This is a genomic window from Methylobacterium goesingense, assembly GCF_022179225.1.
In the GTDB taxonomy this organism is placed as follows: Bacteria; Pseudomonadota; Alphaproteobacteria; order Rhizobiales; family Beijerinckiaceae; genus Methylobacterium; species Methylobacterium goesingense.
Genome location: NZ_BPQL01000115.1, coordinates 1 through 47,067 on the forward strand (window position 1 = coordinate 1; position 47,067 = coordinate 47,067).

Sequence of the window (47,067 nt, forward strand, 5' to 3'; positions counted from 1 at the left end):
ACACGGTGAGCGGGATTAAGCGGAGTCTGTCAAAACGCTCGATCGCGGTCAGTTCTTGCCTGTGAGCGCGACGGTGCGGCGGGAGTTTTGGGAAGGACACGAAAGCAGGGCCCGAACGCCCCTTGTCAGGGCCCCGAATAGGGTCCCCGGAACAGGTCGCCCAAGGCCTTGCGCCGGAACAGGGTATGCCAGCGCCGGCGACGGTGTTCGGGCCGGTCGTGGTTCATGTGGCAGCGCTGGCAGAAGGCCGCGAGGTTCCGGGCCGCGTTGTTGGCCGTGTCATGGTCGCGGTGTGCGGCGGCCAGGACGACGCGGGTCGTGCGCACCGTCCCGAGGACGTCGTCGGCCCCGACCGCGAGGCAGATGAAGCGGCCCGCGCCGTCGCGCCAAGAGCCTTCCTGCCCGTCCCACCAGCGGCCATCCCCGAGGTGGAAGACGCGCTGGCCATGCGGGCGGGCGCAGACCTCGCACCGGCCCCGCGCCCGCTGGAAGCGGATGACGGCGGAAAGCTGCGGCCAGTCGATCGGGTAGAAGAAGCGGTGCTCACGCCGGATCGGCATCGGGGTCAGGCCCGTCCCGGCGACGGTGCGGCCGGGCGCGCGGTATCCCCGGCGCGGGCACGCCGAGGGTCGCAGGTCTGGTCGAGGGCTGGGGCAGGGGCGACGGGCATGCCCGGATCATCGTTCGGCGGCGCTGCCGCGGCAACCGAAAAGCGGGTGCGCCCGTCTCCGGCCGCGTCGAGGCGGCCGGCGGCGATTCCCGCGCTCACGAAGCGCCGGCCCAGGGCGCGGCGGACAGGACCTGCGTCAGGTAGGCGATCAGGGCGGTGACGCGGGCCGGACGCAGGTCCCCGGGCGGCATCACGATGTGCAGGGCGATCGGCGGCAGGGACCAGTCCGGCAGCACGCGCTCCAGGCGGCCGGCCTTCAGGTCGTCCCAGATCATGAAGTCGGGCTGCACCGCGAGGCCGAGCCCGGCCCGCAGGGCGGGGGCCAGGGCCTCGGCATTGTTCGCGCGCATCGGTCCCTTGGGCACGATCGCGGCCTCGGCGCCGTGGCCGTCCATGAAGCGCCAGCGATCCGGCGTCGGCAGGTAGGCATAGCCGAGGCAGGCGTGGTGGATCAGGTCGTCGGGATGGTGCGGCCGACCGTGCCGCTCGAGGTAGCCGGGCGTGGCCACAAGGGAGCGGCGCACGGCGCAGAGCTTGCGGGCGCGCAGGGACGAATCCGGCAGCGCGGCGATCCGCAGCCCGATGTCGAAGCCGCCGCCGATGAGATCCACGACGGCGTCGCTCAGGTGCAGATCCACCGACACGGCGGGGTGACGGCTCAGGAAGTCCGGCAGGTGCGGCGCCACGTGCAGCACCCCGAAGGACATGGGTGCTGCGAGCCGTACGAGGCCCTGCGGCTCGGACGCGCCCGCGATGGCCTCCGCCTCGGCGGTCTCGCCCTCGGAGAGGATGCGGGCGGCTCCCTCCCGTGCGGCCTGTCCCGCCTCCGTCAGGGCGAGCTTGCGCGAGGTCCGGTGGAACAGGCGCGCGCCGATGCGGGCCTCCAGGCGACCGACCGCCTTCGAGACGGTCGCCTTCGACAGGCCGAGATCGGAGGCGGCGCGGCCGAAGGAGCCTGTCTCCACCACCTTGGCGAAGATGGCCCAGGCCTCGAAATCGGGAAGACGCACGGGGTTGGTCCTGGAAACGATGCGTTTCCATCGTTTCTATTTCATAGTCAGCCGATGAGCCATACGCTGTCTTCATCGCAGGCAGACCAGCCCCGGGCGACGGAGACGACGATGAGCAAGCCCTATACCCGACTCGACCTCGACCAAGCCGTGGTTCTCCTCGTGGATCATCAGGCCGGCCTGCTCTCCCTGGTGCGGGACATCGAACCGGACCAGTTCCGGAACAACGTGCTCGCGGTGGCGGACCTGGCCGCCTACTTCCAGCTGCCCACCATCCTGACCACGAGTTTCGAGGAGGGCCCGAACGGCCCGATCATGCCCGAGCTGAAGGCGAAGTTCCCCGATGCGCCCTTTATCGCGCGGCCCGGCCAGATCAACGCCTGGGACAATCCCGATTTCGTGGCCGCGATCCGGGCGACGGGCCGGCGCCAACTCGTCATCGCCGGGGTGGTGACGGAGGTCTGCGTCGCCTTCCCGGCCCTGTCGGCCATCGCGGAGGGCTTCGAGGTGTTCGCGGTCACCGACGCTTCCGGCACCTTCAACCCGCTGGTGCGGGACGCCGCCTGGAACCGGATGTCGGCGGCGGGCGTGCAACTGATGACGTGGTTCGGCGTCGCCTGCGAACTCCACCGCGACTGGCGCCGCGACGTGGAGGGCTTGGCCGGCCTGTTGTCGAACCACATCCCCGACTACCGCAACCTGATGACGAGCTACGGTGCGCTCAAGGGCGCGATCCCGCAGGGCGTCGCTCCGCAGGGCCCCTCGGCCGCCTGATCGTTTCCCCGGCGCGCGGGGTCTGTGCCCGGCCGGGGAATCACCGCACGTTAGACCGCTGAACCCTGCTTCGAGAGGAATGACCGTCATGAGTTGGCACGGCGCGGACGATCCGATCCCGGGGGATCACTTCACCTGCGACGCGATCAAGACCCTGATCGTGCCGCGCTCGCGGGATCTCGGCTCCTTCGCGGTCCGGCGCGCGCTCCCCTCCACGGAGTGCCGGATGGTCGGGCCGTTCATCTTCTTCGACCAGATGGGCCCCTCGGAGTTCCTCCTCGGCCAGGGCATGGACGTGCGGCCCCACCCCCATATCGGCCTCTCGACCGTGACCTACCTGTTCGAGGGCGAGATCATGCACCGGGACAGCCTGGGCACCGAACTGCCGATCCGCCCGGGCGAACTCAACTGGATGACGGCGGGCCGGGGCATCACCCATTCGGAGCGGACGGGCGCCGGCCTGAGGGCCACGGGCTCCCGGCTGTTCGGCCTCCAGAGCTGGGTGGCGCTCAGCGGGCGCGACGAGGAGACCGCCCCCGCCTTCGAGCATTACGAGGCCGAGGCCCTGCCGATCCTCACCGGCGAGGGTAAGCAGGTCCGGCTGATCGCGGGCGAGGCCTTCGGGGCGAGATCCCCGGTGCGGACCTCGAGCCCGATGGTCTACGCGGACGTGGCCCTGGAGGCCGGCGCCGTGCTGCCCCTCGACCCGACCTACGACGAGCGCGCGATCTACACCGTCTCGGGGGCGATCGAGATCGCCGGGGACGGGTTCGGCCCCGGCCAGCTCCTCGTCTTCAATCCGGGCGACCGGATCTCCGTGCGGGCCACGCAGGCCGCCCGCTTCATGGTGCTGGGCGGCGAGCCGATGGACGGGCCGCGCCACCTCTGGTGGAACTTCGTCTCCTCGCGGCCCGAGCGGATCGAACAGGCCAAGGAGGATTGGCGCCAGGCCCGCTTCGACACGGTGCCGGGCGAGTCCGAGTTCATCCCGCTGCCGGAGCAGCCGGCGCCGGTGCGTTATCCTTGAAGTCGCCGCGCGCGACCGACGGGCGGGGCATCGCTTCCTTAACCAAAGCGATCGTATGCCGGAGGCACCTGTACTCCGGCCTGCGCGAGCCCCGCCCGATGAGCCACCATTCCGAAACGCTCGTGATCGGCGCCGGTCCGGCCGGCCTCACCGCCGCCTACCTGCTGGCCAAGGCCGGGCGCTCCGTGGCGGTCCTGGAGCGGGACCCCGTCCAGGTCGGGGGCATCAGCCGGACCGTCTCGCACAACGGCTACCTGTTCGACATCGGCGGCCACCGCTTCTTCTCGAAATCGAAGGCGGTGGTCGATCTCTGGGACGAACTCCTGCCCGACGACTTCATCGAGCGGCCGCGCCTGTCGCGGATCTTCTACAAGGGCAAGTACTACGCCTACCCGCTCAAAGCCTTCGAGGCCCTGCGCAACCTCGGGCTCATCGAGAGCGCGGCCTGCGTGGCCTCCTACCTGTATGCCCGCGCCCGGCCCATCGCCGAGCCCAAGAGCTTCCACGACTGGGTCCGCAACCGCTTCGGCGAGCGCCTGTTCTCGATCTTCTTCAAGACCTACACCGAGAAGGTCTGGGGGATGTCCTGCGACGACATCTCGGCGGACTGGGCGGCCCAGCGCATCAACGGCCTCGATCTCGGCGCCGCGATCCGCGATGCGCTGGTGCGTTCCCTCGGCCTGCGCAAGGCGCCGCGCGCGGGCGAACCCGTGATCAAGACGCTGATCGAGTCCTTCCGCTATCCCCGCAAGGGGCCGGGGATGATGTGGGAGGCCGCCGCCGCGAAGGTCCGGGCCAAGGGCGGCACCCTGCACCTCGACCGCGGCGTGGACCGCCTGCATTACGACTCCCGGACGATGCTCTGGACCGTGACCGCCAGGGGCGGCGACGGCACGTGCGAGACCTTCACGGCCCGCAACATCGTCTCGTCGGCGCCTTTGCGCGAACTCGCGGGCGCGATCACCCCCGCCCCGCTCAGCACCTTCCAGGCGCGGGCGCTGCAATACCGCGACTTCCTCACCGTGGCGCTGATCGCCCGCTCCACGAAGGATTTCCCCGACAACTGGATCTACATCCACGATCCCAAGGTGCAGGTCGGGCGCGTCCAGAACTTCCGCTCCTGGTCGCCCGAGATGGTGCCGCATGCCGACCACACCTGCCTCGGCCTCGAATACTTCTGCTTCGAGGGGGACGGTCTCTGGACCGCCTCCGACGAAGACCTCATCGCCCTGGCCAAGCGCGAGATCGGACAGATCGGGCTGATCCGGCCCGAGGACGTGGTCGATGCCTGCGTCGTGCGCCAGCCCAAGGCCTATCCGGTCTACGACGCGGACTACAAGGCGCATGTCGCCACGATCCGGCGCGACCTGGAGCGGGCCTATCCGAGCCTGCACCTCGTCGGCCGCAACGGCATGCACAAGTACAACAACCAGGACCACGCGATGATGACCGCGATGCTGACCGTGGAGAACATCCTCTCGGGTGAGCGCCGCTACGACCCCTGGTGCGTGAACGAGGACGCGGAATACACCGAGGCCGGCGTCTCGGGCGCCGCCGGGGCGCTCACCAGCGAGCGCCAGGTTCCCCGCCGGGCCGCCTGAGGGCACGGGACGGGGCGGGCGCGATGGCCCGGCCGGGGAAGCGGGACCGGTCGTCCGCGCCGGAGGCCGCCCCGCTCTCCACGGACCGGCGCGGTGGCGTCTGGCCAATCCTCGGGGCGGCGGGCCTGTACGGGCTCCTGCATCCCTATCGCGGCATCGACGGCGATGCCCGCCTCTACATCGGGCGGGCGCTCGCCGACCTCGACCCGGCCGGCATCGGGCGCGACCTGATGTTCGTCCATGACGGCCAGTCGCGCTTCAGTCTCTTTCCCCTCCTGCTGCGGGGGCTGGTGGAGGCTTTCGGCCCCGCTCAGGCGGCGCTCGCCGTCGGCCTCGCCGGGCTCGTGGCCTGGTTCTGCGCCGCCGCGGCCCTCGCGGCGGGCCTGGCCGGGCGTGGGCGCTGGGTCGTTCTCGCGGCCATGGCGGCGCTTCCGGCCTCGTACGGCTTTCCCGGAGTCTTCCGCGTGGGCGAGGCCCTGGCGACGCCCCGTACCCTCGCGGAGGCCGCCGTGCTCGCGAGCCTGGGGGCCTGTGCCACCGGGCGAGACCGGCTCGCGGGCCTGCTCGCCCTCCTGGGCTGCCTCGTCCACCCGATCATGGGTCTGGCAGGGATCGCGGTCCTCGCCCTCGTCCTCGCCGCGCGGGATCGGCGCTGGCTGATCGCCCTCGTCGCGCTGCCCCTGGCGGCGCTGGCCGCCGCCGCCCTGGGGCTGCCGCTGTTCGACCGGCTGTTGCAGGGGCTCGACCCCGAATTCTCCGCCATCCTACGCCTGCGCTGCGCCGACCTCTTCCCGTCCTTCTGGCCCGGCGCGGCCTGGGGGCCGATCATGGTTCAGGGGGCCTCGATCCTGATCGCCGCCACCCTCGCGCCGTCGCGGGGCCGGCCGATCCTGTACGCGGCCCTGGGGGCGGGGCTCACCGGCGTCGCCGCGTCCGCCCTCTTCGGCGACCGCTGGCCCGCGCTCCTCGTGGTCCAGCTCCAGCCCTGGCGCTTCCTCTGGCTGACCGCCGTGGTGGGGGCCGCCGCCTTCGGCCTCTGCGCCGCCGGCCTGTGGGGGCGGAGCGCGGACCGGCTCACCCTCGGCCTCCTCGCCCTCGGCTGGCTGTTCGCGGACGATCTCGTCATCGCGGCCGGCGCGGGCGCGACGGCGCTCGCGCTGCATACCGCCCTTCGCCGGACCCGGATCGATCCGACCCCCCGGGTGATTCTCGTGACCGGCGCGCTGATCGGCGTCCTGGCGGCGAGCCGGCTGGCCTTCGAACTTTCCGCGCTCTCCTGGCTCCTGAGCCATCGGGACGAGGGGGCCGAGCTCCGCCTCGGCGTGGTCCGCAACTTCTCTCTCGTGCTGACCCTGGCGCTCGTTGGCGGACTCGTCTGGACGCGGGCCGCCGGGCATCGGGGGGCCCGGATCGTCCTCGGCGCGGGGCTCGGCCTCGCCCTCGTCGTCCTCTGGGACGAGCGGACCATGACGGCCCGCGCGATCGAGGCGCGTACGGCGCTGCCCGGCTTGGCGGCGACGGTCGCGCATCGGCCCGGCGCGGTGCTCTGGCTCGACGGCGAGGCCCAGGCCTGGCTCCTGCTCGCCCGCGCGAACTGGAGCAGTAACCTCCAGGGCGCCGGCATCGTGTTCTCGCCCGTCCTGGCCCGGACCTGGGCGGAGCGGATGGATCGCCTGATCGCGGCCGGACTCGCCGCGCCGAATGACCGCGCGCCGTTCCACCCGGCCGGCCCCCGCCGCCCCGACACCCCGCCCGCCGCCGCAGTCGCGATCCTCTGCGCCGCGCCGGATGCGCCGGCCTGGATCGTCGTCCCCTTGCGGGAGCGCCAGGATCTGCCCGGAAACGCCGGGATCTTTCCGCTCGCCGCACCCGTCGTCACCGCGCGCACCACGCCGGCGGGCGTGTCCTGGCACCGGACGGTGGCCTATGGTCTGCTCCCCTGCCGGGGCTGACGGCGCCGGGCTTTCAGGAGCGCAGCAGGACGGTCAGTCCGCACAGGACGGCGATCGGGAGCGCGACGCAGCCGAACGACCAGGCCGCGACGCCGAAGGCGCCCGCCAGGGCGCCGAGCGCGAAGGCGAGCACCGCCGGCAGCATCCGCCGCATACGCAGGCGGGCGGGCCCGTCCAGCGCGACCGCGCCGCGCGCCCAATCCACGAGGTCGATCACGGCCTGGGTGACGTTGATCGTCATCACGGTGGTGGCGGCCAGATGCGGCAGGCCGAGGCGCCCGATCGCGTTCTGGACCCCCATCGCGGCGACGCCCAGCATGCCCACCGACACCGCCGCGACACCGTCGGGCGAGCCCAGCGGCGTGAGGGCGAAGCCCGTAAGGCCGAAGCCCGCCAGCAGCAGGACCTCGAGGACGAGGAGCCAGGGCAGGGGCGCGCGTCCGCGCCGTTCCAGGCCGAGGGCGAGCAGGCGCGCGCCCGCCACCGCGAGGACGAAGGCCGGCAGCGCGAGGAGTTTGGCGACGACCCCGGACGAGGTCGAGACGAGTTCGGCGCCGATCATCACGAAGTTTCCCGTGACGTGAGCCGTGAACAGGCCCGCCAGGGCGATGAACGCCGCCGCGTCGACGAAACCCGCCACGAAGGCGAGGCCGGTTCCGGCGTAGAAATCCTTGTCGAAGGCGCGCCGCGTATCCGCCTGGGCCGCCCCGGTCTCCGGTGTCCGTGCCATCTCGTATTCGCCCGGTCATGCTGTTCGGAATGACCGGTTGTCTGGCCGAAAGCCCGGCGAAGCGGAAGTGGCGGGGCGGACACCTCGTGCGAAACCTTGCCGCTGTCGCGGATCGACATGAACCGGGAGCGGTGCCGCTCGTTGTGTGAAGATGACCCGTACCCCATCCGATCCGAACCCCATCGCGCAGGCCCGTCATCGTGAACTCGCCATCGAGCACCTGCTCTTCGGCACCATCCAGCATCTCGCCCGGCAGAACCCGGACCTGCTGACGGCGCTCGAGGGAAGCCTCGATCACCTCTGGGACAAGGCCGACGACGAGACCCGGGACGACGAGGCCGTGCGCGATGTGGCCCGCCGCTTCCTCAAGAGCCTGCAGGCCGAGCGCTAGGACGAGCGCGGGCCGGCACCGATGTCACCGGAGGCGTTCCCGCAGCAGGGCGCGTTCCAACCGCAGGAGGTTCTCATGTCCGCATCCCTCGTCCGCCATGCTCTCGTGGCGGCTCTCGTGTTCGGTACGTCCGGTGCCGCCCTCGCGCGCGGTGGCGGAAGTGGCGGCGATGGCCTGTCGCCCTACGCGGCGCTGAGCGGCAACGACCGTTCGGCGGGCGTGAACAACGGGAATTATCGGTCCCCCGCCCTCGATCCCTATCTCGGGGCCTACGAGGGGCGTTACGACCGCCCGGTGCGGGAGCGCTACCGCCCGAGCCGGCAGCCCTATTACGGTTATCCGTACTGACGGGTGCTTCCGGCCCTGCGGTCGATCCGAGCCGAATGGAGGGATCTGGGCGTGCCCTGAGGCCTCGAAGTCCAATCCTCCGGGATGCGACTGGCGGCCGATGGTGCGTGACCGGATCGCGGTGATGAACCGTGTCCGATCCGCGATGCCCGCGTGAGAGGCCTTCGCCGCGTAGATCGGTTCCGCGCAACGGAATATGCGCACGCGCCGATCCATCGCCGCGTTGCCGCGTTCACCGTCGGAACGGCCGCGATTCCCGCCGCCGGGAGCCTTCCATGGACACGAACCGCCTACCCGCCTCCGCCTTCGGAGCGCCTGCCGTCCTGCTTTCCGGACCCGTCGACCACGAGATGTACCGGAATTTCCGGAGCCAGCTCGATGCCGCCGTCGACCGTGACCTCGTGGTGGTCGAACTGACGACGCTGGGCGGCGACCCCGAGGTGGCCCGGATGATGGGCGAGGACATCCGCTTCAACACGGATCTCTCCCCGAACCGTCGCTTCGTCTTTCTCGGCAAGGCCGCGATCTACTCGGCCGGCACCACCTTCATGAGCTTCTTCGCGCGGCCCAACCGCTATCTCACCCGCGGCACGCGCCTGATGATCCACGAGCGCAAGCTCTCCAAGGAGATCAAGCTCAACGGTCCGCTAACCACCTGCATCGCCTCGGTGAAGGCGGCCCTGCACGAGATCGAGTGCTCGATCGAGATCCAGAACGAGGGCTTCGCCAACCTCGTCCGCGATTCGCAGGTGAGCCTGGACGAAGTTCTCCGGCGGGCACCGGAGAACTGGTACATCGAGGCCGATCGCGCACAGGAACTCGGCCTGATCGAAGCCGTGCTCTGAGGCGGCCTTCCCCTCAGCGGGGGGACAGGTCCGGATGCGGATCGTCCTCGCCGTGCGCGTCCCCGTGCGGCTCGCCCGGCGTCACCGCCGTGCGGGCGGCCCGCCGGCTCAGGGCGCGCTCGTTCGCCTCCTGACCGCACTTCTCCACGTGGACCACGCGGTTGACGACCTGGAGGTTCGGCGCCCCCCAATAGTCGAGGAGGGTCGGCCACGGGGCGTCCCGGTGCTCGCGCCAGACGCGGTAGAGCGGTACGCGGTGGTCGACCTCGGCGGTCTTGAACAGACGTTTGCCCGAGGCGGCGCAGCGGTGGCGCTGGCGGGCCTTGAGGGCCTTCACCTGGTCGCTCGGCGCCACCCAGAACTTCCAGGCGGTGACGCAGGCGGCGTGCCAGCGGGCATTCTTGTTCGGTGCGCCCACGTCCCAGAGATCGCGGTGCCAGCCGAAGCGATAGACCGGCTGCCCGCAGATGCAGCAATGCCCCTTGCCCCGAGCGTGCGCGGGCTCTCGGAAGGGCGAGGGCGGCAATCGGAAGGTCGCCGCGAGGCCGGAATCCTTGCCCGTGCCCAGCCGCCACGTCCAACCCTCGGGATGCCCCGAGCGTGTGGCGAGGGCGCGGGCGAGGCGGTCGGCGCGCAGGAGATGCGCGCGCCAGTAGCTCTCGACCGCCAGGCGCGGCGTCGGCGGGATCAACGGGCGCGCCAGCGCGTGCTGGAGCACCGGCGCCGGAAAGCATGCCGGCAGCGCCCGCTCGAGGCGCGTGCGGGCCGCGACGTTGCGCGTCGCCCGCCATTCGGAGGCGGTGCTCACGCCTCGCTGAGAACGTGGTCGTCGGCCGGACGGACGGCCGTCACGGCCGCCTGCGGCGGCCGGCCCGCCACGGCGTCGGCGAGCCGGTTCAGGCGCCGGCCGAGATCGACGACCTCGTTCAGCGCGATGGACTTCTCGCCGTTCTTCACGGCGCGGGTGATGTCGCTCAACTGCAGCTTGGAGATGCGGAGCAACTCGGCGGCCAATTGGTCTCGGGTCATCATGCGGTTCGCGGGGTTCCTGTCGTCGCGGATTGTCGAGGCGTAAGGCTCATGGGTTACCGAGGCGTTGCGGTTGGCCATCGCCCGCCCGGTCCGGGCGGGGCCGGGATCGCGCCCTGGCCGAGTCTCGGGCCCTGATGGCGTCCCTTCAGCGTTCGAGGACGCCGAACCACGACGCGACGGGATCGATGACCCCGGCTGCCACCGAGGCCGCCCACGCCCTGGCCCGTTCCGTCAGGCCCCGGCGCCCGCCCCGGCCGCCACTGGACGGCTCCGCGCGCATCGCAGCGGCGACATAGGCGTCCTCGCCCGCCCGGCACTCGTCGAGGGCGCTGCGCTCGGAAGCGGCCCTGCTCTGGGTCCTGGGCTGGCGCCGGAACGCCTCCCGCACGCAGTCGTGCCATTCCTGCTCCAGGGCGGCGAGATCGTCCGGCGGAGCCGACGACATCCCGGCCGCCGCGCCCTCGCCGGCGAGTCCGATCGACAGGAAGGCGGTGAGGACAATCATGCGCATGGCGCGCTTATGGCCGATTCGGCCGTCGTCCGCCAGGAACGTAAGAGCAACATCGCCGAGGCATCGGGGTCGCGCGGACCCGTTCAGCGGCCCGGCGTGAGTTCCGCCCTCGGGCTCTGCGCATCCGGCCCGGACAGGGCGCTCTTCGGCATCAGCATGTGCACGCCCTTGTTGCCGTCCACCGTCTGGGTGATGCGCAGGTTCCCGGCCAGCGAGCACAGCATGTAGGCCTGGTTGCGGGTGAGGCCGGTGCGTTCGCAGACGAGGCGTACCATCTCGCGCACGGCCTGGCGCATCGCCTCGTCGAGGCTCTCGTGCAGGCCGATCGACATCAGGTCCGTGGGCGTTTCGGCGAAGGGCCAGGCATGGCCCAAGTCCTTGCGGACAGTGAGGCGAAACGTGCCGGTCAGGCCGGTCTCCAGGGCGGTGATGCAGACCTCGCCGTCGCCCTGCACGCCGTGGCCGTCGCCGGCGTAGAAGCCGGCGCCCGGATTGTAGACCGGGAGGTAGAGGGTGGTGCCGACCTTGAGTTCCTTGTTGTCCATGTTGCCGCCGAACCCGCGCGGGACCGGGGTTCCGACCCGCCCCCAGGCGGCGGGCGGTGCCGTGCCCATGATGCCGAAGAACGGATCGAGGGGCAGCTCCGTGCCCCAGGGCAGCACGGCGACGCCGCGGGCGACGTCGATGTCGGGGTGGATGGTCTCGTAGTCGGTGAACTCGTCCGGCAGGGTGCCGAGGAGCGGCAGGATCGCCACGAAGCCCCAGTCCATGCGGAATTTCAGATCGAGGATGTCGACCTGGAGCATGTCGCCGGGCTCGGCGCCGCGCACGTGGACGGGACCTGTGACGAAGTGGGGCCCGGGCCCCTGCGCGAGGGTGTCGAGGGCAAGGCGGTAATCGGCGGGCACGCGGGCGGGATCGGGGTGGAGCGATTCCCGTCCCCCCGCCGGAAAGGAGTGCAGCGTCACGGTATCGCCGGAGGCGATCGCCAGCACCGGGGGCAGGGCGGCGTCGAAGTAACCCAGGACCATGTTCTCGGGGGTCGTGGGAATTTCGTGATGCGTCGGCATGCGGGCTCCTGTGTCAGACGGCGATGTGCCGGGAAACGGCGTCGTGGTTCAGGTCCTGGCGCAGGCCCTGCTCGACCACGGCGCCGCGCGAGAGAACGATGAAGGCGTCGGCGAGCCGGATCGCGAAGGCGAGGTACTGCTCGACCAGGACCACGGTGATGCGGCCCTGGAGCCCGGCGATCACCCCCTCGATGGCCGAGACGATGGAGGGTTGGATGCCCTCCGTCGGCTCGTCGAGGAGGAGGATGCGCGGCCGGGTCGCCAGGGCCCTGGCGATGGCGAGTTGCTGTTGCTGACCGCCGGAGAGGTTCCCGCCCGGCCGGTGCCAGAGTTCGCGCAGGGCCGGGAACAGCGCGACGGCCTCGTCGACGGCCCCGCTCCGGTCCAGGCCGTGGGCCCGGGCCGCGACCCGGAGGTTCTCCGCGACGCTGAGGTCGGCGAAGATCTCCCGGCCCTGGGGCACGATGGCGAGGCCCGCGCGGGCCCGCCGGTCGGAGGGCATCCGCGTGATGTCCGCGCCGTCGAGGGCGACGCTTCCCCGAGTCGTCGGGATGAGGCCGGTGAGGCAGCGCAGCAGGGTCGTCTTGCCGGCCCCATTGCGGCCGAGCACGGCCAGGCAGGCGCCGGGCGCGACCGCGAGGTCGATCCCGCGTAGGACCTGGGCGCTGCCGTAATGCTGGTCGAGCCCCGAAACCGCGAGGCCGGCCGGAGGCGGGGGGAGGGGCGTACTCATCGGCCGAGAAACACCTCGATCACGCGGGCATCGGCCCGCGCCTGCGCCATGCCGCCCTCGAACAGGGTCCGGCCCTCGTGCAGCACCGTGACCCGGTCGGCCACCGCCTCGACGAAGGCCATGTCGTGTTCGATCACCAGGATGGCCCGGTCGGGCCGGCGCAGCGTCCCGATGATTTCGGCCGTGCGGGCCGTCTCGGCGTCCGACAGGCCGGCCACCGGCTCGTCGAGGAGGATCACGCGGGGCTCGGAGGCCAGCACCATGCCGATCTCCAGCCACTGCTTCTCCCCATGGGCCAGAGCGCCGGCCGGCACGTCGGCCCGCCCTTCGAGACCGGTCTCGGACAGGGCCGCCGCGAGGCGGGCGCTGCGCGTGGCCGCCGGGCATCCGGGCCCGCAGCCGAGACTGAGGTTCTCGCGAACGGTCAGGGCCGGGAAGACGCTCGGCTTCTGGAACTTGCGGCGCACCCCGGCCCGGGCGATCTCGGCCTCCGAGCGCTTCGTCAGGTCGAGGCCATCGCCGAGGTGGATACGCCCGGATTTCGGCCGGGTGATCCCCGTGATCGCATCCAGCAGGGTGGTCTTGCCGGCCCCGTTGGGACCGATCACCGCCCGGACCTCGCCTGGATCGACGGCGAGGGAGAGCCCGTCCAGGGCCCGGAAGGCGCCGAATACGACCGTCAGACCGTCGATGACGAGGGCGCTCACGGACGCGGCCCGCCGCGCCGGAGCCAGGTCGGCTTCAGCCGCAGGGTCGCGAGGTCGAGGAGCCCATTGGGGAGACCGAGGACCACCGCGAGGACGAGGCCCGAGAGGATGAAGGGCCAGGCCTCGGGCAGCGCCGCACTCAGCCAGAACTTGAGGGCGTTCACCGCCACGGCGCCGATCACCGCGCCGCTGAGGCGGCCCATGCCGCCGATGGCGACCCAGACCGCGATCTCGATGGACAGATCCGGGCTGAGCACGCGCGGATTGATGATGCCGACCTGGGGCACGTAGAGGATGCCGGCCAGGGCCGCGATGGCGGCCGAGAGGCACCAGATCCCGAGCTTGAGGCGCGTCGTGCCGTAGCCGAGGGTGCGCAGGCGCGCCTCGTCGTCCCGGCAGGCCAGCATCCGCCGCCCGAGCGGGCTCGCCACCAGGGCCCGCGCCCCGGCCAGGACGCCGGCCAGGGCGACGAGCGTCGCCACGGCGAGGCCGGTGGCGATCCCGGGCGTGCCCATGGGCCAGCCGAACAGGACGTCGAAGCCCGTCATCCCGTTGTTGCCGCCGAGCCCGGTGTCGTTGCGGAACATCAGCAGCATGGCGACGTAGACCAGCGCCTGGCTGATGATCGAGAAGTAGACCCCGTTCACCCGTGAGCGGAACGAGGCGAGGCCGAACGCGAAGGCGACGGCGACGGCCAGCCCCAGCGCGAGCGCCAGGGCATAGGGCGCGCTCGTCAGCCCGGTCCAATAGGCGGGCAGGCTCTTCCAGCCCATGAACTGCATCAGGTCCGGCGCTCTGCCCGTGACCGCGTAGGCATGGGCCAGGAGGTGCATGGCGCAGACGTAGCCGCCGATGGCGAAGAACAGCCCGTGTCCGAGGCTGAGGATGCCGAGATAGCCCCAGACGAGATCGAGGGAGACGGCCAGGATCGCGAAGGCCGCCAGTTGCCCGATCATGTTAACGAGGTAGGGGGCCGGCTGGAGCAGCACGAGGCCGAGGGCCGAGGCCAGGATAAGGCCGACGAGGCCCGCGAGCAGCAGGTCGCCCCCGAAGACCGGCCCGATGCGCCGGGCCGCCGGGATGCGAGGCGACAGGTCCACGGCGCCGCTCATCGCCGCCGCCGCACGGCGAACAGCCCTTCGGGCCGTCGCTGGAGGAACAGGATGATGCCGGCCAGCACGATGACCTTGGCGGCCACGGCCCCGTAGAGCGGCTCGATGAGGACGTTGGCGCCCCCGATGCCGAGCGCCGCCACCAGGGTCCCCACCACGGTGCCGACGCCGCCGAGCACCACCACCATGAAGCTGTCGACGATGAAGTTGGCGCCCATGCCGGGATTCACGCTGTAGATCGGGCAGAGGGCCACGCCGGCGAGGCCGGCCAGCCCCGAACCGAAGCCGAAGGCGAGGCGGTCGACCCGCCGGGTGCGGATGCCGAGGCAGGCGGCCATGTCGCGGTTCTGGGTCACGGCGCGGATATCGAGCCCGAGCGGCGTCCGCTTCAGGATGACGAGGGTCAGCACGAGGGTGACGGCCGCGAAGGCGATGGCGAAGAGGCGGTTCCAGGTCACCACGAAGTCGGCGTAGAGCGGCACGCCGCCGCTGACGTAGGACGGCATCGAGAACTGCAGGTTCTGCGAGCCGACCGCGACCCGCACCCCGTTGATCAGGAACAGGCTCACGGCCCAGGTGGCGAGCAGGCTCATCAGCGGACGCCGGTAGAGGTGGCGCAGGATCAACGCTTCGATGGCGATGCCGACCCCCGCCGAGGCCAGGAACGCGACGGGAATCGCGACGAGCAGGTAGCTGTCGAGCCAGGCCGGTGCGAGGCGCCGCAGGGCCTCCTGCACGCCGTAGGTCGCGTAGGCCCCGATCATGATGAACTCGCCCTGGGCGAGGTTGATGACGCCCATCAGGCCGAAGATGATCGCGAGGCCGGCGGCCGCCATGAACAGGATGCTGGCAAAGCTCAAGCCGTTGTAGAGCACCGCGAGGCCGTCCCCGATGGACACGGCGCGCTCCACCCGGGCGAGGGCGGCATCGAGGGTGGCGCGGAAGGCGGGATCCGTGCCGTAGGCCGGGTCCGCCTTCAGGGCGGAGAGCCGCGAGCGGGCCGCCCCCGAGGGCGCCTCCGAGACCGCGCGGATCGCCGCGAGACGGCGGGCCGGATCGGCGGAGGACAGGGCGGCGGATTGCGCGACCGCCGCGAGGCTCAGCCTGAGGCCGGGATCCGTCTCGGCGGAAGCCGCGCGCAGGAGGAGCGCTTCCGGCACGGCGGCGATGCGGCGTTCCAGGGTGGCGAGACCGGTCCGGCGCGCCTCGACGCCCGGCGCGGTCAGCAGGACCGCCGCCCCGGAGGCGGTCTCGACGAGGGCGCGCTGGCGCAGGCCGAGCACCGGCGAGCGCCCGCCCGCTGCCGGCCGCGCCGCTCCGGTGGCCGCATCGACGCCCTCGGCGGCGCCGGCGCGATCGAGGAGCAGGGCGGTCTCGCCGAGGCAGGCGAAGCGCCGGTCGAGGAGGGCGCGCAGGGCCGTGCCGGCCCAGGCGACGTCACTGGTCTCCGCCTCCGAGGCGATGCCGAGGAAAGACTCGACGGACCTCGTCTGCGCCGCGCCGTCCCCGCACAGGGCGGCCGCGAAGGCGCCGCGATCGAGGGGAGCGGCGGTCGCGAGGGCTGGCTGCACGACCAGGCTCGCGATCCAGACGAGGAGGCCGGCGAGCCCGAACCGTCCCGGGCCCTCAACCATACGGGCTGAACGGCACGGGCTTGGGGGCATCGGGGGATTGCCAGAGGATGTCGAAGCCCTGCTTCTCGTTGACCGAGCCGATGAAGACGCCCCGGGCGACGTAGTTGTTCTCGCTCCCCATGGTCAGCGTGTAGCCGGACGGGTCGGCGAAGCTGAGACCGGGGAAGGCCTTGCGCACCTCCGGCACGTCGAAGCTGCCCGCCTTGGCGGCGGCGAGCGCCCAGAGCTGGACGCTGTCATAGGCCGAGACCATGGGGTCGATGACCGTGTCGGCGCTGAAGGGGACGCCCTTGGCCTTCACGTAGGCCGCCCACTCGGACAGGAACCGCGTGTTGGCCTCGGCCTTGGCCGCCTGGAGATAGGCCCAGCAATTCAGGTGGCCGACGAGGGGGGCGGTGTCGAGGCCCTCGAGATCGGCCTCCACCATGTCGAGGCCGAGAATCGGCACGTCGGTGGCGCGGATGCCCTGATTGGCGAATTCGCGCAGGAAATCGGGGATCGAGGAGCCGACCACGGTGAGCACCACGATGGGCTGTCCGCCGGGCTGCGCGGCGAAGCTGCGGATCTGGTTCACCAGGGTCTGGAAGTTGGAGAAGCCCAGCGGCACGTATTCCTCGCGCCACGCGGTCTCGGGCACGCCCTTGGAGGTCCAGTAGGCCTTCAGCTGCTTGTTGATGGTGCGTGGCCAGACGTAGTCCGAGCCGATCATGAAGAAGCGCTTGGCGCCGACCCCTTCGGCCCCCATCAGGTAGTCGACCGCCGGCAGCACCGAGCTCGCCGGGGGCGAGTTCACGTAGACGATGTTCTTCGAGTTCTCGTCGCCCTCGAAGTGGAGCGGATAGAACAGCAGCCCGTCGTTCTGCTCGACCACCGGCAGCACGGACTTTCGCGAGACGGAGGTCCAGCAGCCGAACAGGGCCGCGACCTTCTCCTGCTGCAGCATCTGCCGGCCTATCTGCGCGTAGAGCGGCCAGTCGGAGGCCGGGTCCGAGGTCACCACCTCGATGCGCCGCCCGTTGACCCCGCCCTTCGCGTTGATGCCGTCGGCGGCCATGCGCACCACGTGGTTCAGGCGCCCTTCGAGATTGGCCATGGTGCCCGAGGACGAGAACAGGCAGCCGAGCTTGACCGTGTCGGCCGCCCAGGCGGGCCTGATGAGGGCGGGAGCGGCCAGGGCCGCCGTGGTGCCCAGAAAGTCGCGTCTCGTGAATCCGACCATCGTTCTCGCCTCGTCCCGTGACCGGCGGATTGTCGGAGGTGAGGGGCCGGGGCGGAAGGCCAAATGGATTGCAGGGCGCTCCGCCCGTGCGCAAAACCCGGGCGTTTCGCCCATGCCACGGGCGGTCGCGTGACCAATACGTCAAAATTCACAGAATAGGCCGGGGATTCGTCTTCCCGGGAAGCGGTTCGTTTCTTGCGGACGCACCGGACGCGACGGCGAACACGGGGGCCTTGGCGCATGCGTCGATCCCGACATACGGACCAGGAAATCGCCTTCCTCCTGCGGGAGGCCGAGAACGGAACGGCGATCGCGGCGATCTGCGCCTCCGCGCGGGTCTCCCTCGGGACGTTCTACCGCTGGCGCCGCCGCTTCGGGGGTCTCGCCCCGGCGGGGGTGGCGCGGCTCGCGGCGATCGAGCGCGAGAACGCGCGGCTGCACGCGGAGGTGACGGCGCTGCGCCACGCCCTGCTGGCGCAGGCTCGCGCCGCGTCGCCTCCGGCGCCGCGGCGTGCCGGGCCGGAGGCGCCCGGTCCGATGCGTGCCCCCGCCCGGTTTCGTGCCGGCGACGCCTCGGGCGGCCGCTTCGCCTGCGTGCGCACCGCGACCTGACGCCCGCTCAAGGGTCCGTCGCGCGGGCGCCGGATCGCCGGGCCGCGCGCACGACCTCTTCCGGGGTCGGCGGGTTGGCGGGGTGGTAGCTCAGGCAGAGGGGCGTGCGCAGCTTGGCCGGGCGCCCCGAGCCCTCGCTGGAGAAGTAGAACTCACCGGCCTTGAGCTTGCCGATGTCGCCGCCCCCGCCTCCGCTCGCCGACAGGATCTCCTGGGCCGCCGCGATGGTGGCCGGCGCGCTCTGGCGGCCGAGGAACTGCGTCGTGCAGTTCGAGACGACCTGGTTGTGGATACCCTTCGGAACCTGCGTCGCCACGATCATGCCGAGGCCATACTTGCGCCCCTGCGCCACGAGCTTGATGCCGCTGCCGAGGCTGGGCGCGGCGCGCTGCGCCGGCAGGAAGCCCTGGGCCTCGTCCACCACGTAGAGACGGCCCCGCGGGGACGGGTTCTTCTTGATCCAGCCGAACAGCGTCATCTGGAGGCGGTTGACGAAGTCCTCGCGGGCCGCCTCCGAGGCGAGGCCCGACAGGTTGATCACCGAGATGCGCGTTCGCGCCGGGTCGGGCCCCGCGAACAGGTGGCGCGGATCGAGCACCGTGCCCTCGACCCGCAGGAGCGGGTTCGTGGCGATGGCCGCGTGGAGCTGGTCGGCCATGGCCTGGGCGTGCCGCGGCGCGTTTCCGATCTGGCTGATCCCGTCCGGTAGGTCCGCCAGCAGGGCCATGAAGGCCGTGAGGTCACCGCCCCCCGTCTCGGCGAAGCGCCGCAGGGCGTCGGCGAGCACGCCGCGCTGGAGCGCATTCCGGGCGCCCGCCAGGGGGCCGAGGGTCTCGGCCGCCATCTCGATGGCCTGCTGGCGCTCGTCGCGGTCGGTGCCGAGACCGGCGAAATCGGGCAGGACGGAGAGGAACAGCGGGTTGCCGGCATGCAGCCCCGGCGTCCACACCACCACCTCCACCCCGGCGGCGTAGAGCGCGGCCTTCTCGTCGTCCTCCGGGCCGAAGCCCGCCGGCCGCTCCGGCCAGGGCTGCCCGAGCCGAGACAGGTCGTTGTTGGGGTCGACCACGATGGCGGGGATGCCGGCGAGCGCCGCCTCCTCCACGAGGCGGCGCAGCAGCACCGTCTTGCCCGAGCCCGAGCCCGCGATGATCGCGGTGTGGCGCGGCAGCAGGCGCAGCGGCAGGGTCACGGCGGGCGCCTCGGGCGTGAGGCGGTGCCCGACCGGGATCGCTTCCGGCGTGGGGCGATTCCCGATCGGGATCGCTTCCGGCCTGCCACCGGGCGCGTCCGGCCGGGGCACGCTCGTCTGCCCCTTCACCTCCGGGGCCGCATCCGCCCCGGGCGCGACTGGTTCCGGCATCGTCTCGTCCTCCGGCGGCCCATCGCCCGTCCGTGGCGCGTGGGCGAGGCCCGCCGTCCGGAACAGGGCGCTCGTCAACAGCGGCTGCTCGGCCCTGAGCCAGCGCTCGAAGCGGTCGGAGGCACCGTCGGCCTCGGCCTGCGCCCGCAGGTCGCGCAGGCCGACGAAGATACGCAGATCGTCGTCGGACGGATCGATCAGCCGGCCGCCGGCCGCCGTGAAGGCGTCGAAGAGCTGCTTCGTCTTGGCCCCGCCCGGAACCGGTCCCCGGCGGGCGATGAGCAGTTCGCGATCGGGAATACGGGCCGAGATGCCGGAGGCGGTCAGCGCCGCTCGCAGCCGGGCCTGGAACGCGATGGCGTTCTGGTGCTGGAGCGCCCGGTAGCAGACGTGGCGCTCGCGGTCGTTCTCGTCCCGGTGGATGAAGGTCAGGCGCCCGTGCAGGGGCGGAATCTTCTGGTCGGGCTCGCCCTTGCTGGCCACGTCGAGGGTGTCGTCGGGGTCGTCTTCCAGGGCGTAGATGTCGAAGGCGTCGCGCAGGAGCTGGCCGAGCCAGGAATCCTCGTCGCTGTCGATCCCCGCGATGTCGGCTGCGCGGCAGGCCGCCGGCAGGTCGAAGTCGGTGCCGGGCGGGGGTGGTGGCGCCACGTTCGCGTCGATGAGCGAGGTACAGAGCACCACCGTCTCCGTCGCGAGGCAGTGCCGGCGGAAGGCGTCGCAGCGCATCAGCAGGGTGCGGGGCATCATGCCGAAGGCCGCGGCATCCGCGATCGCCTGCTCGCCGAACGGCCAGGTCGGGGTGGCTGCCGTGAAGCCCGCCTCCGCATAGGCCGGCGCCAGCCGTCCGGCGATCAGGGCGGAGGCGGCCGCGCGCTCGTTCATGCCCGTCAGGGCCTGGGGCTGGCCGAAGCGCTCGCGCATCGACCGCAGGCCCCGCGTCTCGAGGCGGTCCCAGGATTCCTGCAGGCAGGTCACGACCGTCATGCTGCGGTCGCAGACGATGCTGAGTTCGAGGAGCCCCGCCGAGAGAACCTCCGTGAGGCTGGTCTCCGGCTCCAGGCCGTCGCCGCCGGCGAGCCGGCTCGCGTCGATGATGCCGTCGATCTGGTCGATGGCGATCAGCGTCGGGCCGCCCAGCGCCATGATCCAGCAGATGCCGCGCACCACCTCGACGGGGGCGGGCGGCGGCGTCCTGAAGCCGAGGGCGGTGCGCTCGGCCGGGTCGGCCTCGTAGCCCTGGAGCCAGGCATGGGCGAGGCCGACGGCCCCGAAATCCTGCGAGCGCAGCAGGCAGAGGGCGCGGAACACGTCGAGATGCTTGAGGGCGCGGCCCGCGTCGACCCGCATCAGGGCCTGGACCAGAACGTCGACGATCCGGCGCGCATCCATGTTCGGCGTGTTGAAGGCCGCCTCCACCTGGGTCTCCACGCCGAAGCGCCGCGCCACGCCCGCCAGCACCGCATCCGATTGCCGCCGCCCATCCGGCATCGCCTGGAGGAGCGCGGTCACGAAGCTCAGCGCCGCGCTGCGCCAGAAATCCGTCAGCCCCAGCACGTCGAGGGGCACGAACCAGGCGCCCCTGCGCCACGCCTCGCGCCGGAGCTGCCCGACGAGGTGGGTCTTGCCCACGCCGGACTGACCGACGAGGACGCGGCCCGGCGCCCTGTCCGCTGGCTGGCGCGCCTTGTCGTGCAGGTCGGCGACGATCTCGGGAACGAGCCGCTCGTTGGGGCCGCCGGTCGGCTCGGTGTCGATCCAGATGCTGTCGAGGGTGCGCACCCAGTCGAAATCCACCCGCCGGAGGGCGTCGAGGGCGTCGCTCATGACTGGATCCAGAGGATGTGGAAGGGCTCGCCGGCCGGCGCGTAGGCGGCCGCGCGCTCTGCGGCGTCGAGGGATTTCGGATCGCTGAACTGGCTCAGGCGCGCGGTCGCGTCCCCGCGCAGGATCGCCGCGAGGCCCTCGTCCAGGGTTTCGCGGTCGAGGTCGGCGAGTTCTTCGCGCAGGGCGCTGAGGCGCACGGCCTTGGCCCGTTCCCCGCCCGTGAGGACGAGATAGGCCGCCTCGATCCGGGCGCGCAGCGCCTTGGCGGTGGGACGCTTCGGCGCCGCCCGTTTGGGGGCCGATCGCTTGGGGGCGGGTTCTGGTTCCGGCTCCGGCGGGGGCGGGCCGACGAGGTCCGCGAGGGTTCCGCCGGTGGCTTCGAGATGCCCGTGCAGCCGCTCCAGCCAGTCTTGCAGCACGCGAAAGCTCGGCGGCAGCGGATCGCGCAGATGCGCGCCGGCCCAGGCCCAGCCCTTGTCGGTGACGGTGAGGCGCTGGGAGCGGCCCTGCCGGCGGGCCTCGACATACCCCGCCTTCAGCAGCGCCTCGCGGTCCAGCTTGGCGATCTTCGGCGTGAGGGCGCTCTGGAGGGCGGTTCCGCAGCGTCCCAGCAGGCACCACAGGACCAGCGCCTGCTTGGGCGTCGGCATCTCGCTCATCGGCTCGTTTCCCCTCGTGGGCGCCGTCGCAGGTCGACGACGGCGCGAATCTTCTCGATCGCCAGCGGGAGGTCGGCGGCGATCTGTGCGTTGGTCAACCTGAGGACGAGATAGCCGGACGTCAACAACGTGAAGTCGCGGTGTCGGTCGGCGCCGAACTTCGGTTCGGCGCGGTGCTCGGGACCGTCGAGTTCAACGACGATGCGGTGGGCGGGGCAGAGCAGGTCGACCCGTGGCCGCGCCCCCCAGGGGCCGACGGGCACCGGCGCGTTGCACAGGAAGAGGCCCGCCAGGTCGGCATCCCGCGCCAGGGCGGCCGCGACGCGCTGCTCGGCGGCGCTGGCATGATGGGCACCCGTGGCCGGTGCGATGAAGCGCGCCCCGGCCGCCCGGGGAGGCCGGGCCAGTTCCACGGCCCCGTAGAGGATGCGGTCGTAGGGGGCGACCGGGGGCGGGGGCACGCAGAGCGTCGCCACGTTCGCCGCCCCGTGCCGGGCGCACCATTCCAGCGCCTCGATCACGGGTGCCGCCCGCGCGCCCGAGGCCGGGTCGACCTCCCAGACCAGGATGGGGCCGGCGGGTTCGACCGCCCCCAGGAGACGCGCGAATTCGAGGTCCCGCGCCATGCGCCGGAACCGGGGCGCAAGTCCGGCCCGGACACACTTGGCCGCCGCCTTGCGCCAGGGATCGAGGCTGGCGATAGGCGCGGAGGCGCCGGGATCGTCCGGCGGCCATCCGGCGAGGACGAGGTCGGCGAGATCGTCGAGGACCCGGTCGAGAATCACTGCGGTGGAACGGTCCTCGCCCGCGACGAGGAGCGCGCCGCAGCTGCGCTCGGGGATCTCGTCGAGAATGTCCCCGATGCCGTCCGGGCCGAGACCCAGGACGGTCAGGCGCGCGCCGCGCGTCAGCCCGACGATCCGCTGCGCCAGGATCTCCGGTGCCAAGCGCGGCCAGGAGGCCGGGCGGGAAGGGGGCGTCGCGTCCAAATCAAGTCCGTGCGCTGCCGGTCAGGCCGCGCGACACCACCACAGATCGCAGTACCCGTCTATGGCATAAGATAAGGAGCGGGATAAGTTCGCGCCAGAGATGAGTTTCCGCGGTCACGGCGCGACCCGGATTTCCGGCTCGGCTCGACCTCGCGATCCCGAGCCGGCGCGGATGAGATCCTGCGTCCGTGCGTCCGTGCAACCCGGAGGGGTGCTTGACCTCTCCTGCGATGTGGCCGCCGCACCATGCTCGATGCGTCCAAGGGTTGTGGTGTGGTCGAGGTCCAGTTCCGGACGGCGCATCCGCGCGCTGGTTTCCTGACACGGCGGTCCCGCCCGGTCGCTCAGGCCGCGTGCACCCAACTAAACTCGGCCCCGCCCCGTGGCGGGGGCGCCGGCCGGCCGATGAAGTAACCCTGGACCGCGTCGCAGCCGATCTCGCGCAGGAGATCGAGTTGATCCGAGTTCTCCACGCCTTCCGCGAGGGTGAGGACGTTCATGTCCCGCCCCATCTGCGCCACGGCCCGGATCACGGCCAGCGAGTGCTTGTCCTCGAGCGCCGAAGCCACGAAGCTCCGGTCGATCTTGATCCGGTCGAGGGGTAGATCCCTCAGGTGGGCGAGGGACGAGTAGCCGGTGCCGAAATCGTCCATCGCGATCCGGATGCCCAAGGCCCGCAGGGCGGCCAGCGTGTGGGCGACCTGACGGCCGTCCTCGACCAGGGCGGTCTCCGTGAGTTCGATCTCCAGGCGGTGCGGCGGCAATCCGCTTCGCGCCAGGGCCCCCGTCACGTGGGCCATGATGTGCGGCGAGCGCAGTTGCACCGCCGAGACGTTGACGGCGACGTGCTGGTTGGCGGGCCAGCCGGCCGCTTCGCGGCAGGCCTGATCCAGCACCCATTGCCCGATCGGCACGATGCAGCCGTTCTCCTCCGCCAATGGAATGAACTCGGCCGGGGAGACGAGCCCCCGGGTCGGGTGGGTCCAGCGGATCAGCGCCTCGAAGGCCACGATCGAATCGTCCGCCAGGGACAGGATCGGCTGGTACAGGAGGTGGAACTGGCCCTGCGCGAGGGCGCCTCGCAGGGCGTTGTCGAGGTGTCCGCGCTCGGCGATCGCCTCGATCATTCCGGGCTGGTAGGAGATTGCCCGGCCGCGCCCGCGGCGCTTGGCCTCGTCGAGTGCGATGTCGGCGCGCTGCATCAGGTCGTCGGGCCCGGTGCTGTCGCGGCGGCTGCAGATGCCGATGCTGCAGCCGACCACGACCGTCATGCTCTCCAGAGTATAGGGTCGTTCGACCGCCTGGACGATGCGGTCGGCCAGGGCTTCGGCCTCGGAAACGTCGCCCGCCACCAGCACCGCGAGTTCGTCCCCGCCATGCCGGGCGACGAAGCCACCGTCGAGCAGGTGCTGCAGCCGGTCCGCCACCGCGATCAGGAGTTGGTCGCCGACCGCATGACCGAAGGTGTCGTTGACCGACTTGAAGCGATCGAGATCGATCAGCAGCAGCGCGAAGGGTGCGGCACCCGCATGACTCGCGAGCATGCGTTCGCACAGTGCGCGCCGGTTCGCGAGCCCCGTCAGCGGATCGTGGTAGGCGAGATGCGAGATCTCCTTCTCGGCGAGCCGGTCCCGCGTCACGTCGTCGACCGTGAGGATCACGCCGTCCCGGACCGGCTGGCAGGAGATCGCCAGGATGCGGCCATCGTCGAAATGATGCTCGGCCCGCGACTCGCGATCCGAGCGCAGCCAAAGGCGATGCGTGTCCAGGGTCCGGGCGACGCGCTCGGCGTCCCAGCCGTTGGCCGCGCCCATCGCCGCCACGAAGCGCTCTAGGGACACGCCCACGCTCATCGTTTCCGGCTCGAGCCGCAGCATCTCGCAGAGGCGCTGGTTGTAGAGTTCGATCACCTGGTCGGACGAGATCTTCAGGAGCCCGTTCGACATGTTCTGCAGCGCGGTTGCGAGCACGGTCAGGTGCGTGGCCTCCTGCGCCTCGAAGCGGCGGGTCGCCGCGAGGGCGAGGAAGGCGCCGATGATCAGGACCGCGGCGCCCGCCGCCGTTAGGACGCTCAGCGCCATCTGGATGTTCGACGACGCATCGCTCGCGAGGTGGCCCTCGACGACGGTGCCGGCCATGGAGATGAAGTGCGTGCCACAGACCGCGGCGACGAATAGCGGGCAGGCGACGGCATAAGACGGGGTATGGGCCGGCATGGCGCGCGCGAGGGCCATCAGGGTGGCGCCGATCGCGCAGGCCAGCCCGTTGGCGACGAGCGACTGTGTCTGCGTACAGCCGTCCAGCGCCAGCATGCCGATGATGTGCATCGCGCCGATCCCGAGTCCCGCCACCCCGCCGAGCAGGGCGCGCGATGACCGGGTCGCGGGCAAGGCCGAGAGACCCAGGGGTGTGCCGACGGCGAGGATCGCGATCAGACCGGAGAGCACCGTCGTGGAGAGGTCGTATCCGAGGACGATGTCGGTCCGGTAGCCCAACATGGCCATGAAATGCGTCGTCCACACACCGACGCCGGCGACGACGGCCGTTCCGACGATCCACTTGCTCCGCCGCCCCGCGGCAGAGCATGTGGCTTTGTAGAGGAGGCGGACCGTCAGCCACGCGCTCAAGGCGCAGATCATAACGGCGACGAGAACGAAGCTGACCGCCTGACTGCTGAAGAGTGTGACGAGCGTGAGAGCCATGCTCGTGTCATGGACGAGCAAGGATTTGTGCTTCGTCAACGTTCAGCCTGAACGGTGCGTTAAGCACTGCGGATCGCAAGCGAACGTCGGACGATGCAGGTCGGCGATAATCCCATCCTGTCGCCCGTCCGGTGGACGGTCAGACCGCACCGGCCTCGGACGAGGGCCGGATCAATCGTTGGCCGCGGGGATCGACAGCGGCGGCGTCTGCTGGTGCTGCACGACGCGCCAGACCTCGTGCGACAGGCGCCGGTAGGTGGACGTACAATTCGCCTCGTAGGTCTCGTTCTCACGCGACGCCTTGGCGTGGTACGCGATGATGATCAGGCCTTCCTGGGGGCGCGAGATCTGGCCCTTGGACAGTTCGATCGAGGACCAGCGCGGCGTGTCGGCGACGGCCTCGATAGCCTGGGCGCCGCTGAGTACGAAGGGCGGCGTCGGCAACACCATCAGGCATTCGTCGTCGACCAGTTCCCGGTAATGGTCGGGGTCGCCGGTCCAGAGGCTCTTCTCGAACGACCATACGCGATCATCATCCATCTTGCTCTCCTCGGATGTCGGATTGTCGAGGATGACGCGGCCGGCGCGTGGTTCGTTCCGTGGGCCGTCCTGCGCGATCGCGTCCCGCCTCGTCCGCGCTCGGGTCGAAGCCCAATCGCCTTGACCGTGCGCGGCGCTGCCGCTGGTGGCGACCGGATGTCCGGCTATCGCGCTGAAGCGGACGGTCCGCCTCCGAGCCATGGCGGTGATGGTGGCCACTCTGCGGCCTTCAGCCGACGTCGGCTCGGTGTGGCGGGTGGGGCCTGCCCCGGAGCCGGGCGGCGAACATGCCGGCTCCGACCCTGGCCGGGCGGCCCTGGCACGGTCCCACCCGCCAGCGCCCGGGGCGGACGGCGGACCGGCCGGACTCGCTCCCGTGCGCCATGGACCCGCCTTCGCAGCGTCACGGCGTGTCCGGCGTGGCCTGGCGGCCGATCAAGCCGGGAAGGTCCACGATCGTTGTTCCGGCGTAAAACACAATTGCGCCGGCGGCCAGAGCAGTCGTGAGGGCTGCATCGTCCAACGTTCAGCGCATGGAGGACTTGGAATATGTTTTTTAAGTATCAAAGAATGATTTTAATCATTTGAGACAAAATCAATTTAAGAGCGAAATTTGTTCGAAGACGAATTTTCAAATGGATTATTTCTCCGAAAGAAATTTGAATTACTGAAAAACCAATGTCGCTGCGAAGTTTTAGGCCAGAAGCTTTGTTGCGTGTGTGCTTTTAACACTTTTCCCGTCGCGCGCGCCGCGATACGCCCGTCTCGACGATCGTCGGCATCGCGGCCGGCACGGAGAAGCAGGGCACGACCATGGCCATCACACGCGTATCGACCGCTGCCGATGGAACGCAGGGCAGCAGCACCAGCTCGACTACCGTAACGGGATCCCAGGTCTCGGCCGACGGGCGCTACGTCGTCTTCACGAGCAGCGCCACCAACCTCGCGCCCGGCGACACGAACGGTCAGCAGGACGTCTTCGTCAAGGACACGCTCACCGGCACGGTCACCCTGGTCTCCACCAGCAGCACGGGTGTGCAGGGCAACGGCACCAGTAGCACCCCCTCGATCTCGGCCGACGGCACCCGCGTCGCCTTCCAGAGCGCCGCCACCAACCTCGTCACGGGTGACACGAACAGCGCCTTCGACATCTTCGTCAAGGACCTGAGGACCGGCACCACCACCCGCGTCTCCACCGACAGCACGGGCACGCAGGCCACCGGCACAAGCAGCAACGCCGCGATCTCGGCCGACGGCACCCGCGTCGCCTTCCAGAGCGGCGCCGCCAACCTGGTGGCCGGCGACACGAACAACGCCACCGACATCTTCGTCAAGGACCTGGGTACCGGCAGCACCACCCGCGTCTCCACCGACAGCACGGGCGCGCAGGGCGCCGGCGGCAGCGTCAACGCCTCGATCTCGGCCGACGGCACCCGCGTCGCCTTCGCGAGCACCGCCGCCAACCTCGTGGCCGGCGACACGAACGGTCAGCAGGACATCTTCGTCAAGGACCTGGGCACCGGCACCACCACCCGCGTCTCCACCGACAGCACGGGCGCGCAGGGCGCCGGCAGCAGCGGCAACGCCTCGATCTCGGCCGACGGCACCCGCGTCGCCTTCGCGAGCAGCGCCACCAGCCTCGTCACGGGTGACACGAACGGTCAGCAGGACGTCTTCGTCAAGGACCTGGGCACCGGCACCACCACCCGCGTCTCCACCGACAGCACGGGCGCGCAGGCCAGCGGTACCAGCACCAGCGCCTCGATCTCGGCCGACGGCACCCGCGTCGCCTTCCAGAGTGGCGCCAGCAACCTCGTGGACGGCGACACGAACGGCGTCGCCGATATCTTCGTCAAGGACCTCGGCACCGGCACCACCACCCGCGTCTCCACCGACAGCACGGGCGCGCAGGGCACCGCCACCAGCAACGCCCCCTCGATCTCGGCCGACGGCACCCGCGTCGTCTTCGCGAGCGGCGCCAGCAACCTCGTGGCCGGCGACACGAACAACACCACCGACGTCTTCGAGGCCGACGCGGCCTGCTACGTGACCGGCACGCGGATCCGCACGGAGCACGGCGAGGTCGCGATCGAGGATCTGCGCGTGGGCGATCGCGTGCTCACCGCCGCCGGCCAGCACCGGCCGATCCGCTGGATCGGCAGCCGCGCCATGGCACCCCGCCGCCATCCCCGGCCCGGCCAGGCTCAGCCTGTGCGTATCCGCGCCGGCGCGCTGGGCCCGGACAAGCCCGCGCGCGACCTGCGCGTCTCGCCCGGCCACGCCCTCTGCCTCGACATGCTCGGCGAGGTGCTGGTGCCGGCCATCGCCCTGGTCAACGGATCGACCATCGTTCAGGAGGACGTGGCGCACGTCACCTACTGGCACGTCGAACTCGACGGCCACGACATCCTGCTCGCCGAGGGCCTGCCCGCCGAGAGCTACCTCGAGTGCGGCAACCGGGGCTTCTTCGGCACGGGTGCGGTCGTCGATCTCGCTGCCGGTCCCGATGCCGGGGCGGCCACGACCGCCGATTATTGCCGGCCCTTCCACCGCGACGGCCCCGTCGTCGCGGCGGCCCGGGCGCGCCTGCGCAGCCGGGCCGAAGCGGCCGGCTGGACCTTGCGCCAGCCCGAGACCTGGGCCGGCGTTCACCTGGAGGTGGACGGCGTCCGCCTCCTGCCCGAGACGCGCGGGCTCTCCGCCTGCTTCGTCCTGCCGGCGGACGCCCGGGAAATCTGGCTCTGCGCGCCCACGAGCGTGCCGGCCCAGGTCTCCGACAGCGTGGATGAACGCGCGCTCGGGCTGTGCCTCGCGGGCCTGACTCTCACGGCCGGGTTCGAGGCACCCCGCGCCGTCTCCCTGGGCGATCCCGCGCTCGCGGCGGGCTTCCACGCGGGGGCATCGGGCCACCGCTGGACGGCGGGCCGGGCTCGGCTGACGACCGGCCTGCTGGCGGGCTTGTCCGGCCCGGTCTTCCTGCGCCTCGATCTCGCCGCGCCCCCGCTTCCGCGCTGGGTCGGGCCCACGGCGGAAGTGGACGCGGTGAACTCGCCGCAGACGGAGCGCAACCTGGGCCGCGTCACGGCGGCCTGACGTCCATCGCGACCGAGGCCGGCGCGTGAGTGCGAGAGGCGGCGTTTCCAACCGGTCTGAGGGCGGATTTCCCCGGGGCCTGCCGAGGATCGCGAGCACTCCCCCCATGGATCGGCTGATCGGGTTCTGATCCTAGAGCCAGCGCTCGTCGAGATCGGTGGCGTTGCGCGCGGCGATCGGTTGGTCCGCATCACCTTCGGCGAAGATCACCACGTCGTCGGGGCCGACATCGCGGGTGGCGTAGAAGTCCCAGCGCCGATGGATCACCCGGGGGCCGCCGAAGATCCGGTAGGCGTTCCAGTAGCGGTCATCCCGGAAGCCCACGTAATGGACGCAGCGTACGGGATCATCGGGCAGGTCAGCCATCGCGGCCCATCCGCGGTCGGCGAGGTCGCACCGGCTTGCGGGCGTGGCCTGCTGCGCCATCTGGCGGGACCGCGACACGTCCCCGCTTCCCGCCGGGGCGCACCCGCCCGCAGGCTGCATGGCAACGTTCTTCACGGCCGACACGCATTTCGGTGATGCTCCCCTCGTGCAACGGCGTCGGACAGCCTTCGGCTCCGTCGAAGCGCACGACGCAGCCCTGATCGCGCGGTGGAACGCGGTTGTCGGGCCGGACGATTCCGTCTGGCATCTCGGCGATTTCGCCGCCGGGGCCAGCCGCGCCCATTGCGCGGCGGTGTTCGCCCGGCTCAACGGCGTCAAGCGCCTGGTGCGCGGCAACCACGATACCAACCGGGTGCTGGGCCTGCCCTGGGCCGAGCCCCCGGTGGAGAGCGCGCGGATCACCGTGCAAGATGGGCAGGGACGGGCATGGCGCCTGTTCCTGTCGCATTACCCCCACCGGTCCTGGCCGGGCTTCTGGCGGGAGACGCGCCATCTCTACGGGCACACGCATGCCTGCCTGCCCGATACCAGCCGCGCCTGCGACGTCGGTGCGGATGCCTGGGATTACCGCCCGGTCGAACTGGCGACGCTCCTTGCCCGGCAGGATGGGGCCGGTCAGGCGCCAGAGGAAATGGCGGCGCGGGGGCTACGCTGACCGCCCGATCCCGTTCGGTCTTCGGCCGATACGCAGCCGCACGCGGGCGGCCCGAGGCCGGCGGCGTCCGCGCCCCTTGGCGTCAGAGCAGGCGCGGCCGTGGCGCGGGCGCTTGGGGATCCTTCTCCCATCCGCGCCGGCCCTCGGCGAGGCCAAACTGCAGGAAATGGATCAGCGGATTGGCGCCGTTCGCACGGACGTCGGCATGAGCCGCGAGGTAGCCATCCGTACTAAAGCCGGCGCTCGGATCACGCCCTTCCTTCCAGCCGATCGTCAGGTAGTGATCGAGCGGGGTTCCCCCGTATTGCTCGACGTCCCTGTACCAATAGAGATAATAGACGGCATCGAAACCCGCCATCGCAGAAGGTTTTCCGGTCTGTCCGGTTTTAGGTTTCAGGCGGAGGGACTTCATGGCGGGAATCTATAAGGCTCGCCCACGACGAGGGGCAAGGTGCAAGCCGGTCACACCGGACGAGTTTCGCCTCGATGCGTGATGGTCCCGAAATCAGCTTTCGGCAGCGGACACTGTCCTGGGGCCAAGGCCCGCAGACCCGCCGATCACGGGGCTGCCGGTTGGTATAGCTTCAGGTTCGCAATCGTCGAGCCCCGGCCGAGCGGAGATTTTGGCGAGAGTAAGAAGCGAGGGCGTGAGCTCAGCGCATCGATCCTGCCCGCTAGATCGAGATTATGATCGCGCGCTTCTACGCGTTCTGCGAAAAAGCGCGGCCTTCGGCAAGTCCGTAGTTCAGGAAGTGGAGGAGCGGGCAGATATCCGCTTCTCTGACGTCGGTGTTGATAGCCAAGTAGGCATTGCCATCGAATCCTTTGCTTGGATTGATGCCTGCCTTCCAGCCGAAATTCAAGTAGTGATCGAGTGCGGATCCCTCGTAATCTGCTGCGTCGGGGCAATGAGACCGGTAATACGCTTCGTCGAAGCCCGGCATTTGTACGATCAAGGGATTGATTTCGTCGCTCATCGAAGGCTCGCGTTCATTGGTCATAGGGTCGAGACGATCGGCTTTTCTGTCTAGGGCAATGGTTTTGGAAGAGGAAGTCCTTTTTCGAACCTTTCAAATCCAGATGCGCCCCTGCTTTATTCGTATCCATCGGGGGGGGGGCTGGAGAGAGGAGCGGCCGAAGGGAAGCGTCCGGGTTCCGCTGGCTCGGACTGAAGGATGGCTCCGGGCATTGAGCTGGCCGTATCGATGGTCGAGGTCCCGATCGTGCCGGAGCGACAGCCTCAAGCGCTTCGCGCAGGATATGTCGATCTTAAGGAGAACTATTCGCCCAGTTTGGTTGTCGTGTTCCAGGGGGCTCTCGCTTGCCTTCGCTTCAGACTGCAGGGGCAGAACGCCCGACGGGGCCCAGATCGACGCGTGACTGGGAGGCCCGCGACTTAAGGTATCTATTGAATTGCGAGAAAAAATCGCCTTATAGGAGAATTCCTCTAAAACTCACCGCGTACGGCCAGATCTCGCCCGATGGAATGACCGAACCATGGTGACACCGACCTCGATCGAGACCGGCATCGTCGCTTCCGAGTCAGGGGAACTCGACCTGCGCCTCGATCCGGGCGACATGCTGGTGGGCACCTTCACCGGTAAGAAAATCGCTTCCCGGGTCACGGTGCGGTGTGACGGCCGACACTGGGCGACGGTTCCGGTGACGAATGTCGAGGGTCTGGTCCGCTTCACGTGCCAGTTGCCACCCGTGATCGACCCGGCCGAGACCACGGTCGAGGTGTGGGGATCGTCCGAGGAGGCGTGCTTCGCGCGCTTCACGGTCCCGCCGCGCGCGCCCATCGTCAACCAGTTCGGGTTGAAGGCCCGCGACGTGCTCGCGGTCCATTCCCTGCCGTTCCAGGCGACCCCCTGGCTGAGCTTCGACGGTGCCCGCCTCGTCATCTCGGGTGAGCACCTGCCGCCTGCGGGCGATCCCGGCGCCCTGCGGGTGATCTTCGGGCCCGGGGTCGCCTACGAATTCCAGTATCCGCTACCCTCGATCTCCTTCGGAAAGCAGTTCTGGTACTGGCCGAACGCCCATCATTCGTCCTTCATGGTGGTCATCGATCTGCCCGCCTGTACGCCGGGATCCGATCCATTCAGCTTCACCTTCGCGTACGACAACGGGAATCCCCTCGACCTGGACGGGCGCCAGGTCGGCGACATCCTGGGGCGGCGGGTCTTCGTCCCGACCCGTCTCGATGCCGGGATCGGACTGCCCCGCGACGGCAGCCAGCTGACCCGCGTGCAGACCTGGTCTAACGACCAGAGCGTCACATTCACGAGCCATTGCGCCTTCAAGGCCATCGAGAGCCTGCTCGGCCGCTACGGGGTGGCGAACCGCGACGGTGTCTCCGTGCTCGACTGGGGCTGCGGGCATGGCCGGGTCACGCGCCACTTCGTTCAGCAGTGGAATGCCGCCCGGGTCTGTGGAACCGACATCGACGACGAGACCATCGCCTGGTGCCGCGAGTACCTCGGGGGCGAATTCCGCACCACACCTTTCCTGCCGCCGACACCTTTCTCGGAGGGAAGCTTCGACGGCATCTTCGGAATCTCGGTGATGACGCACCTCTCCGCCGAGGTTCAGGCCGCCTGGCTCGATGAGATCGGCCGTCTCCTCAAGCCGGAGGGCGTCGCGCTGATCACCTTCGGCGGGTCGCGGTCCGTCGCCTGGTCGTCGTTCTTCCGTGGGCCGGATTTCTGGCGGCACTGGACCGCGATGGGCTTCGACGATCGGCTGATCGATCCGGCTCTCGCGGGAAAGATCGCCGACGGCACCTACGATCGCCACACCGTGCAGACCCAGGATTACACGCGCCGGGCCTGGTCCAAGCATCTCAATGTCGTCGACATCATTCCGGATTTCATCGGAAACCTCGATGTCGCCGTTCTGTGTCGGCGCGCCTGATCGGGCTCCCGGCTTTCACGCCCCATCCGGTTCCCGGCGCGGGACGATCGTCCGAAAAACCGCCCCTGGTCCGGATGCTCCGGGGGACTAGGGGCGGCGTGCGCGATCGGGTTCGTCTCAGAACCGGTAGGTGAAGTTGCCCTTCACCGCGTGGTCCTGGGCACGGTTACCGACCTGCCCGGTATACGCGACGCCCAGGGTGGTGCCCCGCCCGACGAGGACGTCGAGCCCGGCCTCCGCCACGAGGGCGTCCCGGTCGATCGGAAGGCCGGCGGTCAGGAAGCTCGGGCCGGTGCCGAAGGCCAGGAGTGCCTTCGGCACGACGTCGCCGTAGGCGCGTCGATAGCCGACGAGACCGCGCAGCGAGACCGGAGCGCCGAAGCCGAGGTCGAGGCTCGCCTGGGCGCGCAGGCCCACCGTGGAGGTGCCGATATCGTAGGTCTGGGCGGCGCCGGTGAGCGCGGCGAACCCGCCGGTCTCGGTCAGGCGATCCCGGCCGATGCTGACGAGGGCGCCCCCCACGAAGGGCTCGATGTAGGCCAGCGCGAAACCGCCCGGTGCGGCACCCGGCTGGCCCGCGAAGGCGAAGCGGTAGCCGACTTCGCCGAAGCCCTGGATGGTGTCGCCGCCGGTGCGCGCGCTCGTGCTGTCGGCCAGCCCGGCGAAGGCAACGCCGCGACGCAGGCGCGCCGAATTGTCGGCGTAGACCGCACCGACGCGCAGCGACACCGCCCCGAACTCGTAGCCGCCGTAGACGCCGCCGAACCCGCTCTCGACGGTGCCCGATTGCAGGCTGCCGGGCGTATCGAGCCCCGTGTTGGAATAGCCCCCCGCGACGCCGATCCGGATGCCGTTCTCGAGCCTGGCATCGGCGCCGAGCACGAACCCGCTGGTCTGGCGCGACAGGCTGGCGGCGTTGCCGTCCGTTCGCGCCTGCCCGAAGCTGCCGAAGCCCTGGCCCCAGACGCCGAACACGCGGGAATCCACCACCCGCATCGGAACCGGCACGGCCCGACCCGGCAGGTCCGCGGTGTAGGTGGCCGGCAGCAGGCCGTAATCGGTGGCCTCCGTGGAACCCGGCGTCGGTCCCCAGCGCAGGCGGTCGAGGATCGCCTCGCGCACGAAGAAGGCGGTCTCGAACTCGGCCGAGACGAGGCTCGCGTGGATATCCCCGGAGAGGGACTGGAAGGCGCCGCGGGCGCTGCCCGGATCGGTGGTGACCAGGATCGTCTCGTAGATCCGGTTGCCGGCTCCGAGCCCCTCCACCGCTGCGCCGACCGAGGCTTGGTTCCGGTTGGCGCCGACGGACGCGAAGGTGGTGGCGTTGCGCGCCACCGAGAGGTCGACGGTGCTGGCGCCGTAGGACAGGTCCGTGCCGATGAAGGTGTAGCGCGGTGTCGACACGTCGAAGCGTCCGCTGACCCCGCCGGTGGCGGTGAGGATGGTGTAGCGCTGCCCCAGCAGGCTGCGGGTCTCGGTGGGGCTCAGGGGGCTGAGCGCGTTCTCCAGGGAGACCGAGACGGTGCCGCCGCCGATCTGCGCCGCGCCCGTGGCGGCGATGCGGTCGCTGCGCCCGGCGGCGACCTCGACGGCGTAGGTGGAGCCCGCCGCGAAGGTGACGTTGCCCGCCACGTTGAGGGTGCCGATGGAGTTGCCCGGCGCCACGGTACCGCCCTGGCCGACGTTGAGGCCGCCGACGCGGCCCGAGCCGCCGAGCGTGCCGCCCGCATTGACGTTGGCGAGCGAGGTGATCGAGCCGTTCACCGCGAGCAGGCCACCATTCACCTCGGTGGTACCCGTGTAGGTGCTGTTGCCGGTGAGCTGGAGCGTGCCGCCGCCCGACTTCGTCAGGCCGCCCGCGTAGGTGCGGGTGAGGAAGGCCTGATCGCGGGCCTGCTTGTAGGTGTACTCGACCCCCTGCTCCTGCGTTGCGTTCGCCGGCAGGCCATTGGTCCAGCCGCGCTCGGCCTTGGTTTGGATCCAGGCCGCGTGCTCGGCGCTGTCCTCCACGAAGCGCTGGCGCAGGGCCGCGTCGGAGATGTCGTTCGACCAGGTGTCGGAGACGCCCGCGCCGAGATTGGCGTCGAACCGGCCGAGGAACTGGCCGGGGCCGTTCATCGCCCGGCCGAGATCGATCTTGCCCCAGCCGAAGGTCTCGTTGGGCCGGTCGGCGGGACCGTCTCCCAGGTGGGTCGCGGTGGTGAGCAGGACGTCGCGGGTCTGCTCGTTGGTCATGTAGGCGAAGCGCTCCATCACCAGGGCCAGCGCACCCGTGACGTGGGGGGCCGACATCGAGGTGCCGCTCTTCAGGCCGTAGCCGGCCACGCCCGTGGCGCTCGTCACCGTCGAGTAGACGTTGCGGCCGGGCGCGGCGATGCACCAGTACTTCGCGACGCCGCAGCGGTTGAAGGCCGAGGCATCCGTCGCGGTCAGGCCCGAGGCGGCGATCCAGGTCTTCTCCAGATCGGGCTCGAAATAGGGCAGTGCTGCGCGCACGGTCGGGTTGTTCACGCCCGCATTGCCGGCGGCGAAGACCATGATGGTCCCCGCACGGCCGGCTTCCGCGGCGGCGTCGAGCCAATCGAGCTGGCGCGGGAACTTGGCATAGGCCGAGAACAGGCCGCCCAGGGTGTTGTAATTCTCAGGGGGAGGCGGGCTGCCCCAGCTGCTGTTGATCGCCCGTGCGCCCTGGGCGACCAGGTTGCCGTAGGCGCTCTTGAAGTAGTTGTAGTCCTGGTTGGTGCCGTAGATCGAGGAATCGGTGCCGTTGGTGTTGGTGGCGAGCAGCGTCGCGCCGAAGGCGACTCCGTGCATGCCGACGCCGTCGCGGTTGGCCACGATGGTGCCGTCGACATGGGTGCCGTGGTCGTCGTTGACGCCCTGGATCCAGGTGCCGGGCACCGAATAGCTCGACCCGGCGGTGAAGAAGCTCGAGCGGACGCCCGCGGCCGTCTCGTAGCGGTAGCCGTCGGCGCGGAAGGTGCCGGTGTTGGTGAGGGCGGTGACACGGCCGGCGAATTCCGGATGCGTGGCGAGGAAGCCCGAATCCACCGACCCCACCACCACGCCCCGCCCGGTGATGCCGCGCGCATAGGCCTGGTCGGCATTCATCGAGGCGAGACCGAAATCGGCGAGGTATTCCGGCGTCCGCCAACTCGCGACATCTCCGATCCGGCCGGGATCCTGATACCCGGTCGTCTGTCCGAGGGCTGCGTGCGAGACGCCCGCACACAATAGAAAGCTCAGCCCGGCGGCGCGCAAGGGCCGCAGACACGTTGGATTCGACATCGGTGTCCTCAGAAGCTTGGAGGCTCTACTGCTAGTCAAAAGGCTATAGCGCGTGTCCATCGCTTTGGGCGTAAAGCGGAGCGCGCCTGAATTTGGCTCAATTGCTTCGATCGCGTGTTGGCAGACAGATTTGTAGCTTCACGAAATCTCGATGCTCAAGGCGTATTCCGCCTCCGGTTGCGATAGAAGTCTTGTGTGGCCGAGACACAACAATGGGCCGGTGACGGCGCGCCTCCCCGCAGGCGCCCGGGCCTGACCGCGCGCCACTCCCGTGCCGGAGGCGGGCCGTCTGGAAGTCTCTCGAAGGGCCCGGCTGCTCCGGGCGAACGCGTCCCCGGCAGAATTCGCTGAAACCGATGCACGCGGGCCGATAGTAAAAAACCCGCCGCGGCGCGCGCCGGGCGGGTCAAGTGGGCCGTCTCGGGTCAGGGACAATGGCCGGACGAAGGCATTCCGCCGGCTCCGTCCGCGCCTTGCACAAGGCTTGCCGTTTCGTTCCGCGCGAGACGTCTTGCGGGTCTCTCGGATCCGGTGGTTCGGCCTTCGGGTGTCCGGCCTCTTCGCGGGAGGGCCGGCAGGCAGAAGCGTGCCGGGGTCGGGCCGGCGGCGCGGCTGCCCTCAGCTTCGCGTTTCCTGGAAGGGTCGCAGCAGCCAGGCGAGGCGGCCGGCATCGTCGTCCTCGTCGACCCGCGGCATCCGGATTTCCGGCTCGGCGGCGCCGCGCATGATCTGGCCGAGGAGCGAGGGCAGCCCCACGCCGTGCTCCTGGAGCAGCAGCGCCGCGTCGAGCAGGAAACGGATGTGGTCGTCGGGTACGGGCTCGCCCGCGACCTGGGCTTCCACGACCCGGTCGGCGAGGCGCCCCGCCAGATCCGACAACTCGGGCAGGCGCCGCGCGGCGTCCTGAGACCGATGCGAAGGCGCTGGAGCAGCGCTCATGTGACGTCTCCCTTGGCCGTGCGCTTGGGTCCGATGCGCCCGTCCCGCCCAGGCGTAGCGCAGGACCGTCACCATTGTGTTCACGGGAGAACGGAAACCGGATTCCCGGGTGCCGCCCTCACGACCGGGAGGGCGGCCGACGTTACAGGGTGGCCGCCACGGTCAGGATCGAGGCCAGGCCCGCGGCCAGGAGCGCGTCGAACTCGGCATGCGCGAAGCCCGCGAGCTTGAGGCCGTGAGCGGCACCCACCACGACGAGCATCACGCCGATGGCCAGGAGGCGGGGCATCACCGTCTTCACGTCGTCGCTCCCCAACCCTGTGCGTTCCGGCCGATCGCCGTAGCGGCGATGCCCCGCGTCGGGATCATGCCCGCATGTCGGCGGCGGCGTCCTGCATGACGCGCGCCACGAGGCCGTAGGTCTCGGTCCAGGCCTCGCGCACCTCGGGCGTGAAGTCGGGCCCGAGCCCCTGCTCCAGGGTCCAGAGCAGCGCCTCCCCGACGGGCGCGTAATGCGCCGCCTGCGTGCCGAAGGCGACGTGCTGGCGCCCGAGCGTCTGGAGTGCGGGCACCACCGTGTCGGGCTTATGGAGATTCGTGACCGCGAGGCCGAGCATCGCCATGAGCTTCTTCTTCTGTTCCCTCATGTCTTCGGGAAACATCGCGCGGACCCCCGGGGCGATCTCGAAGAGGCGGCCGTAGAAGAGATCCGCGGCGGTGTCGGCGATGGGCCGCACCTTCGCGAAGCTGTCCTGAACGAGCGTGACCTGTTGCGGTGTCATCGACGTGCCCCATCCCTGCGCGACGGCCCGGATCGTACCGCCCGCTCTGCGTATACGGGCCCGGACGCCCCGGAGGTAGTCCTGTTCGGGGCGCGTGGAGCGAGGCTTGCGGCGTCAGGCCAGGCGCATGGCCACGACGCCCGCCACGATGACGATGACGGCCGTCATCCGCGACAGGAGGAGTGGCTCCTTCAGGACGAGAACGGAGATCAGCATCGCGAACAGGACGCTGGTCTCCCGCGTCGCCGCGACCAGGGGAATGGGCGCGACCGTCATCGCCCAGATGGCGATCCAGTAGGAGCCGAGGGCCAGGGCGCCGCCCCCGAGGCCGGGCAGCGTCAGGCCCCGGACGGAGCCCAGGACCTTGCGGCCGCGGGTCCAGAGGACGAAGGCCGGCAGCGGAACCGCGTCGACCACGAAAAGCGCGGCCGCGTAGGCGTGCGGGTCGCCCGCCGCCCGCGCACCGAGACCGTCCACCAGCGTGTAGCCGGAGATCAGGGTGCCGGTGAGCAGCGCGTAGCCGAGGGCCGTCCGGCTCAGCCGCTGCCCGCCGGCACTGGCGAAGGCCATCAGAGCAACGCCGGCACAGAGGATCGCGATCCCGAGGGCGGCGAGCGGCGCCAGCCCCTCCCGCAGCAGCAGAAGGGACGCGCAGGCGGTCAGGAGGGGGGCGCTGCCGCGCGCGATCGGGTAGACCTGCCCCATATCCGCGTGCCGGTAGGCCTCGGCCAGGGCGATGTAGTAGCCGAGGTGCAGCAGGATCGAGCCCGCCAGCCAGGGCCAGGCGGCGGCCGGCGGCCACCCGAACCACAGCGCGGCCGGCAGCGCGAACAGCCCGGCCGAGGCCGAGATCAGCGCCATGGTGAGGATCGGCTCGAGGCGAAGCTTGGCGACCGCGTTCCAGCCCGCATGCATGAAGGCGGCGGCCAGCACCGCGGCGAAGACAGGCAGGCTCATGCCGCTGGCCGTCATGGGGTCTCGCCTCCGTTGGAATCCGCGCCACCGCCAATGGAGGTGTGCCGCAAAAGAATTCAAAAAGCCACAAAAAACCACATCACGGGGCGACGATCACCGTGAGGCCGCGCGCCGTGAGGGCCTCCCGCATGGGCGCCGGGGGCTCCGCGTCGACGATCAGACCGGTCCCGGCCGGGATCGGCGTCAGGCGGATCGGCGTCATGCGGCCGAACTTGGTCCTGTCCGCCACCACGTAGCCGCGCTCGGCCGCTGTCAGCATGCGGATTCGCAACTCGGTGGGAAACGGCGCGAAATCGGTGATCTCCCCCGACGGCGCGATGCCGCCCGCGCCCACGAAGGCGAGATCGGCGCGAAAGCGCGCCAGGGCGGCCAGGGCGTCGATGCCGAACGCCGCCTCGTCTGCGCCCTCGACCTCGCCTCCGAGGACATGGACCCGCACGCCGGCGAGGCGGCACAGGACGAGCCCGACCGGCAGGCTGTTGGTGCAGATCGTCAGGCCCCTCGGCACGGGGCGCGTGAAGAGCGGATCGTGGCCGGCGAGCGCGTTGGCGACCGCCAGGGTGGTGGCGCCGGAATCGAGCAGAACCACCATGCCGTCCTCGACGAGCCCCGCCGCGACCCGCCCGATCGCGGCCTTGCCGGCCGCGTTGTCGCGCTCCCGTATGGCGAGGACCGGCTCGTCCGCGCAGCGCGTCGCCCCCCCGTGCACGATGGCGAGGCGGCCCCGCTCGGCCAGGGCCTTCAGGTCGCGCCGGATCGTCTCGCGCGAGACGCCGAAGCGGTCCGCCATCGCCTCGACGCTGACGCTGCCGTCCTGGCCGAGTCGCACCAGGATCGCGTCGTGGCGGGCGGCCGCGAGCGCCCGGTTCTCCGAAGCCGGGGGTTTCCGGGTCATCGCGCCGCCTCGTCTGTCTCGGTCGCCAGTCCGAACACCGCCCGGATCAGGCGCAGGTTCCGCCGCCGCGCGAGGCAGGCGATCGCGTGGCGGTTGCTGAGGTCGGCGCCCGCGATCGGGATCGCGGCGATCCGGGTGTCCGCCCCGCATTCCAGGGACGAGACGATGCCGATGCCGATCCCCGCGGCGGCGGCCTCGATCACCGCCTCGCGGCTGTCGAGCTCCATCAGCACGGTGGGCGCGACGCCGCCGGCCCGGCAGGCCCGGTCGAAGGTGCGCCGGGTCACCGAGGTCGGTTCGCGCAGCACCATCGCGGCGCCGTCGAGTTCGGCGCGGTCGAGCGTTTCGCGATCCGCCAGGGGATGGCCGCGCGGGACCACCGCGCAGATGCGCGAGACCGCGATCTGCGCGAGGTGGAGATCCGGATGCGCCTCGGCCTCGGTGAGCACGGCGACGCTCGCCCGCTCCGACAGCAGGGCCTCGCGGGTGTCGGCGGCGTTGCCGAGGATCAACCCGACGACGATGCCGGGGTGGCGTGCGCGCAGACGCGCCAGCAGGGGCATCACGATGTGGGGCGAATCCACCGCGATCTCGACCCGCCCCGAGACCAGGGTCCGGTTGGCCTCCAGGAGATCCTCCGCCTGCTCGACGAGGCCGAAGAGCGGGCCGGTGAGTTCGGCCAGGGCCCGGCCCTGCGGGGTCAGCTCGGCGGCGCGTGCGGTGCGCCGGAACAGCACGAGGTCGTAGCGCTCCTCCAGCGCCTTGATGTGCCCGGTCACCGCGGGCTGGCTGATGCAGAGGCGCCCGGCCGCGCGCGTGAAGCTGCCCTCCCGCGCGACCGCATCGAAGGCCCGAAGCTGGAAGAGGTTCATGGCGATCGATCGGTCAGACTGATGGCATGCATCACGAGAAACGATTTGATCTGATGGGTCGGCCGAACGCAAGGTCGCCGCATCCCGGAGCGCCCTCCGGGCACGGGATTGTCCCACGGCCGATCGGGCAGGATCACCATGACAGACGCCTCGTCCATCCCTTGGACGCCGATTCTCCTGACCCCCGGTCCGCTGACGACGTCCGAGCGCACCCGCGCGGCGATGATGACCGATTGGGGGTCCTGGGACGGCAGCTTCAACGCGCTGACGGCCGACGTCTGCGCGCGTCTCGTCGCCATCGCCAACGGCACCGGCAGCCATGTCTGCGTGCCGCTTCAGGGAAGCGGCACCTTCGCCGTGGAGGCCGCCATCGGCACCCTGGTGCCGCGCACCGGCAAGGTGCTGGTCCTCGTCAACGGCGCCTACGGCAAGCGCCTGGCCCGGATCTGCGAGGCGCTCGGCCGCGACCACACGGTCTACGAGACCGCCGACGACGTGCCGACCACCCCCGAGGCGGTCGACGGCCTGCTCGCCGCCGATCCCGCCATCAGCCATGTCGGGCTGATCCACTGCGAGACCAGCACCGGCATCCTCAACCCGCTGCCCGCAATCGCCGACGTGGTCGCGCGCCACGGGCGCGGCCTCATCGTCGATGCGATGAGCTCCTTCGGGGCGCTGCCCATTGATGCGGCCGCGGTGCCGTTCGAGGCGCTGATCGCCGCCTCGGGCAAGTGCCTCGAGGGCGTGCCCGGCATGGGCTTCGTGATCGCGCGGGCGGAGGCCCTGGCCCGGGCCGAGGGCAATTCGCCGTCGCTGGCGCTGAACCTCAGCGACCAGCACACCTACATGCAGCGCACGGGGCAGTGGCGCTTCACCCCGCCGACCCATGTCGTGGCGGCCCTCCACGAGGCCCTGCTGCAACACGCGGAGGAGGGCGGCCTGCCGGCCCGACACGCCAAGTACGCGCGCAACTGCGAAGTGCTCGTCCGTGGCATGGAGCGCCTTGGCCTGAAGTCCTTCCTGGCGCCCGGGATCCAGGCGCCGATCATCGTGACCTTCCACGCCCCGCGCGACCCGAAGTACCGATTCGCCGATTTCTACGCCGCAGTGCGCGCGCGGGGCTTCATCCTCTATCCGGGCAAGCTCACGCAGCTCGAGACCTTTCGCGTGGGCTGCATCGGCCACGTCGAATCCGCCGACATGGAACGTGCGGTCGAGGCCGTCGCCGCGGCGTTCGCCGATCTGAACATCACGACCCTCTGATCGCCCGTCCCTCGGCCGCACGCGAAAGTCTATCCATGTCCTACGCTCCTCCGAAGAAGCTCCAGGCTGCGATTCTCGACTGGGCCGGGACCGTGGTCGATTTCGGCTCCTTCGCCCCCACCCAGATCTTCGTCGAGGCCTTCGCGGAGTTCGGCGTCGCCGTGAGCCTGCCCGAGGTGAGGGGCCCGATGGGCATGGGCAAGTGGGACCACATCCGCACGCTCCTGAACGACCCCGCGATCGCGGCGCGCTACGCCGCCGCGCACGGGCGCCCCGCCACCGACGCGGACGTCACCGCGATCTACGAGCGCTTCATGCCGCTGCAGATCGAGAAGATCGCCGCGCATTCCGCCGTGATCCCAGGGGCGTTGGAGGCCATCGCCGACCTGCGGGCCCGGGGCCTGAAGATCGGCTCCTGCTCAGGGTATCCCGCCCGCGTCATGGAGCGCGTGGTCGCGCTCGCTGCCACCAACGGCTACGTCGCCGACCATGTCGTGGCCACGGACGAGGTCCCGAACGGGCGTCCCTTCCCGGCCCAGGCGCTCGCCAACGTGATCGCGCTCGGCATCGACGACGTCGCCGCCTGCGTGAAGGTCGACGACACGGTTCCGGGCATCCTCGAGGGCCGCCGGGCCGGCATGTGGACGGTGGCGCTCACCTGCTCGGGCAACGCGCTGGGCCTGAGCTACGACGCGTTCCGCGCGGCTCCCGCCGAGCACCTGACCGCCGAGCGGACCCGGATCGCCGCCCTGTTCGCCGATTCGAAGCCCCACTTCCTCATCGACACGATCGCCGACCTGCCGGGCGTCGTGGACGACATCAACGGATTGCTGGCGGCCGGGCGCATGCCCCAGGCCTGCTGAGGAGGTCGCCGCGGCGAGCCTCTTTTTGCAGGCAAACGAAGATTTCGGCATCGATCCGCGGCCGAGCGCCGCGGATCGCTTTCGGCTGTCCGCAAGGTTTGTAAGTACATCTGCATCGTGGTCCGTAATTAGGCACTATATGCAAAAAGCCTGGACTTGATCGCATTGGGATTTGTCTTCTTACTGTCATGGGCCAGGCCCTAGACATCGGAACGACAACACCCCGGAGTATCGTCCATGAAAGCCCTCGGCCTCCTCGCCCTGACCCTCGCCCTCGCGTCGTCGCTGACCGCACCGGTGTCGGCCGCCGAGCGCACCCGGCTCACGATCTACACGGCCCTGGAGAACGACCAGCTCGGTCCCTTCAAGGCCGGGATCGAGCGGGCGGTGCCCGAGGTGGAGGTGGTGTGGGTGCGGGATTCGACCGGCGTCATCACCGCCCGCTTCCTTGCCGAGAAGGACAATCCCCGGGCCGACATGGTGATGGGGCTGGCCGCCTCCAGCCTCCTGCTGTTCGAGAAGCAGGGGTTGCTCGCCACCTACGAGCCGAAGGGCGCCGACGCCCTGAAAGCCACTTTCCGCGATTCCGTGCCGCCCTACAGCTGGACCGGCACCGACGCCTCGATCGGCGTGGTCTGCTTCAACACGGCGGAGGCCGAGAAGGATGGGGTGAAGACCCCCGTGCGCTGGGCGGACCTGCTGGTGCCGGCCCTCAAGGGCAAGGTGGTGATGCCGCATCCGGCCTCCTCGGGCACCGGATACCTGCTGGTCGCGGGCTGGCTCCAGGGCATGGGCGAGGAGGCCGGCTGGGCCTTCATGGACAAGCTCCACGAGAACATCGCCGCCTACCTGCATTCGGGGTCGGCGCCCTGCGTCCAGGCCGCCCGCGGCGAGCGCACCGCCGGCCTGTCGCTCGACATGCGCGGCGCCGCCGAGAAGACCAAGGGCGCGCCCCTCGCGGTGGTCGTCCCCGCCGACGGCACGGGCTGGGACGAGGAGGCCTACGCCATCGTCGCCACCACCAAGCATCTGGAGCTCGCCCGCAAGGTCGCGGACTGGGGTGCCACGAAGGCCGCCAACGAACTCTACGCGAAGAGCTATGCGGTCGTCGCCTATCCGGGTGTCGCCAACGTGCCGACGAACTATCCCGCCAACGCCGAGGCCGCGATGATCAAGAACGATCTCGGCTGGATGGCCGACAACCGCGAGCGGGTGCTGGCCGAGTGGTCGCGCCGCTACGAGGCCAAGGCTGCCAAGAAGTAGAAGGCTGCCAAGAAGTAGAAGGCTGCCAAGAAGTAGAAGGCCGCCGAGAAGTAGGGTGCAGCCCCGGCCGCACAGAGATCAGGAGCACCGCCATGACGCCTCGCGACGCGACGCCGTTCCTCAAGGTTTCGGGCTTGTCGAAGCGCTACGGGGCCTTCACGGCCCTCGACGGGATCGACCTGGAGATTGACCGGGGCGAGTTCGTCTGCTTCCTCGGTCCCTCCGGCTGCGGCAAGACCACCCTGCTGCGCCTGATCGCCGGCCTCGACCGACAGGATGCGGGGCGCATCGCGATCGGCTCTGTCGACGTCTCGCGAGCGCCGCCGGCGGCGCGCGATTTCGGCATCGTGTTCCAGTCCTACGCGCTGTTCCCGAACCTGACGGTCGCGGCCAACGTCGCCTACGGCCTCGTCAACCGGCGGATGCCGCGGGCGCGGGTCGCCGCTCGGGTCGCCGAACTGCTGGCCCTCGTGGGCCTGTCCGAGCAGGGGCCTAAGTATCCGGTCCAGCTCTCGGGCGGCCAGCAGCAGCGCGTGGCGCTCGCCCGCGCCCTGGCGACCTCGCCCTCCCTGCTCCTCCTCGACGAGCCGCTCTCGGCGCTGGACGCCAAGGTCCGCACGCGGCTGCGCGACGAGATCCGGCAGCTTCAGAAGCGCCTCGGGATCACCACCATCATGGTCACCCACGACCAGGAGGAGGCGCTGGCCATGGCCGACCGGGTCGTGGTGATGAACCGCGGCACGATCGAGCAAGTGGGCACCCCGGCGGAGATCTACCGAAACCCCGCCACCGCCTTCGTGGCCGACTTCATCGGAGCGATGACGTTCCTCGATGCCCGGGTCGGTTCGGCCCGCCAAATCCGGGTCGGCGCCGTCGATCTCGTCTGCGAGGAGGGACGCGGCTTCATCCCCGGCAGTCCGGTGCGCCTCGGCTTCCGGCCGGAGGAGATCCGGGTCGGCAATGTGCGGCCGACCGACGTCAACGCGTTTCAGGTGCGGGTGCGAAGCCTCGAATTCCTGGGCGCCTTCACCCGTGCCCGCCTGGAACCGAGCCTCGACCTCGGTGGCTCGCTGGTGGCCGACGTCTCGGCCAACCTCCACGGCGACCTCGCCCTGACGGAAGGCCAGTACCTCTATGTCTCCCTGCCGCCGGCGGCCCTGCGGGCCTTCCCCGTAGCGGCGCACGCGTGAGCCGCGCCGTGGCCGAGTCCATCCTGGGGAAACCCAGCCTCGCCCGGGTTCTGCCGGAGGCCGCGCCCGCGAAACACCGGGCCGTGCCCGAGGCCGCGATCGGCGTCGCGCTCGTCGCGGGCCTGTGCCTGCTCCTCCTGCTCGTCATCGCGCTGCCCCTCGGCGCGCTGCTGATCAAGAGCCTGGAGGCGCCGGATGGCGGGATGGCGGGGCTGTCGAACTTCCGCACCTACTTCGCGACGCCGACCCTGGTCGAGGCCCTGTTCAACAGCCTGACCGTCGCCGGCAGCGTCGTGGGAATCGTGGTGCCGCTGGCTTTCGGCTACGCCTACGCGCTCACCCGCACGGCGATGCCGTTCAAGGGTCTGTTCCTGGCGCTGGCGCTCCTGCCGCTGTTCGCGCCCTCGCTGCTGTCGGGCATCGCGCTCACCTACATCCTCGGCAACCAGGGCTTCCTGCGCGGCCTGCTGTTCGGCCGCAGCGTCTACGGGCCGATCGGCATCACCCTCGCGGAATGCCTCTACGCCTTCCCGCACGCCCTGATCATCCTCGTCACCGCCCTCGGCCTCTCCGACGGGCGCCTCTACGAGGCCGCCGCCGCAATGGGGACGCGCCGCTGGCGTACCTTCCTCACCGTGACCCTGCCGGGGGCCCGCTACGGACTCGTCAGCGCGGCCTTCGTGGTCTTCACCCTGGTGGTCACGGATTTCGGCATCCCGAAGGTGATCGGCGGCCAGTACGCGGTGCTGGCCACCGACGCCTACCGGCAGGTGGTCGGCCAGCAGAACTTCCCCATGGGCGCCGTCGTCGGCCTGCTGATGCTGGTGCCCGCCGTGCTGGCCTTCGTGGTCGACCGCCTGATCCAGCGCCGGCAATCGTCCCTGCTCTCGGCCCGCTCGGTGCCCTACGAGCCCAAGGCCCACCCGGTTCGTGATCCGCTCGCGCTGGCCTACGCGGTGCTCGTGGCCGGCGTGATCGCGGGCACCTACGGGGTCGCGGTCTGGGCCTCGTTCATCCGCTACTGGCCCTACAATCTCGGCCTGACGCTCGACCATTACGACTTCGCGGCGGCCGATGCCGACGGCTGGTCGCCCTACTGGAACTCGCTCGCCATGGCGCTCTCGGTGGCCGCCATCGGCACGGCGGTCGTGTTCTGCGGGGCCTACCTCATCGAGAAGCTGAGGCTGTTTCCCGCCGGCCGGGCCTTTGCCCAACTGCTGGCGATGCTGCCGCTCGCCGTGCCGGGCCTCGTCCTCGGCCTCGGCTACGTGTTCTTCTTCAACGCGCCCTGGAACCCGCTGAACGTCCTCTACGGAAGTCTGGCGCTCCTCGTGATCAACACGCTCGCGCACTACTACACCGTGGCGCATGTGACGGCGACGACGGCGCTCAAGCAGATCGACCCGGAATTCGAGGCCGTGTCGGCCTCGCTGAAGGTGCCGTTCTGGCAGACGTTCCGCCGGGTCAGCCTGCCGATCTGCCTGCCGACCGTGCTGGAACTGTTCGTCTACCTGTTCGTCAACGCGATGACGACGGTCTCGGCGGTGATCTTCCTCTACGGGCCGAGCACCAAGCTCGCGGCCATCGCCATCGTCCACATGGACGAGGCCGGCACCACGGCGGCGGCCGCCGCG

The 47,067-nt window shown here is 70.5% G+C and carries 43 protein-coding genes; 16 read left to right on the forward strand and 27 right to left on the reverse strand.

The window, feature by feature from the left end; all coding sequences use genetic code 11:
- Positions 1 to 125 precede the first annotated feature (125 nt).
- Together MFF30_RS18940 and MFF30_RS18945 are read right to left on the reverse strand one after the other, a co-directional pair.
- On the reverse strand, positions 126 to 560 hold the full coding sequence (locus MFF30_RS18940) for a hypothetical protein (protein WP_238281028.1): 435 nt from the start codon (positions 558 to 560) through the stop codon (positions 126 to 128).
- A 205-nt stretch (positions 561 to 765) separates the two neighbouring features.
- Positions 766 to 1,680 (reverse strand): LysR family transcriptional regulator, encoded by a 915-nt coding sequence (locus tag MFF30_RS18945; protein ID WP_238281029.1) that lies wholly within the window; start codon positions 1,678 to 1,680, stop codon positions 766 to 768.
- Positions 1,681 to 1,791: 111 nt separating this feature from the next.
- On the opposite strand from MFF30_RS18945, the gene ycaC reads away from it, so the two are divergent.
- The 4 genes from ycaC (at position 1,792) to MFF30_RS18965 (ending at position 7,034) form a co-directional block, all read left to right on the forward strand.
- Entirely contained in the window at positions 1,792 to 2,454 is a 663-nt protein-coding gene (ycaC, locus tag MFF30_RS18950) for an isochorismate family cysteine hydrolase YcaC (protein ID WP_238281030.1), read from the forward strand.
- Between the two features lie 88 nt (positions 2,455 to 2,542).
- On the forward strand, positions 2,543 to 3,481 hold the full coding sequence (locus MFF30_RS18955; RefSeq protein ID WP_238281031.1) for a pirin family protein: 939 nt from the start codon (positions 2,543 to 2,545) through the stop codon (positions 3,479 to 3,481).
- A gap of 98 nt (positions 3,482 to 3,579) precedes the next feature.
- A complete protein-coding gene (locus MFF30_RS18960) occupies positions 3,580 to 5,082 on the forward strand; it encodes an NAD(P)/FAD-dependent oxidoreductase (RefSeq protein ID WP_238281032.1) in 1,503 nt (500 codons plus the stop codon).
- Between the two features lie 23 nt (positions 5,083 to 5,105).
- Positions 5,106 to 7,034, forward strand: coding sequence for a hypothetical protein (locus MFF30_RS18965; protein ID WP_238281033.1), 1,929 nt, complete (start codon positions 5,106 to 5,108; stop codon positions 7,032 to 7,034).
- A gap of 13 nt (positions 7,035 to 7,047) precedes the next feature.
- On the opposite strand, the gene MFF30_RS18970 is transcribed toward MFF30_RS18965, so the two are convergent.
- Positions 7,048 to 7,764 carry a YoaK family protein gene (locus tag MFF30_RS18970; RefSeq protein WP_238281034.1) on the reverse strand — a complete coding sequence of 239 codons (717 nt, stop codon included), beginning with the start codon at positions 7,762 to 7,764 and terminating at the stop codon, positions 7,048 to 7,050.
- A 151-nt stretch (positions 7,765 to 7,915) separates the two neighbouring features.
- Between MFF30_RS18970 and MFF30_RS18975 the strand changes: the two genes are divergently transcribed.
- The 3 genes from MFF30_RS18975 (at position 7,916) to MFF30_RS18985 (ending at position 9,348) form a co-directional block, all read left to right on the forward strand.
- Positions 7,916 to 8,155, forward strand: a complete 240-nt coding sequence (locus MFF30_RS18975) for a hypothetical protein (RefSeq protein ID WP_238281035.1) — start codon at positions 7,916 to 7,918, stop codon at positions 8,153 to 8,155.
- A gap of 75 nt (positions 8,156 to 8,230) precedes the next feature.
- Complete coding sequence (locus tag MFF30_RS18980; protein ID WP_238281036.1) at positions 8,231 to 8,503, forward strand: hypothetical protein; 273 nt, start codon at positions 8,231 to 8,233, stop codon at positions 8,501 to 8,503.
- 275 nt (positions 8,504 to 8,778) lie between these two features.
- Positions 8,779 to 9,348 (forward strand): peptidase S14, encoded by a 570-nt coding sequence (locus tag MFF30_RS18985; RefSeq protein WP_238281037.1) that lies wholly within the window; start codon positions 8,779 to 8,781, stop codon positions 9,346 to 9,348.
- Positions 9,349 to 9,361: 13 nt separating this feature from the next.
- Here MFF30_RS18985 and MFF30_RS18990 read toward each other — a convergent pair whose 3' ends face one another.
- From MFF30_RS18990 to MFF30_RS19030, 9 genes are all read right to left on the reverse strand, one after another.
- Complete coding sequence (locus tag MFF30_RS18990; protein WP_238281038.1) at positions 9,362 to 10,156, reverse strand: hypothetical protein; 795 nt, start codon at positions 10,154 to 10,156, stop codon at positions 9,362 to 9,364.
- The gene (locus MFF30_RS18995; RefSeq protein WP_238281039.1) at positions 10,153 to 10,380 is read right to left on the reverse strand and encodes a hypothetical protein; all 228 of its coding nucleotides are present in this window, start codon (positions 10,378 to 10,380) and stop codon (positions 10,153 to 10,155) included. The genes MFF30_RS18990 and MFF30_RS18995 overlap by 4 nt, the downstream gene beginning before the upstream one ends.
- Positions 10,381 to 10,525: 145 nt before the next feature.
- Positions 10,526 to 10,891 carry a hypothetical protein gene (locus MFF30_RS19000; RefSeq protein WP_238281040.1) on the reverse strand — a complete coding sequence of 122 codons (366 nt, stop codon included), beginning with the start codon at positions 10,889 to 10,891 and terminating at the stop codon, positions 10,526 to 10,528.
- Between the two features lie 83 nt (positions 10,892 to 10,974).
- Positions 10,975 to 11,961 carry an acetamidase/formamidase family protein gene (locus tag MFF30_RS19005; protein ID WP_238281041.1) on the reverse strand — a complete coding sequence of 329 codons (987 nt, stop codon included), beginning with the start codon at positions 11,959 to 11,961 and terminating at the stop codon, positions 10,975 to 10,977.
- Between the two features lie 13 nt (positions 11,962 to 11,974).
- The gene (urtE, locus tag MFF30_RS19010; protein WP_238281042.1) at positions 11,975 to 12,694 is read right to left on the reverse strand and encodes an urea ABC transporter ATP-binding subunit UrtE; all 720 of its coding nucleotides are present in this window, start codon (positions 12,692 to 12,694) and stop codon (positions 11,975 to 11,977) included.
- The gene (locus MFF30_RS19015; protein WP_238281043.1) at positions 12,691 to 13,401 is read right to left on the reverse strand and encodes an ABC transporter ATP-binding protein; all 711 of its coding nucleotides are present in this window, start codon (positions 13,399 to 13,401) and stop codon (positions 12,691 to 12,693) included. Before MFF30_RS19015 ends, urtE begins: the two co-directional genes overlap by 4 nt.
- Positions 13,398 to 14,513 carry an urea ABC transporter permease subunit UrtC gene (gene urtC / locus MFF30_RS19020; RefSeq protein ID WP_238281044.1) on the reverse strand — a complete coding sequence of 372 codons (1,116 nt, stop codon included), beginning with the start codon at positions 14,511 to 14,513 and terminating at the stop codon, positions 13,398 to 13,400. Before urtC ends, MFF30_RS19015 begins: the two co-directional genes overlap by 4 nt.
- Positions 14,510 to 16,147: an urea ABC transporter permease subunit UrtB gene (gene urtB, locus MFF30_RS19025; RefSeq protein ID WP_238281045.1), complete on the reverse strand. Its 1,638-nt coding sequence runs from the start codon at positions 16,145 to 16,147 to the stop codon at positions 14,510 to 14,512. The genes urtC and urtB overlap by 4 nt, the downstream gene beginning before the upstream one ends.
- On the reverse strand, positions 16,140 to 17,366 hold the full coding sequence (locus MFF30_RS19030) for a transporter substrate-binding protein (RefSeq protein ID WP_238281046.1): 1,227 nt from the start codon (positions 17,364 to 17,366) through the stop codon (positions 16,140 to 16,142). Before MFF30_RS19030 ends, urtB begins: the two co-directional genes overlap by 8 nt.
- A 240-nt stretch (positions 17,367 to 17,606) precedes the next feature.
- On the opposite strand from MFF30_RS19030, the gene MFF30_RS19035 reads away from it, so the two are divergent.
- A complete protein-coding gene (locus tag MFF30_RS19035) occupies positions 17,607 to 17,978 on the forward strand; it encodes a transposase (protein ID WP_238281047.1) in 372 nt (123 codons plus the stop codon).
- Between the two features lie 7 nt (positions 17,979 to 17,985).
- Here the strand turns inward: MFF30_RS19035 and MFF30_RS19040 are convergent, their stop codons facing one another.
- The 5 genes from MFF30_RS19040 to MFF30_RS19060 all read right to left on the reverse strand — a co-directional run bounded on the left by MFF30_RS19040 (position 17,986) and on the right by MFF30_RS19060 (position 26,274).
- The gene (locus MFF30_RS19040; RefSeq protein ID WP_238281048.1) at positions 17,986 to 21,165 is read right to left on the reverse strand and encodes a helicase HerA domain-containing protein; all 3,180 of its coding nucleotides are present in this window, start codon (positions 21,163 to 21,165) and stop codon (positions 17,986 to 17,988) included.
- Positions 21,162 to 21,824, reverse strand: a complete 663-nt coding sequence (locus MFF30_RS19045) for a hypothetical protein (RefSeq protein ID WP_238281049.1) — start codon at positions 21,822 to 21,824, stop codon at positions 21,162 to 21,164. The genes MFF30_RS19040 and MFF30_RS19045 overlap by 4 nt, the downstream gene beginning before the upstream one ends.
- On the reverse strand, positions 21,821 to 22,813 hold the full coding sequence (locus MFF30_RS19050; protein ID WP_238281050.1) for an endonuclease domain-containing protein: 993 nt from the start codon (positions 22,811 to 22,813) through the stop codon (positions 21,821 to 21,823). The genes MFF30_RS19045 and MFF30_RS19050 overlap by 4 nt, the downstream gene beginning before the upstream one ends.
- Before the next feature lie 344 nt (positions 22,814 to 23,157).
- A complete protein-coding gene (locus tag MFF30_RS19055; RefSeq protein WP_238281051.1) occupies positions 23,158 to 25,515 on the reverse strand; it encodes a bifunctional diguanylate cyclase/phosphodiesterase in 2,358 nt (785 codons plus the stop codon).
- 171 nt (positions 25,516 to 25,686) lie between these two features.
- Positions 25,687 to 26,274: a DUF4440 domain-containing protein gene (locus MFF30_RS19060; protein WP_238281052.1), complete on the reverse strand. Its 588-nt coding sequence runs from the start codon at positions 26,272 to 26,274 to the stop codon at positions 25,687 to 25,689.
- A gap of 594 nt (positions 26,275 to 26,868) precedes the next feature.
- Between MFF30_RS19060 and MFF30_RS26015 the strand changes: the two genes are divergently transcribed.
- Complete coding sequence (locus MFF30_RS26015) at positions 26,869 to 29,148, forward strand: Hint domain-containing protein (protein ID WP_283205919.1); 2,280 nt, start codon at positions 26,869 to 26,871, stop codon at positions 29,146 to 29,148.
- Between the two features lie 132 nt (positions 29,149 to 29,280).
- Here MFF30_RS26015 and MFF30_RS19075 read toward each other — a convergent pair whose 3' ends face one another.
- Positions 29,281 to 29,514 (reverse strand): hypothetical protein, encoded by a 234-nt coding sequence (locus tag MFF30_RS19075; RefSeq protein WP_238281053.1) that lies wholly within the window; start codon positions 29,512 to 29,514, stop codon positions 29,281 to 29,283.
- A 118-nt stretch (positions 29,515 to 29,632) separates the two neighbouring features.
- On the opposite strand from MFF30_RS19075, the gene MFF30_RS19080 reads away from it, so the two are divergent.
- Positions 29,633 to 30,190, forward strand: a complete 558-nt coding sequence (locus MFF30_RS19080; RefSeq protein WP_238281054.1) for a metallophosphoesterase — start codon at positions 29,633 to 29,635, stop codon at positions 30,188 to 30,190.
- An 82-nt stretch (positions 30,191 to 30,272) separates the two neighbouring features.
- Here MFF30_RS19080 and MFF30_RS19085 read toward each other — a convergent pair whose 3' ends face one another.
- Positions 30,273 to 30,602 carry a hypothetical protein gene (locus MFF30_RS19085; RefSeq protein ID WP_238281055.1) on the reverse strand — a complete coding sequence of 110 codons (330 nt, stop codon included), beginning with the start codon at positions 30,600 to 30,602 and terminating at the stop codon, positions 30,273 to 30,275.
- Between the two features lie 289 nt (positions 30,603 to 30,891).
- Complete coding sequence (locus MFF30_RS19090) at positions 30,892 to 31,167, reverse strand: hypothetical protein (RefSeq protein WP_238281056.1); 276 nt, start codon at positions 31,165 to 31,167, stop codon at positions 30,892 to 30,894.
- A gap of 520 nt (positions 31,168 to 31,687) precedes the next feature.
- Between MFF30_RS19090 and MFF30_RS19095 the strand changes: the two genes are divergently transcribed.
- Positions 31,688 to 33,103, forward strand: coding sequence for a class I SAM-dependent methyltransferase (locus MFF30_RS19095; RefSeq protein WP_238281057.1), 1,416 nt, complete (start codon positions 31,688 to 31,690; stop codon positions 33,101 to 33,103).
- Between the two features lie 117 nt (positions 33,104 to 33,220).
- On the opposite strand, the gene MFF30_RS19100 is transcribed toward MFF30_RS19095, so the two are convergent.
- From MFF30_RS19100 to MFF30_RS19130, 7 genes are all read right to left on the reverse strand, one after another.
- A complete protein-coding gene (locus MFF30_RS19100; protein ID WP_238281058.1) occupies positions 33,221 to 36,391 on the reverse strand; it encodes an autotransporter serine protease in 3,171 nt (1,056 codons plus the stop codon).
- A 618-nt stretch (positions 36,392 to 37,009) separates the two neighbouring features.
- Positions 37,010 to 37,330: a hypothetical protein gene (locus MFF30_RS19105; protein ID WP_238281059.1), complete on the reverse strand. Its 321-nt coding sequence runs from the start codon at positions 37,328 to 37,330 to the stop codon at positions 37,010 to 37,012.
- 142 nt (positions 37,331 to 37,472) lie between these two features.
- Positions 37,473 to 37,646, reverse strand: a complete 174-nt coding sequence (locus MFF30_RS19110; protein WP_238281060.1) for a hypothetical protein — start codon at positions 37,644 to 37,646, stop codon at positions 37,473 to 37,475.
- Positions 37,647 to 37,695: 49 nt separating this feature from the next.
- On the reverse strand, positions 37,696 to 38,112 hold the full coding sequence (locus MFF30_RS19115; RefSeq protein ID WP_238281061.1) for a globin family protein: 417 nt from the start codon (positions 38,110 to 38,112) through the stop codon (positions 37,696 to 37,698).
- A 114-nt stretch (positions 38,113 to 38,226) separates the two neighbouring features.
- Positions 38,227 to 39,084 carry an EamA family transporter gene (locus MFF30_RS19120; protein ID WP_238281062.1) on the reverse strand — a complete coding sequence of 286 codons (858 nt, stop codon included), beginning with the start codon at positions 39,082 to 39,084 and terminating at the stop codon, positions 38,227 to 38,229.
- Between the two features lie 82 nt (positions 39,085 to 39,166).
- Complete coding sequence (locus tag MFF30_RS19125; protein ID WP_238281063.1) at positions 39,167 to 39,982, reverse strand: DeoR/GlpR family DNA-binding transcription regulator; 816 nt, start codon at positions 39,980 to 39,982, stop codon at positions 39,167 to 39,169.
- Positions 39,979 to 40,854 (reverse strand): LysR substrate-binding domain-containing protein, encoded by an 876-nt coding sequence (locus MFF30_RS19130; RefSeq protein ID WP_238281064.1) that lies wholly within the window; start codon positions 40,852 to 40,854, stop codon positions 39,979 to 39,981. The genes MFF30_RS19125 and MFF30_RS19130 overlap by 4 nt, the downstream gene beginning before the upstream one ends.
- Positions 40,855 to 40,992: 138 nt before the next feature.
- On the opposite strand from MFF30_RS19130, the gene MFF30_RS19135 reads away from it, so the two are divergent.
- The 5 genes from MFF30_RS19135 to MFF30_RS19155 all read left to right on the forward strand — a co-directional run.
- Positions 40,993 to 42,117 (forward strand): 2-aminoethylphosphonate--pyruvate transaminase, encoded by a 1,125-nt coding sequence (locus MFF30_RS19135; RefSeq protein WP_238281065.1) that lies wholly within the window; start codon positions 40,993 to 40,995, stop codon positions 42,115 to 42,117.
- A 35-nt stretch (positions 42,118 to 42,152) separates the two neighbouring features.
- Positions 42,153 to 42,980 carry a phosphonoacetaldehyde hydrolase gene (gene phnX / locus MFF30_RS19140; protein ID WP_238281066.1) on the forward strand — a complete coding sequence of 276 codons (828 nt, stop codon included), beginning with the start codon at positions 42,153 to 42,155 and terminating at the stop codon, positions 42,978 to 42,980.
- Positions 42,981 to 43,217: 237 nt separating this feature from the next.
- The gene (locus MFF30_RS19145) at positions 43,218 to 44,243 is read left to right on the forward strand and encodes a putative 2-aminoethylphosphonate ABC transporter substrate-binding protein (RefSeq protein WP_238281067.1); all 1,026 of its coding nucleotides are present in this window, start codon (positions 43,218 to 43,220) and stop codon (positions 44,241 to 44,243) included.
- 92 nt (positions 44,244 to 44,335) lie between these two features.
- On the forward strand, positions 44,336 to 45,433 hold the full coding sequence (locus MFF30_RS19150; RefSeq protein WP_238281068.1) for a putative 2-aminoethylphosphonate ABC transporter ATP-binding protein: 1,098 nt from the start codon (positions 44,336 to 44,338) through the stop codon (positions 45,431 to 45,433).
- A gap of 8 nt (positions 45,434 to 45,441) precedes the next feature.
- The coding region (locus tag MFF30_RS19155) for a putative 2-aminoethylphosphonate ABC transporter permease subunit (RefSeq protein WP_238281069.1) at positions 45,442 to 47,067 on the forward strand (1,626 nt) is incomplete at its 3' end.

Bases quoted from the DNA above. Each gene is read 5' to 3' on its own strand.
- MFF30_RS19095 (WP_238281057.1), top strand. From the start codon at position 31,688: ATGGTGACACCGACCTCGATCGAGACCGGCATCGTCGCTTCCGAGTCA.
- MFF30_RS19145 (WP_238281067.1), top strand. From the start codon at position 43,218: ATGAAAGCCCTCGGCCTCCTCGCCCTGACCCTCGCCCTCGCGTCGTCG.
- MFF30_RS18940 (WP_238281028.1), bottom strand. From the start codon at position 560: ATGCCGATCCGGCGTGAGCACCGCTTCTTCTACCCGATCGACTGGCCG.
- MFF30_RS19115 (WP_238281061.1), bottom strand. From the start codon at position 38,112: ATGACACCGCAACAGGTCACGCTCGTTCAGGACAGCTTCGCGAAGGTG.
- MFF30_RS26015 (WP_283205919.1), top strand. From the start codon at position 26,869: ATGGCCATCACACGCGTATCGACCGCTGCCGATGGAACGCAGGGCAGC.
- MFF30_RS19125 (WP_238281063.1), bottom strand. From the start codon at position 39,982: ATGACCCGGAAACCCCCGGCTTCGGAGAACCGGGCGCTCGCGGCCGCC.
- MFF30_RS19075 (WP_238281053.1), bottom strand. From the start codon at position 29,514: ATGGCTGACCTGCCCGATGATCCCGTACGCTGCGTCCATTACGTGGGC.
- MFF30_RS18965 (WP_238281033.1), top strand. From the start codon at position 5,106: ATGGCCCGGCCGGGGAAGCGGGACCGGTCGTCCGCGCCGGAGGCCGCC.
- MFF30_RS19040 (WP_238281048.1), bottom strand. From the start codon at position 21,165: ATGAGCGACGCCCTCGACGCCCTCCGGCGGGTGGATTTCGACTGGGTG.
- MFF30_RS19130 (WP_238281064.1), bottom strand. From the start codon at position 40,854: ATGAACCTCTTCCAGCTTCGGGCCTTCGATGCGGTCGCGCGGGAGGGC.
- MFF30_RS19100 (WP_238281058.1), bottom strand. From the start codon at position 36,391: ATGTCGAATCCAACGTGTCTGCGGCCCTTGCGCGCCGCCGGGCTGAGC.
- MFF30_RS18985 (WP_238281037.1), top strand. From the start codon at position 8,779: ATGGACACGAACCGCCTACCCGCCTCCGCCTTCGGAGCGCCTGCCGTC.
- MFF30_RS19105 (WP_238281059.1), bottom strand. From the start codon at position 37,330: ATGAGCGCTGCTCCAGCGCCTTCGCATCGGTCTCAGGACGCCGCGCGG.
- MFF30_RS18995 (WP_238281039.1), bottom strand. From the start codon at position 10,380: ATGATGACCCGAGACCAATTGGCCGCCGAGTTGCTCCGCATCTCCAAG.
- MFF30_RS19055 (WP_238281051.1), bottom strand. From the start codon at position 25,515: ATGGCTCTCACGCTCGTCACACTCTTCAGCAGTCAGGCGGTCAGCTTC.
- MFF30_RS18955 (WP_238281031.1), top strand. From the start codon at position 2,543: ATGAGTTGGCACGGCGCGGACGATCCGATCCCGGGGGATCACTTCACC.
- MFF30_RS19120 (WP_238281062.1), bottom strand. From the start codon at position 39,084: ATGACGGCCAGCGGCATGAGCCTGCCTGTCTTCGCCGCGGTGCTGGCC.
- urtE (WP_238281042.1), bottom strand. From the start codon at position 12,694: ATGAGTACGCCCCTCCCCCCGCCTCCGGCCGGCCTCGCGGTTTCGGGG.
- phnX (WP_238281066.1), top strand. From the start codon at position 42,153: ATGTCCTACGCTCCTCCGAAGAAGCTCCAGGCTGCGATTCTCGACTGG.
- MFF30_RS18980 (WP_238281036.1), top strand. From the start codon at position 8,231: ATGTCCGCATCCCTCGTCCGCCATGCTCTCGTGGCGGCTCTCGTGTTC.
- ycaC (WP_238281030.1), top strand. From the start codon at position 1,792: ATGAGCAAGCCCTATACCCGACTCGACCTCGACCAAGCCGTGGTTCTC.
- urtB (WP_238281045.1), bottom strand. From the start codon at position 16,147: ATGGTTGAGGGCCCGGGACGGTTCGGGCTCGCCGGCCTCCTCGTCTGG.
- MFF30_RS19030 (WP_238281046.1), bottom strand. From the start codon at position 17,366: ATGGTCGGATTCACGAGACGCGACTTTCTGGGCACCACGGCGGCCCTG.
- MFF30_RS19000 (WP_238281040.1), bottom strand. From the start codon at position 10,891: ATGCGCATGATTGTCCTCACCGCCTTCCTGTCGATCGGACTCGCCGGC.
- MFF30_RS19005 (WP_238281041.1), bottom strand. From the start codon at position 11,961: ATGCCGACGCATCACGAAATTCCCACGACCCCCGAGAACATGGTCCTG.
- MFF30_RS19135 (WP_238281065.1), top strand. From the start codon at position 40,993: ATGACAGACGCCTCGTCCATCCCTTGGACGCCGATTCTCCTGACCCCC.
- MFF30_RS18960 (WP_238281032.1), top strand. From the start codon at position 3,580: ATGAGCCACCATTCCGAAACGCTCGTGATCGGCGCCGGTCCGGCCGGC.
- MFF30_RS19150 (WP_238281068.1), top strand. From the start codon at position 44,336: ATGACGCCTCGCGACGCGACGCCGTTCCTCAAGGTTTCGGGCTTGTCG.
- MFF30_RS18970 (WP_238281034.1), bottom strand. From the start codon at position 7,764: ATGGCACGGACACCGGAGACCGGGGCGGCCCAGGCGGATACGCGGCGC.
- MFF30_RS19085 (WP_238281055.1), bottom strand. From the start codon at position 30,602: ATGAAGTCCCTCCGCCTGAAACCTAAAACCGGACAGACCGGAAAACCT.
- MFF30_RS18975 (WP_238281035.1), top strand. From the start codon at position 7,916: ATGACCCGTACCCCATCCGATCCGAACCCCATCGCGCAGGCCCGTCAT.
- MFF30_RS19080 (WP_238281054.1), top strand. From the start codon at position 29,633: ATGGCAACGTTCTTCACGGCCGACACGCATTTCGGTGATGCTCCCCTC.
- MFF30_RS19045 (WP_238281049.1), bottom strand. From the start codon at position 21,824: ATGAGCGAGATGCCGACGCCCAAGCAGGCGCTGGTCCTGTGGTGCCTG.
- urtC (WP_238281044.1), bottom strand. From the start codon at position 14,513: ATGAGCGGCGCCGTGGACCTGTCGCCTCGCATCCCGGCGGCCCGGCGC.
- MFF30_RS19035 (WP_238281047.1), top strand. From the start codon at position 17,607: ATGCGTCGATCCCGACATACGGACCAGGAAATCGCCTTCCTCCTGCGG.
- MFF30_RS19090 (WP_238281056.1), bottom strand. From the start codon at position 31,167: ATGAGCGACGAAATCAATCCCTTGATCGTACAAATGCCGGGCTTCGAC.